Origin of the sequence: Candidatus Pantoea rara (assembly GCF_051136265.1) — a bacterium.
Lineage (GTDB): Bacteria > Pseudomonadota > Gammaproteobacteria > Enterobacterales > Enterobacteriaceae > Pantoea > Pantoea rara.
Map to the genome: position 1 here is coordinate 3,202,079 of NZ_CP194942.1, position 57,671 is coordinate 3,259,749.

Annotated in this window: 52 protein-coding genes (2 of these 52 running past the window's edge); 20 read left to right on the forward strand and 32 right to left on the reverse strand. The window is 55.3% G+C overall.

Going from position 1 to position 57,671, the window contains the following annotated elements:
* On the forward strand, positions 1 to 848 hold the 3' end of the coding sequence (proS, locus tag ACR8BF_RS15320) for a proline--tRNA ligase (protein WP_434745224.1). Its footprint begins 871 nt before the window's first position; the window shows 848 of its 1,719 coding nt (coding positions 872–1,719); its start codon lies off the left edge, out of view; its stop codon occupies positions 846 to 848.
* 41 nt (positions 849 to 889) lie between these two features.
* Here the strand turns inward: proS and arfB are convergent, their stop codons facing one another.
* Positions 890 to 1,300, reverse strand: coding sequence for an alternative ribosome rescue aminoacyl-tRNA hydrolase ArfB (arfB, locus tag ACR8BF_RS15325; RefSeq protein ID WP_434745225.1), 411 nt, complete (start codon positions 1,298 to 1,300; stop codon positions 890 to 892).
* 217 nt (positions 1,301 to 1,517) lie between these two features.
* Between arfB and ACR8BF_RS15330 the strand changes: the two genes are divergently transcribed.
* Complete coding sequence (locus ACR8BF_RS15330) at positions 1,518 to 1,718, forward strand: YaeP family protein (protein WP_010254172.1); 201 nt, start codon at positions 1,518 to 1,520, stop codon at positions 1,716 to 1,718.
* Positions 1,705 to 1,965 (forward strand): Rho-binding antiterminator, encoded by a 261-nt coding sequence (gene rof, locus ACR8BF_RS15335; RefSeq protein WP_010254167.1) that lies wholly within the window; start codon positions 1,705 to 1,707, stop codon positions 1,963 to 1,965. The genes ACR8BF_RS15330 and rof overlap by 14 nt, the downstream gene beginning before the upstream one ends.
* A 40-nt stretch (positions 1,966 to 2,005) precedes the next feature.
* Here rof and ACR8BF_RS15340 read toward each other — a convergent pair whose 3' ends face one another.
* The 21 genes from ACR8BF_RS15340 to rpsB form a co-directional block, all read right to left on the reverse strand.
* Positions 2,006 to 2,314, reverse strand: coding sequence for a cytochrome c (locus ACR8BF_RS15340; RefSeq protein WP_314985589.1), 309 nt, complete (start codon positions 2,312 to 2,314; stop codon positions 2,006 to 2,008).
* The gene (gene tilS, locus ACR8BF_RS15345) at positions 2,311 to 3,630 is read right to left on the reverse strand and encodes a tRNA lysidine(34) synthetase TilS (protein ID WP_434745226.1); all 1,320 of its coding nucleotides are present in this window, start codon (positions 3,628 to 3,630) and stop codon (positions 2,311 to 2,313) included. Before tilS ends, ACR8BF_RS15340 begins: the two co-directional genes overlap by 4 nt.
* A 52-nt stretch (positions 3,631 to 3,682) precedes the next feature.
* The gene (locus ACR8BF_RS15350; protein WP_179897796.1) at positions 3,683 to 4,072 is read right to left on the reverse strand and encodes a VOC family protein; all 390 of its coding nucleotides are present in this window, start codon (positions 4,070 to 4,072) and stop codon (positions 3,683 to 3,685) included.
* Positions 4,073 to 4,136: 64 nt separating this feature from the next.
* A complete protein-coding gene (locus tag ACR8BF_RS15355) occupies positions 4,137 to 6,287 on the reverse strand; it encodes a lysine decarboxylase LdcC (RefSeq protein ID WP_292985639.1) in 2,151 nt (716 codons plus the stop codon).
* 172 nt (positions 6,288 to 6,459) lie between these two features.
* Positions 6,460 to 7,416, reverse strand: a complete 957-nt coding sequence (gene accA / locus ACR8BF_RS15360) for an acetyl-CoA carboxylase carboxyl transferase subunit alpha (protein ID WP_003852630.1) — start codon at positions 7,414 to 7,416, stop codon at positions 6,460 to 6,462.
* 12 nt (positions 7,417 to 7,428) lie between these two features.
* The gene (gene dnaE, locus ACR8BF_RS15365) at positions 7,429 to 10,911 is read right to left on the reverse strand and encodes a DNA polymerase III subunit alpha (RefSeq protein ID WP_434745227.1); all 3,483 of its coding nucleotides are present in this window, start codon (positions 10,909 to 10,911) and stop codon (positions 7,429 to 7,431) included.
* Positions 10,912 to 10,942: 31 nt separating this feature from the next.
* Complete coding sequence (gene rnhB, locus ACR8BF_RS15370; protein WP_434745228.1) at positions 10,943 to 11,569, reverse strand: ribonuclease HII; 627 nt, start codon at positions 11,567 to 11,569, stop codon at positions 10,943 to 10,945.
* A complete protein-coding gene (gene lpxB, locus ACR8BF_RS15375) occupies positions 11,562 to 12,710 on the reverse strand; it encodes a lipid-A-disaccharide synthase (RefSeq protein ID WP_434745229.1) in 1,149 nt (382 codons plus the stop codon). Before lpxB ends, rnhB begins: the two co-directional genes overlap by 8 nt.
* 4 nt (positions 12,711 to 12,714) lie before the next feature.
* A complete protein-coding gene (lpxA, locus tag ACR8BF_RS15380) occupies positions 12,715 to 13,503 on the reverse strand; it encodes an acyl-ACP--UDP-N-acetylglucosamine O-acyltransferase (protein ID WP_003852636.1) in 789 nt (262 codons plus the stop codon).
* 3 nt (positions 13,504 to 13,506) lie between these two features.
* Positions 13,507 to 13,962 (reverse strand): 3-hydroxyacyl-ACP dehydratase FabZ, encoded by a 456-nt coding sequence (fabZ, locus tag ACR8BF_RS15385; protein WP_003852639.1) that lies wholly within the window; start codon positions 13,960 to 13,962, stop codon positions 13,507 to 13,509.
* A gap of 152 nt (positions 13,963 to 14,114) precedes the next feature.
* Positions 14,115 to 15,140: a UDP-3-O-(3-hydroxymyristoyl)glucosamine N-acyltransferase gene (lpxD, locus tag ACR8BF_RS15390; RefSeq protein WP_179897784.1), complete on the reverse strand. Its 1,026-nt coding sequence runs from the start codon at positions 15,138 to 15,140 to the stop codon at positions 14,115 to 14,117.
* Positions 15,141 to 15,143: 3 nt separating this feature from the next.
* Complete coding sequence (skp, locus tag ACR8BF_RS15395; protein WP_099257551.1) at positions 15,144 to 15,641, reverse strand: molecular chaperone Skp; 498 nt, start codon at positions 15,639 to 15,641, stop codon at positions 15,144 to 15,146.
* A gap of 110 nt (positions 15,642 to 15,751) precedes the next feature.
* Positions 15,752 to 18,163: an outer membrane protein assembly factor BamA gene (bamA, locus tag ACR8BF_RS15400; protein ID WP_179897782.1), complete on the reverse strand. Its 2,412-nt coding sequence runs from the start codon at positions 18,161 to 18,163 to the stop codon at positions 15,752 to 15,754.
* Positions 18,164 to 18,214: 51 nt separating this feature from the next.
* The gene (rseP, locus tag ACR8BF_RS15405) at positions 18,215 to 19,561 is read right to left on the reverse strand and encodes a sigma E protease regulator RseP (RefSeq protein ID WP_434745230.1); all 1,347 of its coding nucleotides are present in this window, start codon (positions 19,559 to 19,561) and stop codon (positions 18,215 to 18,217) included.
* A 12-nt stretch (positions 19,562 to 19,573) separates the two neighbouring features.
* Positions 19,574 to 20,431 (reverse strand): phosphatidate cytidylyltransferase, encoded by an 858-nt coding sequence (cdsA, locus tag ACR8BF_RS15410; protein ID WP_292985620.1) that lies wholly within the window; start codon positions 20,429 to 20,431, stop codon positions 19,574 to 19,576.
* Positions 20,432 to 20,449: 18 nt separating this feature from the next.
* Positions 20,450 to 21,202 carry a (2E,6E)-farnesyl-diphosphate-specific ditrans,polycis-undecaprenyl-diphosphate synthase gene (gene ispU, locus ACR8BF_RS15415; protein WP_179897776.1) on the reverse strand — a complete coding sequence of 251 codons (753 nt, stop codon included), beginning with the start codon at positions 21,200 to 21,202 and terminating at the stop codon, positions 20,450 to 20,452.
* Between the two features lie 181 nt (positions 21,203 to 21,383).
* Positions 21,384 to 22,580, reverse strand: coding sequence for a 1-deoxy-D-xylulose-5-phosphate reductoisomerase (ispC, locus tag ACR8BF_RS15420; protein ID WP_434745231.1), 1,197 nt, complete (start codon positions 22,578 to 22,580; stop codon positions 21,384 to 21,386).
* 111 nt (positions 22,581 to 22,691) lie between these two features.
* The gene (gene frr / locus ACR8BF_RS15425; protein WP_033731632.1) at positions 22,692 to 23,249 is read right to left on the reverse strand and encodes a ribosome recycling factor; all 558 of its coding nucleotides are present in this window, start codon (positions 23,247 to 23,249) and stop codon (positions 22,692 to 22,694) included.
* A gap of 143 nt (positions 23,250 to 23,392) precedes the next feature.
* On the reverse strand, positions 23,393 to 24,118 hold the full coding sequence (pyrH, locus tag ACR8BF_RS15430; protein WP_010254099.1) for a UMP kinase: 726 nt from the start codon (positions 24,116 to 24,118) through the stop codon (positions 23,393 to 23,395).
* A 160-nt stretch (positions 24,119 to 24,278) separates the two neighbouring features.
* The gene (gene tsf, locus ACR8BF_RS15435; protein WP_434745232.1) at positions 24,279 to 25,130 is read right to left on the reverse strand and encodes a translation elongation factor Ts; all 852 of its coding nucleotides are present in this window, start codon (positions 25,128 to 25,130) and stop codon (positions 24,279 to 24,281) included.
* Positions 25,131 to 25,311: 181 nt separating this feature from the next.
* Complete coding sequence (gene rpsB / locus ACR8BF_RS15440; RefSeq protein ID WP_179897857.1) at positions 25,312 to 26,037, reverse strand: 30S ribosomal protein S2; 726 nt, start codon at positions 26,035 to 26,037, stop codon at positions 25,312 to 25,314.
* 318 nt (positions 26,038 to 26,355) lie between these two features.
* Here rpsB and map point away from each other — a divergent pair, with 318 nt between their 5' ends.
* The 4 genes from map to ACR8BF_RS15460 all read left to right on the forward strand — a co-directional run bounded on the left by map (position 26,356) and on the right by ACR8BF_RS15460 (position 31,396).
* Complete coding sequence (gene map, locus ACR8BF_RS15445) at positions 26,356 to 27,150, forward strand: type I methionyl aminopeptidase (RefSeq protein WP_314985584.1); 795 nt, start codon at positions 26,356 to 26,358, stop codon at positions 27,148 to 27,150.
* A 66-nt stretch (positions 27,151 to 27,216) separates the two neighbouring features.
* Complete coding sequence (glnD, locus tag ACR8BF_RS15450) at positions 27,217 to 29,871, forward strand: bifunctional uridylyltransferase/uridylyl-removing protein GlnD (protein WP_179897771.1); 2,655 nt, start codon at positions 27,217 to 27,219, stop codon at positions 29,869 to 29,871.
* Between the two features lie 83 nt (positions 29,872 to 29,954).
* Positions 29,955 to 30,779 carry a 2,3,4,5-tetrahydropyridine-2,6-dicarboxylate N-succinyltransferase gene (gene dapD / locus ACR8BF_RS15455; protein WP_179897770.1) on the forward strand — a complete coding sequence of 275 codons (825 nt, stop codon included), beginning with the start codon at positions 29,955 to 29,957 and terminating at the stop codon, positions 30,777 to 30,779.
* A gap of 224 nt (positions 30,780 to 31,003) precedes the next feature.
* Positions 31,004 to 31,396 carry a DUF3461 family protein gene (locus ACR8BF_RS15460; protein ID WP_008925632.1) on the forward strand — a complete coding sequence of 131 codons (393 nt, stop codon included), beginning with the start codon at positions 31,004 to 31,006 and terminating at the stop codon, positions 31,394 to 31,396.
* 60 nt (positions 31,397 to 31,456) lie between these two features.
* Here ACR8BF_RS15460 and ACR8BF_RS15465 read toward each other — a convergent pair whose 3' ends face one another.
* The 3 genes from ACR8BF_RS15465 to dgt all read right to left on the reverse strand — a co-directional run bounded on the left by ACR8BF_RS15465 (position 31,457) and on the right by dgt (position 35,869).
* Positions 31,457 to 32,614: a CdaR family transcriptional regulator gene (locus tag ACR8BF_RS15465; RefSeq protein WP_179897768.1), complete on the reverse strand. Its 1,158-nt coding sequence runs from the start codon at positions 32,612 to 32,614 to the stop codon at positions 31,457 to 31,459.
* A gap of 184 nt (positions 32,615 to 32,798) precedes the next feature.
* Positions 32,799 to 34,244, reverse strand: coding sequence for a serine endoprotease DegP (gene degP, locus ACR8BF_RS15470; RefSeq protein WP_434745233.1), 1,446 nt, complete (start codon positions 34,242 to 34,244; stop codon positions 32,799 to 32,801).
* 134 nt (positions 34,245 to 34,378) lie between these two features.
* Positions 34,379 to 35,869: a dGTPase gene (gene dgt / locus ACR8BF_RS15475; RefSeq protein ID WP_292985593.1), complete on the reverse strand. Its 1,491-nt coding sequence runs from the start codon at positions 35,867 to 35,869 to the stop codon at positions 34,379 to 34,381.
* A gap of 92 nt (positions 35,870 to 35,961) precedes the next feature.
* On the opposite strand from dgt, the gene mtnN reads away from it, so the two are divergent.
* The 3 genes from mtnN (at position 35,962) to ACR8BF_RS15490 (ending at position 37,820) form a co-directional block, all read left to right on the forward strand.
* Positions 35,962 to 36,660, forward strand: a complete 699-nt coding sequence (gene mtnN, locus ACR8BF_RS15480) for a 5'-methylthioadenosine/S-adenosylhomocysteine nucleosidase (protein ID WP_179897763.1) — start codon at positions 35,962 to 35,964, stop codon at positions 36,658 to 36,660.
* Positions 36,653 to 37,447 (forward strand): vitamin B12 ABC transporter substrate-binding protein BtuF, encoded by a 795-nt coding sequence (gene btuF / locus ACR8BF_RS15485; RefSeq protein ID WP_179897760.1) that lies wholly within the window; start codon positions 36,653 to 36,655, stop codon positions 37,445 to 37,447. Before mtnN ends, btuF begins: the two co-directional genes overlap by 8 nt.
* A gap of 121 nt (positions 37,448 to 37,568) precedes the next feature.
* Complete coding sequence (locus tag ACR8BF_RS15490; RefSeq protein WP_179897758.1) at positions 37,569 to 37,820, forward strand: hypothetical protein; 252 nt, start codon at positions 37,569 to 37,571, stop codon at positions 37,818 to 37,820.
* A gap of 30 nt (positions 37,821 to 37,850) precedes the next feature.
* Here the strand turns inward: ACR8BF_RS15490 and erpA are convergent, their stop codons facing one another.
* Positions 37,851 to 38,198, reverse strand: a complete 348-nt coding sequence (gene erpA, locus ACR8BF_RS15495; RefSeq protein WP_179897756.1) for an iron-sulfur cluster insertion protein ErpA — start codon at positions 38,196 to 38,198, stop codon at positions 37,851 to 37,853.
* A gap of 203 nt (positions 38,199 to 38,401) precedes the next feature.
* Here erpA and hemL point away from each other — a divergent pair, with 203 nt between their 5' ends.
* Positions 38,402 to 39,682 carry a glutamate-1-semialdehyde 2,1-aminomutase gene (hemL, locus tag ACR8BF_RS15500; RefSeq protein ID WP_179897754.1) on the forward strand — a complete coding sequence of 427 codons (1,281 nt, stop codon included), beginning with the start codon at positions 38,402 to 38,404 and terminating at the stop codon, positions 39,680 to 39,682.
* Between the two features lie 46 nt (positions 39,683 to 39,728).
* Here hemL and fhuB read toward each other — a convergent pair whose 3' ends face one another.
* The 6 genes from fhuB to hrpB form a co-directional block, all read right to left on the reverse strand.
* Positions 39,729 to 41,708: a Fe(3+)-hydroxamate ABC transporter permease FhuB gene (gene fhuB, locus ACR8BF_RS15505; RefSeq protein ID WP_179897752.1), complete on the reverse strand. Its 1,980-nt coding sequence runs from the start codon at positions 41,706 to 41,708 to the stop codon at positions 39,729 to 39,731.
* Positions 41,708 to 42,586, reverse strand: coding sequence for a Fe(3+)-hydroxamate ABC transporter substrate-binding protein FhuD (fhuD, locus tag ACR8BF_RS15510; RefSeq protein WP_434745234.1), 879 nt, complete (start codon positions 42,584 to 42,586; stop codon positions 41,708 to 41,710). The genes fhuB and fhuD overlap by 1 nt, the downstream gene beginning before the upstream one ends.
* Positions 42,587 to 42,596: 10 nt before the next feature.
* The gene (gene fhuC / locus ACR8BF_RS15515) at positions 42,597 to 43,391 is read right to left on the reverse strand and encodes a Fe3+-hydroxamate ABC transporter ATP-binding protein FhuC (protein WP_292985577.1); all 795 of its coding nucleotides are present in this window, start codon (positions 43,389 to 43,391) and stop codon (positions 42,597 to 42,599) included.
* A 42-nt stretch (positions 43,392 to 43,433) separates the two neighbouring features.
* Positions 43,434 to 45,632, reverse strand: coding sequence for a ferrichrome porin FhuA (fhuA, locus tag ACR8BF_RS15520; RefSeq protein WP_434745235.1), 2,199 nt, complete (start codon positions 45,630 to 45,632; stop codon positions 43,434 to 43,436).
* A gap of 199 nt (positions 45,633 to 45,831) precedes the next feature.
* Positions 45,832 to 48,363: a bifunctional glycosyl transferase/transpeptidase gene (mrcB, locus tag ACR8BF_RS15525; protein ID WP_434745236.1), complete on the reverse strand. Its 2,532-nt coding sequence runs from the start codon at positions 48,361 to 48,363 to the stop codon at positions 45,832 to 45,834.
* Between the two features lie 98 nt (positions 48,364 to 48,461).
* Positions 48,462 to 50,945 carry an ATP-dependent helicase HrpB gene (gene hrpB / locus ACR8BF_RS15530; RefSeq protein ID WP_434745237.1) on the reverse strand — a complete coding sequence of 828 codons (2,484 nt, stop codon included), beginning with the start codon at positions 50,943 to 50,945 and terminating at the stop codon, positions 48,462 to 48,464.
* Positions 50,946 to 50,975: 30 nt separating this feature from the next.
* On the opposite strand from hrpB, the gene thpR reads away from it, so the two are divergent.
* From thpR to panD, 9 genes are all read left to right on the forward strand, one after another.
* A complete protein-coding gene (gene thpR, locus ACR8BF_RS15535) occupies positions 50,976 to 51,533 on the forward strand; it encodes an RNA 2',3'-cyclic phosphodiesterase (protein ID WP_292985570.1) in 558 nt (185 codons plus the stop codon).
* Positions 51,511 to 52,215, forward strand: a complete 705-nt coding sequence (gene sfsA / locus ACR8BF_RS15540) for a DNA/RNA nuclease SfsA (RefSeq protein WP_434745238.1) — start codon at positions 51,511 to 51,513, stop codon at positions 52,213 to 52,215. Before thpR ends, sfsA begins: the two co-directional genes overlap by 23 nt.
* Positions 52,216 to 52,462: 247 nt before the next feature.
* Positions 52,463 to 52,918 carry an RNA polymerase-binding protein DksA gene (dksA, locus tag ACR8BF_RS15545; RefSeq protein ID WP_008925615.1) on the forward strand — a complete coding sequence of 152 codons (456 nt, stop codon included), beginning with the start codon at positions 52,463 to 52,465 and terminating at the stop codon, positions 52,916 to 52,918.
* Positions 52,919 to 52,991: 73 nt separating this feature from the next.
* Positions 52,992 to 53,870, forward strand: coding sequence for a tRNA glutamyl-Q(34) synthetase GluQRS (gene gluQRS, locus ACR8BF_RS15550; protein WP_434745239.1), 879 nt, complete (start codon positions 52,992 to 52,994; stop codon positions 53,868 to 53,870).
* A gap of 85 nt (positions 53,871 to 53,955) precedes the next feature.
* The gene (gene pcnB, locus ACR8BF_RS15555; RefSeq protein ID WP_313697868.1) at positions 53,956 to 55,374 is read left to right on the forward strand and encodes a polynucleotide adenylyltransferase PcnB; all 1,419 of its coding nucleotides are present in this window, start codon (positions 53,956 to 53,958) and stop codon (positions 55,372 to 55,374) included.
* Positions 55,371 to 55,856: a 2-amino-4-hydroxy-6-hydroxymethyldihydropteridine diphosphokinase gene (folK, locus tag ACR8BF_RS15560; protein ID WP_434745240.1), complete on the forward strand. Its 486-nt coding sequence runs from the start codon at positions 55,371 to 55,373 to the stop codon at positions 55,854 to 55,856. Before pcnB ends, folK begins: the two co-directional genes overlap by 4 nt.
* An 83-nt stretch (positions 55,857 to 55,939) precedes the next feature.
* The gene (panB, locus tag ACR8BF_RS15565) at positions 55,940 to 56,734 is read left to right on the forward strand and encodes a 3-methyl-2-oxobutanoate hydroxymethyltransferase (RefSeq protein ID WP_179897731.1); all 795 of its coding nucleotides are present in this window, start codon (positions 55,940 to 55,942) and stop codon (positions 56,732 to 56,734) included.
* A 15-nt stretch (positions 56,735 to 56,749) separates the two neighbouring features.
* Positions 56,750 to 57,604, forward strand: a complete 855-nt coding sequence (gene panC, locus ACR8BF_RS15570; RefSeq protein ID WP_179897728.1) for a pantoate--beta-alanine ligase — start codon at positions 56,750 to 56,752, stop codon at positions 57,602 to 57,604.
* Between the two features lie 47 nt (positions 57,605 to 57,651).
* Positions 57,652 to 57,671 carry the 5' portion of an aspartate 1-decarboxylase gene (gene panD, locus ACR8BF_RS15575; protein WP_090964354.1) on the forward strand. The gene runs 361 nt beyond the window's last position, so the window shows 20 of its 381 coding nt (coding positions 1–20); the start codon lies at positions 57,652 to 57,654; its stop codon lies off the right edge, out of view.

Sequence of the window (57,671 nt, forward strand, 5' to 3'; positions counted from 1 at the left end):
ACGCGCTGGTTGCCCTGCTGGTGCGCGGCGATCATCAGCTGAATGAGATCAAAGCAGAGAAATCAGCCATCGTTGCATCGCCGCTGGTCTTCGCGACTGAAGAAGAAATTCGCGCCGCCGTCGGTGCGGGTCCGGGTTCAATCGGGCCTGTGGGTCTGCAGATGCCAATCATTGCCGACCGTACCGTGGCGAAGATGAGCGATTTCAGCGCTGGTGCCAATGTCGATGGTAAACACTACTTCGGCATTAACTGGGAGCGTGATCTGCCGCTGGCCAGCATTGCGGATATCCGTAACGTGGTCGAAGGCGATTTAAGTCCGGATGGCAAAGGTACGCTGCAGATTAAACGCGGCATCGAAGTCGGGCACATCTTCCAGCTCGGTACTAAGTATTCTGACGCACTGAAAGCATCCGTTCAGGGTGAAGACGGCCGTAACCAGGTGATGAGCATGGGCTGCTACGGTATTGGCATCACTCGCGTGGTGGCGGCAGCCATTGAGCAGAACCATGACGACCGCGGCATCATCTGGCCAGCCGCACTGGCACCTTTTGAGGTGGCAATTCTGCCAATGAACATGCAGAAATCGTTCCGCGTTAAAGAGCTGGCGGAAGAGCTGTATGCCACACTGCGTGCCAAAGGCGTTGACGTTATTCTGGATGACCGTAAAGAGCGTCCGGGCGTAATGTTCGCAGATATGGAACTGATCGGTGTGCCACACACCATCGTCATCGGCGACCGCAATCTCGATAATCAGGAGATTGAATATAAGTCACGTCGTGCTGGTGAGAAGCAGATGATTAAGCAGGACGAAATCGTCGATTTCCTGCTCAAGGCTCTGAATAAGTAAGTTCTTAGCGTTACTCAAATGCCCCGCCTGCGGGGCGTTTTTTATTGTACCTTGCCGCGCATCAATTTGGTCGAACTGCGGCGGGCTTTTCCTTCCAGACGACGCTCTTTCGAAGCCCGTGTCGGCCGCGTGGCGCGCCGGGCTTTTTCAACGGTACTCAACTCCCGGATCAAATTGACCAGACGTTGCAGCGCCGCCTCACGATTCATCTCCTGACTGCGGTACTCCTGCGCCTTAATCACCACGACGCCCTCAACAGTAATCAAATGGTGGCTGGCGGTGAGCAACCTCTCTTTATAAAACGCAGGCAGTGAAGAGGCAGCAATATCGAAACGCAGATGGATAGCGGTGCTGGCTTTGTTGACATGTTGTCCGCCTGCGCCCTGAGCACGAATCGCCGTCAGCTCGATCTCACTCTCCGGAATCTCAACCGAACGGGATAGCATAATCATTGGCTTGCTCCCCACACCTTAACCACGTTGACCTCCGATAACCTGTTCATCAAATTAACCTTTTGTGCTCTGATTCATTCCGCTTCAGACAGCGGAATCTGTTACTTTAGCAGTGTTTCACGCACGGTTCCTGCTTTACACAAGCTGATTTCCTCTAAATGGCTATGATATAGTCGCCAGTTAACCAGAGTATTCATGCTCTGCCGAGGAGGGCCACGTGCAAAATTATTGTGAGTTAGTTCGCCGGAAGTATGCCGAAATCGGCAGCGGGGATTTAGGTTACATACCGGATGCGATTGGCTGCGCATTGAAGGCACTTAATGATGTTGCCGCAAATACTGAGCTAAACTCTTCTGTCAGGGAACAGGCGGCCTATGCCGCTGCTAACTTATTGGTGAGCGACTATGTTGATAAATGAAGCGTACCAACCTATCAATTGCGATGATTACGATAATCTGGAACTCGCCTGCCAGAACAACTGGATGCTTTCGCTGGAAATGAAAGATGGCGAGCAGCTTAAGGCAAAGGCTAAAGAGATCTTTTCACGAAAAAACGTGGAATATCTGGCTATCGATCTCTCTGGTGAACATCGCGAATTACGTCTCGACCATATCGCCAGTTTTACCCATCCAGAGTTGGGTACAGTCGTTGTCAGCGCAGAGTAAGACACGCATCACGGGCGGGACCTTCCCGCCCTGTTAAACCTCAGGGCTGCAACGAACTGTAATATGCCGCCAGATCTGCTATATCGCCTTCACTCAACCCCGCCACAAACGCCTTCATCACCTCAGCCTGACCCCCACTGCGCTCGCCCTTTTTATACGCCTGCAGCGCATGTTCCAGATAAGGTGCGTGCTGCCCGGCCAGATTGGGGTAAAGAGGCACCACCGCTTTTCCCTCTGCACCATGACAGGCTATGCAACGCCCAGCTTTCTGCGCCCCACGCTGCGCATCACCCGCAGCCCACGCCGGTAACACAACCGCCACTAAACAGGCGACAAGCCATTGCTTCATTGTTGTTCTCCTGCGCTGGATGCCCTGTCCCAGACTATCTGCCAGCCCTGCTCATCACTGGCCGCGCCAGCATGGGTAACAAACAGATTCGGAACACAGATCAGCGTCTGGTTATAAAAGATTAACGGCAACCGTTCTCGCTGCCACGGCGGTATCTGTAACTCCTGCCAAAGCTTTTTCATTTCCCTTCCACCATGACGCCCCACCGGATGAACGTTACCCTGCGCCTGAAATCGCACGCTGACCTGCTCATCAGGCTGAGGATAGCGCAGCAGGCTTTGCGACTGGCTGGCACGCAGCGTGCCCAGGTTCTGCGGTAACGTTAGCGGCTGGAAGAGATCGAGCCATGCCAGCTCGTTGCCACGCAATGAACTCAGCAACGGCAGCCAGTAGAGTTGCTGACGGTAACGACGGAGTTCAGACTGACCGAATCGCAGCCGGGGCTGCGCGTCCTCCCGACTCACCATCACTTCATCGCGAATGCGTTTCAGCGCGTCACGGGATGGCATCGCTCCCCCCTGCCCGGCAATCCAGCGGCGCAATAACGCATTAGCACGCAGCTCACTCATGGCCATCAAGGGCGGAAAGTGCAGGCTGCCATCTGGCTGGATGAGCTCAGCCAGTTGGCCGGCGAGCAGTTCATCCAGTAACTGCTCCTGCTCACTGCACAACGCCGCACTTCGGGCTGTCGCTTCGGCAAAATGGGGCCAGCGCTGGTATAACTCAGGCAACAGCCGCTGACGGAGGAAATTACGGTCATAGCGTTGATCCTGATTGCTTTCATCCTCAATCCACACCAGCTGATGGGCGTCGGCATAAGTTTCAAGCGACAGTCTAGACTGATTCAGCAGCGGACGTATCAGTTGATGAGAATCCAGCGCACGCACGGCGGGCATCGCCGCCAGCCCGGCCGGACCACTGCCGCGCTTCAGCGCCAGCATAAAAGTTTCACACTGATCGTCGAGGTGCTGCGCGGTGAGTAACACTTCGCCCGGCTGCAGTGCCGCACTCAGTGCCTGATAACGGGCGACGCGGGCAGCGGCTTCAATGCCGTTTTCCCTGCCATCCACCGTGACGCGCAGTACCTCACACGGCAGCTGCCACTGCTCGCATACCGACAGGCAATGTGCTGCCCAGCGGTCGGCATTCGGGCTGAGCCCGTGGTGAACATGCAGCGCACGCAGATGTGAATGAGAATGCTGTGCCTGCCAGTCACGAAGCTGATGCAGCAGCACTGTTGAATCGAGTCCGCCACTGAAGGCGACCACCAGCGCGGCATCAGGTTGCAACAGAGCGTCAAAAGCGGGCAAAGGCATGGCAGAATCCAGAAAATCGGGCCACTGTATGTCGCCCGCTGAGTGCGCTATTTTACGCCTGATAAAGCTCCAGCGGCAAACCATCCGGATCGGCAAAAAACGTACATTGTTTACCGGTCAGTTCATCGATGCGAATCGGCTCGCAGATTACGCCTTTACTGGCCAGCGTGGCGACAGCGGCGGCTACATCCGGCACGGTAAAGGCCAGATGACGCAGGCCACACGCTTCAGGATGACTGACACGCGCTGGCGGCTCAGGAAAAGAGAACAGCTCAATGGTATAGCGATCCTGTAAGGCCAGGTCGCCTTTCCAGGAGTCGCGCGCCTCACGGTAATATTCGCCCATCAGACGAAAGCCCAGCACGTCACAATAGAACGCTTTGCTGCGCGGATAGTCGGAAGCGATGATGGCGATGTGGTGAATAGCGGTTAACTGCAACATAGTGAATATCCTGATTCGGGCAGGCTGTCCGCAGAAACCCTGCCGCTGTTGGTCGTTTAAAGGTTTATGCGGGATCGTTTTTCAGCACGCGGACGCGGTACTCGCCTTCTTCCGTCAGGCTGGCACCGTGAATATCCGTTTCGAAACCCGGATAATGCCGGCCAATACTGCACAGCATCAGCAGGAAATCGAGCACGGCACGGCTCTTTTCGGTGATCATCTCTCCCGGCATCACCAGTGGAACGCCTGGTGGATAAGGCAGGATCATGTTGGCTGATACCCGCCCGACCAGTTCACTGAGATCCACCGTTTCGATGTTGCCCTTCACCTGTTGCTGAAACGCCTGATGCGGCGTCATCTTCATTTCGGGCAGCACATCAAACGCCTGCAGCATCAGACGCGGCAAATCGTGATGGCGGATCAGCTGATGGATCCCCTGCGCCAGCGTCTGAATGCGCATATTGCGATAGAAGTCGGGATCTTCGGCATAGAGATCCGGCAGCATATTCTTCACCCGCAGATTGAGATCGTAGGCGCGTTTAAACTCGGTCAGACCGCGCAGTACGCTCATCGCTTTAGTTTTGTCGATGCCGATACTGAACAGGAACAGCAGGTTGTAGGGGCCCGTTTTCTCTACCACGATGCCGCGCTCATCAAGAAACTTCGCCACCAGCGCCGCCGGGATCCCCTCGTCTGCCATCTCTCCCAGCTCGCTCATACCCGGCGTCAGGATAGTGACTTTGATCGGATCGAGGTACATGTGATCGCGATCGGCCTGAGTAAATCCGTGCCACTCTTCTTCACCGGGCTGGATCGCCCAGCACTGCGCTTCGTCGATCTGTTCCGGCTGCCAGATATCGAAGAACCAGCTGTCGGACTCTTCGCGCAGGCGCTGGATCTCACGACGAAAATGCAGCGCGCGCTCCACCGAGCGATTGATCAGTCGCTTGCCGGGATTACCGCGCAGCATCGCCGCAGCAGTTTCAATCGAAGAGACAATGGCGTAATTAGGCGAAGTGGTAGTGTGCATCATGTAGGCTTCGTTAAACGTCTGTTCGTCGTAGTCGCCTTTAATGTGAATCATGGACGCCTGCGAAAACGCCGCCAGCAATTTGTGGGTCGATTGCGTTTCATACACCACTTTTCCCGGTATGCGGTCACCACTCATGCCGCTTTTACCGGCGTAGATCGGATGGAAATTAGTGTAAGGCACCCAGGCAGAATCGAAATGAATCGACGGCACATCCAGCGTCTCTTTGATGTACTGGGTGTTGTAGAGCAGACCATCGTAAGTGGAGTTGGTGATCACCGCATGAACCGGCCAGGTGCCGCGCTCTGTCGTCGCCACCTTCTGCGTAATACTCTCGCGGGTAAATTCATGCTTTGGGATACCGCCAAGAATCCCCAGCGCATTGCGCGTCGGCTTCAGCCAGATCGGAACCAGATCGCTCATCATCAGCAGATGAGTTAGCGACTTGTGGCAGTTACGATCGATCAGCACAGTGCTGCCCGCTGGTGCGGCATACATGCCGACAATTTTGTTCGACGTTGAGGTGCCGTTGGTCACCATGTAACTCTGCTCGGCGCCAAAAGTACGAGCGATGTACTCTTCGGCTTCAAGATGCGGACCCGTGTGATCCAGTAGCGACCCCAGCTCAGTAACGGAAATTGAGATGTCTGACTTCAGGGTATTGGCCCCGAAGAAATCATAAAACAGGCAGCCTACCGGGCTCTTCTGAAACGCGGTGCCCGCCATATGTCCCGGCGTACAGAAGGTGTACTTGCCCTCTTTCACATAGGTGAACAGCGCTTTGGTCAGCGGTGGCGTAATGTGGTCAAGATAGTCATCGGTATACTGCCGGATGTGCAGCGCAATATCGTCGGCAGCATTCAGCGCATACTCAAAGAAGTGCAGCGGCATGCGCATCTCATTGATGCTGATGTCCATCTGCGAGTGGGTGTTGATAAAGGCATACAGTGGCAGGTATTCGTTGAGCTGATTAATCTCACCGCACAGTTCCGGACTGTTGTGCGTGTCCCAGTCGAAGATGACACCGCTGATACGCGGATTGTGTTCGATTAGTTTAAGCAAATCGTCACTGTTTTTCGGGTAAAGCAGCTGGAAGCCTTGCAGATTTAACGCCGCGTCGAGTTCGCGTAACGGTTCATCTTTGTAAAACACGCCGTGCGCGCCCATGATCGCCAGAATATTCAATGCCCATCTCCGTGATTGTTGTGCAACCGGACAAGCATAACCGCTAACCAGGGGAAGGTGTAGCAAGGGGACGATCGGATGAGACTGAAAGGCCTCGGACAGGATGCAGAGAAAAACGGCGGCATAAAAAAAGCGGACCGGAGTCCGCTTTTGTTGATGAGGCTAGGCTAAATCAGGCGTAGCCGTAGCTCATCAGGCGCTGATAACGACGATCCAGCAGCTCTTCAGTGCTTAATCCATCGAGATCGGCCAGGTCAGCCAGCAGCTGCTGCTTAAGTGACTGCGCCATATCAACCGGACGGCGATGTGCGCCACCCAGCGGCTCAGGGATCACTGAGTCAATCAGCTTCAGCTCTTTCAGACGGTGAGCGGTAATGCCCATCGCTTCAGCAGCCAGCGGCGCTTTGTCTGCGCTTTTCCACAGAATCGAGGCACAGCCTTCCGGCGAGATCACTGAATAGGTGCTGTACTGAAGCATATTCACTTTATCGCCCACGCCAATCGCCAGCGCACCACCTGAACCGCCCTCTCCAATCACCGTACAGATGACCGGTACTTTCAGGCCAGACATTTCACGCAGGTTACGGGCGATCGCTTCAGACTGCCCACGCTCTTCCGCGCCCACACCAGGATACGCACCCGGTGTGTCGATGAAGGTGATGATTGGCATTTTGAAACGCTCAGCCATCTCCATCAGGCGCAGCGCTTTGCGATAGCCTTCCGGTGCAGGCATGCCGAAATTACGGCGAATCTTCTCTTTGGTTTCACGGCCTTTCTGGTGCCCGATGATCATCACCGGACGTCCATCAAGACGCGCAATCCCGCCCACAATCGCTTTGTCATCCGCATAAGCACGGTCGCCTGCCAGCTCATCGAAATCGTCGAAGGCATTGCGAACGTAGTCAAACGTGTAAGGACGTAACGGATGACGCGCCAGTTGAGCAATCTGCCATGCGCCCAAATCGGCGAAGATTTTACGGGTCAACTCAACGCTTTTCTCACGCAGACGCTGAACTTCTTCATCCAGATTAACGTGTTTATCATCCTGACGACCAATTGAGGTCAGCGAATCAATCTTCGCTTCCAGTTCTGCAATTGGCTGTTCAAAATCCAGGTAATTAAGACTCATAATGTTCCTGTTCTAGTCAAACTCCAGTTCCACCTGCTCCGATCCAATCAACGAGCGCAGATCGTTAAGTAAACGATCGCTGGGCGAAACTCGCCACGCTGCACCAAAGCGCAGCTTCGCTCGCGCGTCGGCTCTCTGATAGTAGAGATTCACCGGAATAGTCCCTGATCGATGAGGTTCCAGGGACTGACGGAGCCGGTTTAATAGCTGGTCATCAATTTGCCTGTCCGTCAGCGAGATAGCAAGTCCGCGCGCGTATTTTTCGCGAGCTTCGTCGATGTCCATGACTTCACGAGCGGTCATTTTAAGCCCACCACTGAAGTCATCAAAGCTGACCTGTCCGCTAACGATCAGGATTCGGTCTTTCTCCAGCAACTGCTGGTATTTATCTAACGCATCGGTAAATAACATCACCTCAAGACGACCGGAGCGATCGTCAAGAGTACAAATACCAATTCGGTTGCCGCGTTTGGTGACCATTACCCGTGCGGCGATCACCAGACCGGCCGCCACTGTAATTTTACCCCGATCGGTTGGATGCATATCTTTCAGCCGCACCCCGCCAACGTAACGCTCAATTTCTTTCAGATACTGATTAATCGGATGGCCGGTAAGGTATAGCCCCAGCGTTTCCCGCTCGCCATCCAGCTGCACCTGTTCAGGCCATGGCGCGACGCTGGCATACGACTTCTCAACCTGCTCAGGCTCTTCTGCCAGCACGCCAAACATATCCGCCTGGCCAATCGCTTCGGCTTTCGCATGCTGATCGGCGGCTTTTAACGCGTCACTGAGTGAACTCATCAGCGCCGCACGATGCGGTCCAAGGCGATCAAATGCCCCGGACATGATCAGCTTCTCCATCACCCGACGGTTGATCTTTTTGGTGTCGGTACGGGCGCAGAGATCAAACAGCTCGCGGAAATAGCCGCCTTCATTACGGGCATCAATGATTGCTTCGATCGGGCCTTCACCCACGCCTTTGATCGCGCCGATTCCGTAGACGATCTCACCCGCGTCATTGACGTGGAAGGGATAAAGACCGGAGTTAATATCGGGCGGCAGGACTTTCAGCCCCATCCGCCAGCACTCATCGACCAGACCAACCACTTTCTCGGTGTTATCCATATCGGCGGTCATTACCGCCGCCATGAATTCTGCCGGATAGTGCGCTTTCAGCCACAGCGTCTGGTAGGAAACCAGTGCGTAAGCCGCAGAGTGTGACTTGTTAAAGCCATAACCTGCAAATTTTTCTACCAGATCGAAGATCTTCATCGACAGTTCGCCGTCGATACCCATGCTTTCGGCGCCGTCACGGAATACGGAACGCTGTTTGGCCATCTCTTCGGGTTTCTTTTTACCCATGGCGCGACGCAGCATATCTGCACCACCCAGGGTGTAACCGGAGAGAACCTGGGCAATCTGCATCACCTGTTCCTGATAGAGGATGATGCCGTAGGTTGGCTCCAGCACTGGCTTCAGACTTTCGTGCTGCCACTGGATATCAGGATAAGAGATCGCTTCACGGCCATGTTTACGGTCGATGAAGTTATCTACCATGCCCGACTGGAGTGGACCGGGACGGAACAGCGCCACCAGTGCGATCATATCTTCAAAGCAGTCAGGCTTCAGACGCTTAATCAGGTCTTTCATGCCGCGCGATTCAAGCTGGAATACCGCAGTGGTTTCCGAGCGCTGTAGCATGTCGAAACTTTTCTTATCATCCAGCGGGATAGAAGCGATGTCGATCGGCTCCAGACCCTGCTTTTCCCGGCGCGGATTGATCATCTTCAGTGCCCAGTCGATGATCGTCAGCGTACGCAAACCCAGGAAGTCGAACTTCACCAGGCCAGCATATTCCACGTCATTTTTATCGAACTGGGTGACCGGGAACTGCCCATGCTCATCGCAGTAGAGCGGCGCAAAATCGGTGATCTTCGTAGGCGCAATGACCACGCCACCTGCATGTTTACCGGCGTTACGCGTAACCCCTTCCAGCTTACGCGCCATGTCGATCAGCGCTTTAACCTCTTCATCTGCGTCATACATCGCAGGAAGCTGCGGTTCAGCGATAAACGCTTTTTCCAGCGTCATGCCGGGATCGGGTGGGATCAGTTTTGAAATGCGATCGACAAAGCCGTAAGGATGACCCAGCACACGGCCCACATCGCGGATGACTGCTTTGGCCGCCATGGTGCCGAAGGTAATAATCTGGGAAACCGCTTCACGTCCATACATATCTGCGACGTGTTCGATCACCTGATCGCGCTTCTCCATGCAGAAGTCGACGTCAAAGTCGGGCATCGAGACACGTTCCGGGTTCAGAAAACGTTCGAACAGCAGGTCAAATTCCAGCGGATCGATATCGGTGATTTTCAGCGCATAGGCCACCAATGAACCAGCACCGGAGCCACGACCCGGCCCGACCGGCACGCCGTTATCTTTGGACCACTGGATGAACTCCATTACGATCAGGAAGTAACCAGGGAATCCCATCTGGTTAATAACGGTGAGCTCAATCTCCAGACGCTCATCATATTCCGGACGTTTCTCCAGACGTTCAGCTTCGTCCGGGAACAGGAACGCCAGACGCTCTTCCAGGCCCTCACGGGATTTCACCACCAGATAATCTTCAGTAGTCATGTCGCCGGTCGGGAACTGCGGCAGGAAATACTCGCCCAGTCGCACCGTCACGTTACAACGCTTAGCAATCTCTACGCTGTTTTCCAGCGCTTCCGGGATGTCCGAAAACAGCTCACACATCTCCTCTTCGCTGCGCATATATTGCTGAGGACTGTAGTTGCGCGGACGCTTGGGATCATCCAGCGTATAGCCATCATGAATGGCAACACGAATTTCATGCGCATCGAAGTCTTCTGCATTGATAAAACAGACTTCATTGGTGGCAACGACCGGTATCCCCTCTGCGATCGCCAGTTCAACTGCCGCATGCAGATAGCTCTCTTCGTCCTGACGACCGGTACGAATCAGCTCCAGATAGTAGCGGTCGGGAAAATGCTGCTGATAAAACGAAAGACACTGCGAAACCAGGGCATTGTTGCCGCGCAACAGGCTGCGACCCACATCACCACGGCGTCCACCCGACAGCAGAATTAATCCTTCCTGCAATTCAATCAGCCAGTCGCGATCAATGATGGGGCCGTCGACGCCATAACCACGCTGATAGGCGCGGGAGATCAGCAGCGTCAGATTCTGATATCCAATATTGCTGGATGCCAGCACAGTAAGCTGTGTCAGTTCATCGCCCATCAGCTCACTGGCAACGTTGAAATCAGCACCAATGACCGGCTTTATCCCTGCGCTGTGTGCACCACCGTAAAATTTCACCAGGCCACAGAGGTTAGTGAAGTCGGTAATCGCTATCGCAGGCATGCCAAGGGCTGCCGCCTTCTTGATCAACGGCCCGGTTTTCGCCAGGCCATCAACCATAGAATAGTCACTGTGGACACGCAGATGTATAAAACGGGGTTCAGCCATATCAGTTTCCGGTTAAAACAGCGTCAGGCTATTAAAGCGTAAGGGTCTGGCGGGCAGCCAGTACTTCAGCATCGAGCAGCGCATTGCGTACGGGCGCAAAACTGCGACGGTGGTGCGGCGTGACGCCATATTGCGTCAGTTTTTCCATATGCAGCGCCGTCGGATAACCTTTGTGCTGCGCAAAACCATACTGCGGGAACAGCAGGTCCAGTTCGGCCATTTCCCGATCACGCGATACTTTGGCGATGATCGATGCCGCACTGATTTCGGCAACCAGGCTATCCCCTTTGACGACGGCCTGAGAAGGCATAGCCAGTGCCGGGCAACGATTTCCATCAATCAACACATAGTCGGGCTGAATACTCAGGCCAGCAACGGCACGCTGCATCGCCAGCATGGTAGCGTGAAGAATGTTGAGCTGATCGATTTCTTCGGGTTCTGCACGCCCCAGACTCCATGCCAGCGCTTTCTCTTTGATTTCGTCGTACAAGGCCAGGCGGCGTTTTTCCGACAGCTTCTTCGAGTCAGCCAGGCCGGTAATCGGGTTTGCCGGATCGAGGATCACAGCAGCAGTGACCACCGCGCCGACCAGCGGACCACGACCCACTTCGTCCACTCCGGCAATCAGTCTGGCGACAGGATAAATAAAATCAGGCATTCACCAGCTCCAGTACCGCATCCGCTGCCTGCTCATCGGCGTTCCAGCGGATCTGTTGATGTAATTCATGAAACGTCTGCAGCAATGTTTCGCGCTCGGGTCCGGTATGCAGCAGCGGATCTAATGCCGCGGCCAGGGCTTCAGGCTGGCACTCATCCTGCAGTAACTCGTTGACCAGCTCTCGCCCTGCCAGCAGGTTTGGCAGCGAGACGTAAGGCGTTTTCACCAGCCGTTTAGCCAGCCAGAAAGTGGCCGGCTTCATGCGATACCCGACGACCATGGGGCATTTTGCCAGCATGCACTCCAGTGCGGCAGTACCGGACGCCAGGAGTGCGGCATCGCTCGCAATCATTGCTTCACGTCCCTGACCATCCAGCAGATGCATCGGCAGCTCGGGAGCGACTTCGGCTTTGATCTTCTCAAACTGTTCGCGGCGACGCGCGTTAACCAGCGGCACCACAATTTCCAGCGCCGGATAGTGACGACGCAACAATTGAGCTGTTTTAAGGAAATCAGCGCTGAGCATTTCCACTTCCGCACCCCGGCTGCCGGGCAGCAGGGCCAGACAGAGCGCATCATCGGCAATGTTGAGATGACGGCGTGCAGCCAGTTTATCAGGTTGCAGCGGCATGGCATCCGCCATGGTGTGACCGATAAAGCGGCAGGGAACGTTATAGCGATCGTAGAAGGCTTTTTCAAACGGCAGGAAGGCGAGCACCAGATCGGTGTTACGACCAATCTTAAACACGCGTTTTTGACGCCATGCCCACACTGATGGACTGACATAGTGGATAGTGCGAATGCCCGTTTGTTTGAGATTGCCTTCCAGCGTGATATTAAAATCGGGCGCATCAATGCCGACAAAGACATCAGGTCTGAGTTCGGTAAAGCGCTGCGTGAGATCACGGCGGATTGTCAGCAGACGTCGCAGGCGACCCAGCACCTCAACGATGCCCATTACCGCCAGCTCTTCCATCTCATACCAGGCTTCACACCCTTCTGCCTGCATCAGTGGTCCCGCCACGCCGACAAAGCGTGCATCAGGGTGGCGGGTTTTGAGGGCTCGAATCAGACCTGCACCAAGAATATCGCCGGAGGTTTCTCCGGCGACCAGGGCAATCGTTAAAGGACGCGCTGACATGGTATTAACGAATTAATCCACGAGTTGAACGGGTGAAGAAGTCGTAGAAAGGCTGCACTTCGCTGTGCTGCTGCGCGATGGCTTCGATCTCCGGCTTCACTTCTTCAAGCGTTCTGCCGCTGCGATAGAGCAGCTTGTAGGCGTTGCGAATCGCGTGCAACGACTCTTTACTGAAGCCACGGCGTTTAAGACCTTCGATATTGATCCCGAACGGCGTAGCGTGGTTGCCTTGCGCAATAACGTAAGGTGGCACATCCTGCGCCACGCCGGAACAGCCACCTACCATCACGTGAGCACCGATGATGCACCACTGATGTACCGCTGTCATGCCGCCAATAATGGCGAAATCATCGACCGTGACATGGCCACCCAGGGTAGCGTTGTTGGCGAAGATACAGCGGTTGCCAATCACGCAGTCATGCGCGATGTGGACATTCACCATCAGCAGATTATCGCTGCCCACAGTGGTGACATGGCCACCCTGAGTGGTGCCGCGATGGATCGTCACGCTTTCACGGATGCGGTTGCGATCTCCGATCTCTACCCGTGTTGGCTCACCGGCATATTTCAGATCCTGATTCACTTCACCAATCGAGGCGAACTGATAGATCTGATTATCTTTACCGATACGCGTGTGGCCGTTTACCACAACGTGTGACTTCAGTACCGTTCCCTCACCGATCTCAACATTCGCGCCAATAAAGCAAAACGGGCCAATGTGAACACGGGCGCCAATGATAGCGCCCTCTTCGATGACAGAACTGGGATGGATAGTGGCTGTTGGATCAATCACGAATTATGCCTCCCGGCTGCGGGCACACATCATGGTCGCTTCACAAACGATTTTACCGTCGACAGTCGCCACGCCTTTAAAGCGAGTCAGACCACGGCGGGTTTTCTCGAAAGTGACTTCCATGATCATTTGGTCACCTGGTACCACAGGGCGCTTGAAGCGGGCACTGTCGATACCGGCAAAGTAATAGAGTTCGCCTGGCTCCAGTTTACCTACGCTTTTAAACGCCAGAATACCGGTAGCCTGCGCCATCGCTTCCAGGATCAGAACGCCAGGAAAAATCGGTTTACCAGGGAAGTGCCCCTGGAAAAACGGTTCATTAACAGAAACGTTCTTCACTGCACGCAGGTATTTGTGCTCTTCAAATTCGAGCACGCGATCTACCAGCAGAAACGGATAGCGGTGCGGCAGCAGCTCTAAAATCTCTTCAATTTTCAGAGTATGAGTTTCAGTAGTCAAAATACTCTTCCTGTCCTAAAAATCTGATGACATCAATAACACGGCCTGCACAGATCAAAATGATCTTCCGCAGGCCGCAAATAGGTTCTGTGGCGCCGGGCTTCCCTGCTTAACATTTTTATTATGAAAGCCGGTCAGTTTTGGGATGGCGGTTAGTCGTCTTTGCCGACTTTGCGCTCGATGGCTTTTAAGCGTTTGCTCATATCATCGATGTTCATCACCAGCGCTGCAGTTTTACGCCAGGTTTTGTTGGGTTGCAGCGGAATACCTGACGAATAAACGCCCGGCTCTGTGATAGGACGCATGACCATACCCATACCGGTCACCGTTACTTTGTCACAGATTTCCATATGGCCGTTAATGACACTGGCACCGCCAATCATACAATAACGTCCAATTTTCAAACTACCCGCCATGATCACACCGCCTGCAACCGCAGTATTGTCGCCAATAACTACGTTGTGAGCGATCTGGCACTGGTTGTCTATGATAACACCATTGCCGATCAGAGTGTTATCAAGCGCACCGCGATCGATGGTGGTGCAGGCACCTATTTCGACGCGATCGCCGATAATTACCGCGCCTAACTGCGGGATTTTCACCCAGTTACCGCGATCGTTGGCGTAACCGAAACCATCAGAACCAATCACAGTACCTGACTGAATCAGACAATCCTGGCCGATGACGATCTCGTGATAAACAGAGACATTCGCCCAGAGTCGGGTCCCGCTGCCGATACGGGTTTTTTTGCCCACAAAACATCCTGCACCAATCACCACGTTGTCGCCCAGCTCAACATCCGCTTCGATCACTGCATTGGCGCCAATGGCGACGTTGCTGCCGAGTCGGGCTGAGGGGTCGATCACCGCGCCAGGGGCAATATTCTGCGCTGGCTGTGGGGTGGTATCGAGTATTTGTGCCATATGCGCATAAGTCAGGTAGGGATTTTTTACTACCAGCGCTGCGGTATTGCACCACTCCAGATCCGCTTCCGTCAGCACCACGGCTGAGGCCTTAATCAGGGCGAGTTGCTCGCGGTAACGGCTGTTTGCAAGAAAAGTGATTTGACCAGTTGTGGCGGATTGCATAGAAGCAATGCCGGAGATGACGATATCGCCATCTCCGTGCAATTCTGCATCCAACTGCTGGGCTAAATCAGCCAGTCGAATAGATGACATGAATTATTTAACCTGTTTCAGCACGTCAGCAGTGATGTCTTTTGCGTTTGATGCATAAGCCACCGCATTAGCGTCGATCACGACGTCATAGCCATCGCTGTCAGCGACTTTCTTAACGGCATCCTGAATACGGCTCAGCAGTTTGTTACGCTCTTCCATCTGACGACGGCGATTATCCTGCTCAAAAGACTGCGCTTTTGAAGAGAAAGCTTCGCGCTGAGACATGACATCTTTTTCCATACGGCTGCGTTCGCTAGCCTTCATGGTAGAACCGTCACGCTGCAGACGCTGCATTTTAGTTTGCAGATCACGTTCCTGGCTCTGCAACTCAGTTGCACGGCCTTTGAACTCGTTTTCCAGCTGTTTAGCAACAGTCGCACGTTGCGGTAACTGTTGGAAAATGCTGGACACGTTTACCACTGCAATTTTGTCGGCAGCCTGAACACCAGCGGAAACCGCTAAAGCAAGACCCAGACCTGCGGCACACAACAACTTTTTCACTATAAACTCCTTACCATCAACGTTTGTGTCAGCGACACAGTGTTTGCCCCGGAACAGCAACGAGTGCTGCCCGGCAGCAATACTTCAGCTATGCATCCTTGCTCAGAACATTACCAGGTTTTACCAATGTTAAACTGGAACTGCTCTGACTTGTCTCCATCGACTTTCTTAAACGGCTGGGCGTAAGAGAACACCAGCGGGCCGAGCGGTGACATCCACTGCAGCGCAACACCGCTTGATACACGGATGTTGTTTGGATCGCTGTAATCAGGAATGCCTGCCGCACGCGTTTCCGCCGTATTTTCCCAATGGGTATCCCACGCGGTACCGGCATCGACAAACACCGAGGTACGAACCGAGTTAGCATACTTCTCGCTCAGGAACGGCGTTGGCGTGATCAGCTCGAGGCTGGCAATCGCCATGGCGTTACCGCCCACCGCATCGTCAGACTTACAGACGCCATTTGGATCAGCGATTCGACAGTTCGACGAGTTATTATTCAGGTAGGCTGCTTTCGGTCCAATGGTGTTGGACTGGAAGCCACGAACCGTGCTTGAACCACCAGCATAGAAGTTCTCATAGAACGGCATCTCTTTGCCGCCGAGTCCATCGCCATAACCCACACGACCACGTCCCAACAGTACCCAGGTACGATCCTGGTTAATCGGCACATATTGCTGACTATCCAGCGTGGCCTTATAGAAGCTGTTATCCGAACCTGGAATCGTTACCTTACCATTCAGGTTGGTGCGGTTACCGGATGTCGGGAAGAAGCCGCGGTCCAGAGTGTTGTAAGTCCAGCCGTAGTTAAAGGTGAAGTCATCTGCTGAGAATTCGCCCTTATCATTGATCTGCTGCGGCTTACCAACCGAGTCAAGATAACGCCACATCGCAACCTGCGGCTGCATGTTTGACAGGTCATTATGGACATAGCCCAGACCCACACGCAGGGTGTTGTTTTCATTAACCGGGAAGCCGAGCGTGCCATCCAGACCATAGCTTTTGTTGGTATAGTCAGAGAGGTCCGCATTATCCGCTTTGAAGTCGTTGTAGAAAAGACGACCACCCAGACTCACACCATCAACGGTGAAGTAAGGGTCAGTAAGCGAGAATTCAGCATAGGTCTGGTAATCGTTTTTGGTCCCGCTGATGCCCACGGTGTTACCGGTGCCCAGCCAGTTATCCTGGGTTACCCCAACCTGGAAGCTCACGCCACTTTCGGTACCGTAGCCGACGCCGAAGTTGAAGGTACCGGTGTTACGCTCTTTAACCTTGTAGACCACATCAACCTGGTCCGGCGCACCTGGCACACGCTGAGTATCCACATCAACGGTTTCAAAGTAACCGGTGCGGTTCAGGCGCTCTTTACCCTGTTCAACCAGATCGCTGCCCAGCCACGCGCCTTCCATCTGACGCATTTCGCGACGTAACACCGAGTCTTTTGAAGTGTCATTACCTTCAAAGCGGACGTTACGCACGTAATAGCGGTTACCCGCATCCACATTGATGTGCAGTTTTACGGTTTTATCGGCATCGTTAATTTCTGGCTGTGTGGCGACACGCGGATAGGCATAACCATAGCGGCCCAGCAGTTTCTTGATGTCATCTTCCATCTTCGTGACTTTGGCGCCGTTATAGAGCTCGCCTGCCGGAATTTTGGTCAGATGTTCAATTTCTGCGGAATGGCCTGCCATGCTGCCATTGACGATCACGCCAGCGATTTTGTACTGGTCACCTTCGGTGATGTTAACCGTAATGTAGATGCCCTTTTTATCAGGCGTCAGGCTAACCTGCGTCGAATCGATGTTGAAGCGTGCATAGCCGCGATCCAGATAGAAGCTGCGCAGGGTCTCGAGGTCACCCGCCAGTTTCTGTTTCTGGTATTTACGATCGCCGACGACGTTCCACCATGGCACTTCATCACGCAGTTGAAAACGGGAAATGAGTTCATCAGAACTGAAGGCTTTATTACCGACGATGTTGATCTGCTGAATTTTGGCAGAAACACCTTCTGTAAAGACCAACTTCAGATCAACACGGTTACGTGGCAGTGGCGTGACCACAGCTTTCACGTTAGCGGTATATTTACCTACGCTGTAGTAGAAATCCTCAAGTCCCTTCTCGATAGAAGAGATAGTGGTACGGTCCAGCGCTTCGCCGACACGCACACCTGAGGCTTCCAGGTTTTGTTTGAGCTGATCCTCTTTCACCGCTTTGTTACCGGTGAAGGTAATGCTGGCAATGGTAGGACGTTCTTTGACCTGGACAATCAGCGTTGTACCGTCTCGCAGGACCTGAACATCCTCAAAGTTGCCAGTAGCGAACAGCGAGCGAATGGTATTTCTGACATCATCGTCATTCACCGTATCGCCAACCCGTACTGGCATGCTCAGCAGAGCCGCGCCGACGGCGACTCGCTGCAGCCCTTCGAAATGAATATCCTTCACCACGAAATCGTCTGCACCGTAAACGGTGGCGCTGCTAAACAGCAGCGACGCTATGAGCAACTTTTTCATCGCCATCGTTGTTATGCGTTTTCCTAACACATCCCTCGAATGTTCGCGTTACAGCGGTTACAAACGTGAGAAATCATTGAAAAGTGCAAGCCCCATTAACAGCACCAGTAAAATCGAACCGATGCGATAACTAAAGTCCTGAACTCGTTCGGACACCGGTCCACCTTTGATCTTTTCGATCGCAAGGAAGAGCAAGTGCCCACCATCTAAAACCGGCAGAGGGAACAGGTTGATGATGCCCAGGTTGACGCTAATCAAGGCCAGGAACATCAGGTAGTAAATCAACCCGTACTCTGCTGACAATCCCGCACCCTGCGCAATCGAAATTGGCCCGCTCAGGTTGTTCAGCTTCACATCACCGGTTATTAACTTGCCCAGCATGGAAACGGTGAGCTTCATGAGCTGCCAGGTTTTTACACTGGCCTCACCGATAGCCGCAAACGCGCCATACTGCCTTACCGTCTTGTACTCTTCTGGCAGCGGAACAATGCGCGGAATCACGCCCGCAAAGCCCGCTTTACTGCCATCTTTGGCTTCTGGCGTCATCGTCAGCGCAATTGATTCACCGCTGCGATCCACCTCAAGCGCCATGCTTTTGCCGGGGTTATCCCGGACCTGAGTGACAAAAGTCTGCCACTGCGATAATGGCTGACCATCGACTTTAACGATCCTGTCGCCTGCTTGCAAACCGGCTTCACTGGCTGGCGAGTTCGCCTGCACTTCTGCCAGCGTGGTCTCAATTTGCGGACCGCGTGGCTGAATCCCTAGCGCAACAATCGGATCCTGCTTATCAGGCTCAAACTGCCAGTTCCGCAAGTCCAGTTGTTTCTGCTGGGTCGCGTCCTCGCCAAACCGGGCCACGGTTAACGTCGTGCTGCTGTCGCCGATTTTACCCACCAATGCCATACGCACGGCATCCCAGTCAGGCGTTTCGATACCGTCAACAGCCTTAAGTTCCATGCCGGGTGTAATTTGAGCTTCTGCGGCGACCGAACCGTTTAAAATTTCACCGATTACCGGGCGCACACCGGGTACGCCGTGAATAAACACAACCCAGTAGGCAAAGATGGCAAAGATGAAGTTCGCGACAGGACCTGCCGCAATGATTGAGGCGCGCTGCCAGATGGCTTTATTGTTAAAAGCCTGATGACGCAACTCAGCGGGCACGCTTTCGACGCGTTCGTCGAGCATTTTAACGTAGCCGCCGAGGGGGATCAGCGCGATGACAAATTCGGTGCCGTGGCGATCACGGCGCTGCCAGAGCGACTTACCAAAACCAATGGAAAAGCGCTCAACTATGACGCCACAGCGACGAGCGACCCAGAAATGGCCAAACTCATGAACGGTAATCAACACGCCCAGCGCAATGATAAAGGCGAAGAAACTCCAGAGAATACTCAACATCTTTGCCTGTCCTTAAAGGGTGCGGAACACCAGCAGCAATAAACAGGCAAACACCGGCACCGCCGCAGTCAGACTATCAATGCGATCAAGCATGCCGCCATGACCGGGGATCAGATTACCACTGTCTTTGATGCCCGCTTCACGCTTGAACATACTCTCAGTGAGGTCACCCAGCACGGAGGCCAGCGTTGCAATAACCGCGCAAATCACCAGCGTACCCGTTGAGACCGTCAGCGGAGCCAGCGAGGCAAACAGCAGCGCAATCAGCGCCGATGAAACCAGACCGCCCAGGAAGCCTTCCCAGGTTTTGCCCGGTGAGACCTTCGGTGCCAGTTTGTGCTTACCAAACATCTTGCCAAACATATAGGCACCTGAATCGGCACCCCACACCAGCAGCAGCACAAACAACAGCCACCAGGCACCGGCGAAATGGTCGGTTTCATAGTGATACTGACGTAGCGCCACCATACCCCAGAAAAAGGGTACCAGCGTTAGTATGCCAAACAGTAAACGAAGTGGGCGCGAATGGCGCCAGAAGGCCGCAGAGGCGGGATAGGTAAGCACCAGCAGCAATGCAACGACCCACCATACCAGCGATGCCCAAAGCGATGTCGCGATCTGTGGCAGATGCACCGTGTGTTGATAAGGTGGCAGCGTAAACTGCATCAGCGCCAGCAGCAGACCACAAAGTACAGCCAGCCAGACACGCTGTTGACGTGATGCCATACCTGCAAACTGACCCCATTCCCAGGCTGCCAGCATGCAGATAACGATGGTTGTAAGGGCGAAGCCAACAGGCGGTAACCAGAACAGTGCAGCTATTACCAGCGGAATTAATATCAACGCGGTAATCAGACGAGACTTCAGCAAAGGTTACCCCCAGATTGCTCAGGCGCCGCCTGGTGCAGCGCCGCCAAAACGACGCTCCCGCAGAGAGAATGCATTCAGTGCACCTTCAAAAACGTGTTCATCGAAATCCGGCCAGAGCACATCGGTAAAATAGAATTCAGCATAGGCAATCTGCCACAGCAGGAAGTTGCTAATCCGATGCTCTCCCCCGGTCCTTATCACTAAATCCACTGGCGCCAGCTCCTGCATACAGAGCTGCGACGTCAGGCTCTCTTCGGTAATCTGGTCAGGTCGCAGTAATCCTTCCTGAACCTGTTCAGCCAGTTTTTTCACGCCTTCGATAATATCCCAACGGCCGCCATAGTTGGCAGCAATGTTGAGTGTCAGGCCACTATTATTTGCGGTCAGCGTCTCAGAACGGCGAATACGTTCCTGAATACGCGGGCTGAAACGGCTGGTATCGCCAATGACGCGTAAGCGAACATTGTGTTTGTGAAGGCTCTTCACTTCACTATCGAGCGCCCAGACAAACAGTTCCATTAACGCGGTGACTTCCTGCGCCGGACGACTCCAGTTTTCACTGCTGAAGGCGTAAAGCGTCAGGGCTTCAAGATTGTTACTTACCGCAAAGCTGACGGCACGGCGTACCGATTTAACGCCAGCTCTGTGGCCTGAAATACGCAATTTTCCCTGATTTTTGGCCCAGCGACCGTTGCCATCCATGATGATAGCGACGTGGCGTGGACCGTGTTCCTGCTGGTCATCAGTGTTGTTTTGATTGTTAGACGACATAACGCTTAACCAATTCCTTTCATCAGAAATGCTGTGGTTTCTGAATACATTGCGCCCGATTCAAATCCCGACACACTCTGAGTGCCGGGCCACACCGAATTCGGTGACAGACCGTGAAACGCGAGCCAGCGACTATACCATTTTCACCTGAAGCGAACAAATGGCCTCATATCGATCGGCATCACGACGTGAAGCGCGGCAACATTTCTGTCGCCAGCGCGCGCGCACTCCGATCGATTTCAAGGACAGCGTCCACCGAATCCGGCTCCGGACACACTTGTGCCGCCATCACTGCACTATTAAGGGCGGCAATGTCGGTGAAGCGGATCTGGTGATTCAGGAAAGCCGCGACGGCAACCTCATTGGCAGCATTCAGCGTGGTGGTCGCCGCCTGCCCTGCGTCACAGGCATCGATGGCCAGCTTCAGACAGGGGTAGCGACTAAAATCAGGTTCTGCAAAAGAGAGCGCCGACATGCGGGTAAAATCCAGCGGCGTCACGCCTGCATTGATGCGCGAAGGCCAGGCCATACTGTGAGCAATGGGCGTACGCATATCGGGAGAACCTAACTGAGCCAGCACGCTGCCATCGCAGTATCGCACCATGGAGTGAATCACCGACTGTGGGTGAAGGATCACTTCCATCTGCGCTGCGCTGGCATTAAACAACCAACGGGCTTCAATGTATTCAAGACCTTTATTCATCATGGTGGCCGAATCAACAGAGATTTTTCTCCCCATCGACCAGTTCGGATGTGCACATGCCTGATCCGGCGACATGGCGCTGAGATCTGCTAAATCTGTGTCACGAAAAGGACCACCCGATCCCGTAAGGATAATCGACTCAATCCCATTATCCCGCAGGTCAGCGTAACCTAACTGATGCTGGATGGTAGCCGGTAAACTCTGAAAAATGGCGTTATGCTCACTGTCGACCGGTAGTAACTGTGCGTTATGATGACGCACCGCCTCCATAAACAAACGGCCGCAGGTGACAAGCGATTCTTTGTTGGCCAGCAGCACCGTTTTTCCGGCGCGAATAGCCGCCAGCGTCGGTAGCAAACCTGACGCACCGACAATTGCCGCCATCACCTGATCCACGTCATCCAGCGCAGCCAGCTCACAGGCTGCCTGAACGCCGGAGAGCACTTCAGTATTGACGCTGATTGCTCTCAGTCGCTCACGCAGCGCAGCGGCAGATGCCTCGTCTGCCATGCAGGCGTAACGTGGCGTAAAGGCCGCACACTGTTCGGCCATCAGCGCCACGTTATGACCGGCAATCAGCGCCGTGATCTGATAAAGCGCCGGGTTGGCGCGAACCACCGCCAGCGTACTGGTGCCGATCGAGCCGGTGGATCCCAGCAGAGTTAATCGCTTCATGAGGCTATCCGTGTGAAGTCAGCGTGCCGACAGGCACAATGTAAAACGCCGCCAGATGTCGCATTCATACGAATACCTCTCTGTACGGCGTTTTTTCCGGCAGTGATGGGATTAGAAATCCATCAGCTCCGTCTCTTTTTCTGACAGTGCAGCATCAACTTTCTTGATGTACGCATCAGTCATTTTTTGTACTTCATCCTGCGCACGACGTTCGTCGTCTTCGCTGATCTCTTTATCTTTCAGCAGCGCTTTGATCTTATCGTTGGCATCGCGACGGACGTTACGTACCGACACACGGCCCTGCTCGGCTTCGCCGCGCACGATTTTAATCAGATCTTTACGACGCTCTTCTGTCAGTGCAGGCAACGGAACACGGATGTCCGTACCGGCTGAACTTGGGTTCAGGCCGAGATCGGACTTCATGATCGCTTTTTCGACTGCCTGGCTCAGTGAACGATCAAACACGTTAATTTTCAGCGTGCGTGAATCTTCCACAGTGACAGAAGCCAGCTGACGCAGTGGCGTCGGCGTGCCGTAATATTCGACGACGATGCCGTCAAGCAGCGAAGGTGAAGCACGACCGGTGCGCACTTTGCTGATGGTAGTTTTGAATGCTTCAACGCATTTTTCCATGCGCGTGTCAGCATCTTTTTTGATGTCGTTAATCACGTTGAAACCCTTGGATTCGGTTTGACCTGGCCAGTTCCGGCATAACCGGAAACGGGATCGATAAGCATCGATAATCCTGACTGGTGCGCGATGCATTATCATCGCGCTGACAGAATATACCTTATTTTATCTCGCCTCGGGTATTAATGCGTAATCAGGGTACCTTCTTTTTCACCCATCACTACGCGACGCAGTGCGCCAGGTTTATTCATGTTGAAAACACGGATAGGTAATTTATGGTCACGCGCCAGGGTAAAGGCCGCCAGATCCATCACTTTCAGCTCCTGATCCAGCACTTCCGCATAGGTCAGTTGCTCATACAGCGTCGCGTCCGGGCTTTTCACCGGATCGGCAGAGTAGACGCCGTCAACTTTGGTCGCTTTCAGCACCACGTCCGCTTCAATTTCAATGCCGCGCAGACATGCCGCAGAGTCAGTGGTGAAGAACGGGTTGCCGGTACCGGCGGAGAAGATGACCACGCGGTTGTTACGCAGCAGGCTGATCGCTTCTGCCCAGCTGTAGTTGTCACAGACGCCATTCAGTGGAATCGCTGACATCAGGCGTGCATTCACATAGGCGCGGTGCAGTGCATCACGCATCGCCAGGCCGTTCATCACGGTCGCCAGCATACCCATGTGGTCACCCACGACGCGGTTCATGCCAGCCTGCTGCAGGCTCGCGCCACGGAACAGGTTCCCTCCGCCAATCACCACGCCAACCTGGATGCCCAGTTCAACCAGCTCTTTTACCTCTTGTGCCATACGGTCAAGCACACTCGCGTCGATACCAAAACCTTCAGCGCCTTGCAGGGCTTCGCCGCTGAGTTTAAGCAGGATACGTTGATAAACAGGTTTTGCGTTGGTCGCCATGGTCAGTTCTTCCTGGAAGATTGGGTGTAAAGGAGAAGTAAATTCTGATCGATCATCCGCTTACCGCAAAGAAAATGCTATTGGGATGAAACTGAAAACGTATCGTCTGTTGCGTTTCACAGACAAAAAAGAACCGCCATCTGGCGGTTCTTTCAAAGCATTAAGACTGTTTGGACATTGCTGCAACTTCTGCAGCGAAGTCAGACTCAACTTTCTCGATGCCTTCACCCACTTCGAAGCGGATAAAGTTGATTACGTCAGCGCCCTGCTCTTTCAGAGCCTGGCCAACGGTTTTGCTTGGGTCGATAACGAAAGCCTGACCCGTCAGAGAAACTTCGCCGGTGAATTTCTTCATACGGCCTTCAACCATCTTCTCTGCGATCTCTTTTGGCTTGCCAGACTGCATCGCGATGTCCAGCTGAACCTGGTACTCTTTATCAACCACGTCAGCAGAAACGTCTTCTGGCTTAACGAATTCAGGCTTGCTTGCTGCAACGTGCATTGCGATCTGTTTGATCAGATCTTCATTAGCGCCTTTCGCTGAAACCAGAACGCCGATACGCGCGCCGTGCAGGTAGCTGCCCAGCTCTGTGCCTTCCAGGATTGCAACGCGACGGATGTTGATGTTCTCACCGATTTTAGCAACCAGTGCAACGCGCTCTTCTTCGAACTGCGCTTTCAGAACTTCAACGTCGGTTACGCGATTCGCTGCAGCCGCTTCCAGAACTTTGTCTGCGAACGCCTGGAAACCACCATCTTTTGCTACGAAGTCAGTCTGGCAGTTAACTTCCAGAATCACGCCGTAGTCGCCAACGATCTTGGTTTTGATTACGCCATCAGCCGCAACGTTACCTGCTTTTTTCGCTGCTTTGATTGCGCCAGACTTACGCATGTTCTCAATCGCCAGCTCAATGTCGCCGTTCGCTTCAGTCAGCGCTTTTTTGCAATCCATCATGCCAGCGCCAGTACGCTCGCGCAGTTCTTTTACCAATGCAGCGGTAATGTCAGCCATTCCAGAATCCTCGGTTCGTGCCTGAGTACGTTTGCACCAGCAGACACTTATTTGCGGAAAATTTACTCTGTCCCGCCGTCCGGTTGGGGGCGTGACAGACTTAGATAAAATAAAGGGGCCAGTATAGGCCCCTTACAGATCACATCTGAATGCTAAGGGCTCTTATGCAGAGCAAACCTTATTAAGCGTTTTCTAAAGACGCTTCTTCAGCTTGCTCAACCAGGTCCTGAGAGCGGCCTTCGCGAACGGTCGTCGCAACGGCAGTCAGGTACAGGTTTACAGCACGGATCGCATCGTCGTTACCTGGGATAACGAAATCAACGCCATCTGGATCAGAGTTGGTATCAACGATAGCAAATACCGGGATACCCAGGTTGTTTGCTTCTTTGATTGCGATGTGTTCGTGGTCAGCATCAACAACAAACAGTGCGTCTGGCAGACCGCCCATGTCTTTGATACCGCCCAGGCTGTTTTCCAGCTTGGCCAGTTCACGCGCACGCATCAGCGCTTCTTTTTTGGTCAGTTTGTCGAAAGTACCATCCTGAGACTGAATCTCCAGATCTTTCAGACGTTTGATTGACTGACGCACGGTTTTCCAGTTGGTCAGCATGCCACCTAACCAGCGGTGGTTTACGAAGAACTGGTCGCAGCTCAGTGCAGACTCTTTTACTGCCTGGGCAGCAGCGCGCTTAGTACCTACCATCAGAATCTTACCTTTACGGGAAGAGATCTTGTTCAGTTCAGCCAGAGCTTCGTTGAACATAGGTACAGTTTTTTCCAGGTTGATGATGTGAACCTTGTTACGTGCACCAAAGATGAATGGCTTCATTTTTGGGTTCCAGTAACGGGTCTGGTGACCGAAGTGAACACCAGCCTGGAGCATGTCGCGCATGGAAACAGTTGCCATGATAAAACCTCTAAAGTTTGATTGGGGTTGGGCCTCCATGTATCCCATACGACCGACCTCTTTCAAGGCACCCCGGCGTATGTGTCGATACATGTGTGTTTTATTACACATAATGAGAGTTATGCGTTTCCTGCTGACCGAAACGGCCATACAGAGAATCGTCGGCGCGCTTTATATCACAAACCGCCATGGGACGCCAATAAATGATCGCTGAAGAGCGCCAGCGCGTTCTCTATTTGGCAGCCCATTTGCTGGCTGTTAACATGACAGCACAGACCTTATTATTGTCGAAAATTTCGACAACTGCGGATTAATTTAATGTCAATTTCAATCAAAACCCCTGAAGAAATCGAAAAAATGCGCGTGGCGGGCCGACTGGCTGCCGACGTGCTGGAGATGATCGAGCCTCATGTTAAACCGGGTGTGACCACGGGTGAACTGGACCGTATCTGCCACGAACACATTACGCAGAAGCAACAGGCGGTCTCTGCCTGCCTCGGCTATCACGGCTTTCCGAAGTCTGTCTGCATCTCGGTGAACGAAGTGGTGTGTCACGGGATTCCCAGCGATGATCGCCCGTTAAAAGATGGCGATATCGTCAATGTCGATGTCACCGTGATCAAAGATGAGTACCACGGCGATACCTCGAAGATGTTTATCGTCGGTAAACCGACTATTCAGGGTGAACGCCTGTGCCGCGTCACGCAGGAGAGCCTCTATCTTTCCCTGCGGCTGATTAAGCCCGGCATTCGCCTGCGCGAACTGGGCCGTGCTATCCAGAAGTATGTTGAAGCAAACGACTTCTCTGTTGTGCGTGAATATTGCGGTCACGGTATCGGCAAGGGGTTCCACGAAGAGCCTCAGGTGTTGCATTACGATGCCGATGATGGCGGCGTTGTTCTGCAGGCGGGCATGACCTTTACGGTAGAACCGATGGTCAATGCCGGGGATTACCGCATCCGCACCATGAAAGATGGCTGGACGGTAAAAACCAAAGATCGCAGCTTGTCCGCGCAGTATGAGCATACTATTGTGGTGACGGAAAACGGCTGTGAGATTTTAACCCTGCGCAAAGACGACACGCTGCCTGCTGTGCTCGTTGCTGAAGGGTAATTCCCCCAATACAGATCAAGCCGGCGCTGAGCCGGCTTTTTTTTGGCTAAAAAAGAGAAGAGCTGCATGAGCGTGAGTCTGTCGGAAGATGTGAAAAACGGTCTGGTCGATTCGCCAGCCGAATGGGGTGACGACCAACTGATCCGCGACATTCTGAAGCCGCGGCTGGAGCTGTTTCAGCAGCATCTTGCTGCCGCGTTTGATGCCGGTGAACCCGTTGAGCCGCTCATTGATGCCCGCACGTTGTTTATCGACAGGCTACTGCGTCGCCTGTGGCGCTTCTTTGGCTTTGATGAGATGTCGTCTATCGCGCTGGTCGCCGTGGGCGGCTATGGCCGTGCCGAATTGCATCCGCTCTCTGATATTGATGTCCTGATCCTCAGCCGCCAGCCGCTGGATGAACAGGCTGCACAACGCACCAGCGATCTCTTAACGCTAATGTGGGATCTCAAGCTGGAAGTGGGCCACAGCGTCCGCACGCTGGAAGAGTGTCTGCTGGAGGGACTGTCTGACCTGACCGTTGCCACTAACCTGATTGAATCACGGATGCTGACCGGCGACGTGGCGCTATTTCTGGAGTTGCAGAAAAACATCTTCAGTGACGGTTTCTGGCCTTCATCCTGCTTTTTTGCCGCCAAAATTGAAGAGCAGCAGGAGCGCCACAAACGTTACCACGGCACCAGCTATAACCTGGAGCCGGACATCAAAAGCAGCCCCGGTGGCCTGCGCGACATCCATACGCTGCAATGGGTTGCCCGACGCCATTTTGGTGCCACCACGCTGGATGAGATGGTCGGCTTTGGATTCCTCACTGACGCGGAGCGCAGCGAACTTAACGAATGTCAGGAGTTTCTCTGGCGCATCCGCTTTGCCCTGCATCTTTCCCTGCCCCGCTACGATAACCGCCTGCTGTTCGATCGCCAGCTCAGTGTCGCGCAGCGCCTGAATTACCAGGGCGAAGGCAATGAGCCGGTCGAGCGGATGATGAAAGATTTCTATCGCGTCACCCGACGTATCGGCGAACTGAATCAGATGCTACTGCAGCTGTTTGATGAGGCGATTCTGGCGCTCTCCACCAGCGAAAAGCCCCGGCCTATTGATGACGACTTCCAGTTGCGTGGCGATTTAATCGACCTGCGCGACGAGACGCTGTTCACACGCGAACCGCAGGCGATTCTGCGCATGTTTTACGTCATGGTGCGTAACGACAGCATCAAAGGGATCTACTCCACTACGCTGCGTCATCTGCGCCATGCACGCCGCCACCTCAAACAACCACTGTGCCAGATCCCGGAGGCGCGGCGAACCTTTATGTCGATTCTGCGCCATCCGGGCGCGGTTAGCCGGGCGCTGGTGCCGATGCATCGCTACAGCGTACTGTGGGCTTATACGCCGCTGTGGGGCCATATCGTCGGACAGATGCAGTTCGATTTGTTTCACGCCTACACCGTGGATGAGCACACCATTCGCGTGCTGCAGAAGCTGGAAAGCTTTGCCAATGAAAGCACCCGTCCACAGCATCCGCTGTGCGTCGAGTTATGGCCACGACTGCCGCAGCAGGAACTGTTGCTGATGGCCGCGCTGCTACACGACATAGCCAAAGGACGCGGCGGCGATCACTCTATTCTCGGTGCGCAGGATGCGCTCGATTTCGCTGAAATGCATGGCCTGAATTCGCGTGAAACGCAGTTAGTGGCCTGGCTGGTACGTCATCATCTGCTGATGTCGGTGACGGCGCAGCGACGCGATATTCAGGACCCAACGGTGATCCAGCAGTTTGCCGAGGTGATGCAGAATGAAAACCGGCTGCGCTATCTGGTTTGCCTGACCGTGGCAGACATCTGCGCCACCAACGAAAGTCTGTGGAACAGCTGGAAGCAGAGCCTGTTGCGCGAGCTCTTTTTCGCCACCGAGAAGCAGCTGCGACGCGGCATGGAAAACAGTCCGGATCTGCGTGAACGGGTGCGTCATCATCGTTTACAGGCTCTGGCGCTGCTGCGGATGGACAACATTGATGAAGAGCGTCTGCATCAGATCTGGAATCGCTGTCGCGCTGACTACTTCCTGCGGCATACGCCGAATCAGATCGCGTGGCATGCGCGCCACCTGCTGGTTCACGATCTGAAAAAACCGCTGGTTCTGGTCAGCCCACAGGCCACGCGCGGCGGGACCGAAATATTTATCTGGAGTCCCGATCGTCCGCATCTGTTTGCTGCCGTGGCCGGTGAACTCGATCGTCGTAATCTCAGCGTTCATGACGCGCAGATCTTCACCAGCCGGGACGGCATGGCCATGGATACCTTTATTGTTCTGGAACCGGATGGCAGCCCGCTATCGCCCGATCGCCATCCGATGATTATTCAGGCGCTGGAGCAGGCGATCACTCAGTCAGACTGGGTGCCGCCGCGTACCCGCCGTCCGTCAGCAAAACTGCGGCATTTCAGCGTGGATACCGAAGTCAATTTCCTGCCGACACATACCGACCGTCGCAGTTACCTGGAACTGGTGGCACTGGATCAGCCTGGCCTGCTGGCACGGGTCGGTGAAGTCTTTGCCGATCTGGGTGTGTCGCTGCACGGCGCACGCATCAGCACCATTGGCGAGCGGGTCGAGGATTTGTTTATTCTGGCCAACAGTGAACGTCAGGCGCTGGGCGAAGAAATGCGTAAAGCGTTGCAACAACGGTTGACAGAGGCCCTTAATCCAAACGATAAAGTGTGACCAGACTCGATTTGTAAACATTAATCTCTTTACTTGTGTCGGGCAATTGCCAGGCATCGAACATGACAGATCAGGAAAAAAATATGCAACAGTTACAGAGCGTTATTGAATCCGCCTTCGAACGTCGCGCTGACATTACTCCTGCCAGTGTTGACAGCGAAACCCGTGATGCCATCAACCAGGTGATCTCCCTGCTGGATAGCGGTGCACTGCGCGTTTCTGAGAAGATCGACGGCGAGTGGGTAACGCATCAGTGGCTGAAGAAAGCAGTACTGCTCTCATTCCGCATCAATGACAATCAGGTGATGGAAGGGTCAGAAACCCGCTTTTATGACAAAGTCCCGATGAAATTTGCTGGCTGGGACGAAGCGCGTTTTAAAGAAGCGGGTTTCCGCGTCGTGCCGCCTGCAGCTGTGCGTCAGGGTGCTTATATCGCCCGCAACACGGTGCTGATGCCTTCTTACGTCAATATCGGCGCCTTCGTGGATGAAGGCACCATGGTGGACACCTGGGCGACCGTGGGATCCTGTGCGCAGATTGGTAAAAATGTCCACCTTTCTGGCGGTGTAGGTATCGGTGGCGTGCTGGAACCGCTGCAGGCAAACCCGACCATTATCGAAGACAACTGCTTCATCGGCGCACGTTCTGAAATCGTTGAAGGCGTGATTGTTGAAGAAGGCTCCGTGATCTCAATGGGCGTTTACATCGGTCAGAGTACCAAAATCTATGACCGCGAGACTGGCGAAGTGCATTATGGCCGTGTTCCTGCCGGTTCCGTCGTGGTCTCGGGTAATCTGCCGTCGAAAGATGGCACCTACAGCCTCTATTGCGCCGTGATCGTGAAGAAAGTGGATGCAAAGACGCTTGGCAAAACCGGTATCAACGAACTGCTGCGTACCATCGACTGATTTAACTAACGGGCTGGTTTCCAGCCCGTCATCTTTTCTTTACAGTGATTCTCAAATAACATGCTTCGCGTCGCGAATTAACTGGTGCGTTTAGTTTTTATCCAGGTCATAATCCGCGCCAGTTAAATCCTGTTGCGCAATGTTCATCCCGCTTATTTATGTCTACAGTTGACGGACGTCATGAACAAGTCTGCGCGCTTCTCACTTTTGATGGAAACAACGCTATGTATGACAATCTGAAAAGCTTAGGTATCAGTAACCCGGACGACATTGACCGCTACAGCCTGCGTCAGGAAGCCAATAACGACATTCTGAAGATCTACTTCCGCAAAGATAAAGGCGAGTTTTTCGCGAAGAGCGTTAAATTCAAATATCCGCGTCAACGCAAAACCGTTGTTGCCGATCACGCGACCCAGGGCTACAAAGAAGTTCAGGAAATCAGCCCGAATCTGCGTTATGTCATCGATGAACTGGATCAGATTTGCCAGCGTGACCAGGTTGAAGTGGATCTGAAACGCAAAATTCTGGATGACCTGCGTCACCTGGAAAGCGTGGTTTCCCACAAGATCACTGAAATTGAATCGGATCTGGAAAAATTAACCCGTAACAGCCGTTAATTTCCTGTCCGACCAGAGAGGCCAGCTTTGCTGGCCTTTTTTATGCCCCAAATCTGCCCCCTACCCCTGCTCATCCAGTTGCAAAGCCACATAGAGCAGGAGCCTGTCGTCAAAATGCCCCAGATTCAGTCCGGTCAGTTCAGAAATGCGGTTCAGCCGGTACTCCAGCGTATTGCGATGAATAAACAGCGCACGCGCGGTCGCGCTCGGCTGGACATTGTGGGTAAACCAGGCGATCAGCGTGCGACGCAGCAATCCGTTGTTATCCATACTCTTGAGTTTCGCCAGTGGCCGGGCAAGTTCATTAGCCTGCCAGCCACCGCGAAGGCTATCAAGCAGCACGGGCAGCACCAGATCCTGATAAAAATAGCTGCGCACTTCAGGCATTCGTTGCTTGCCCACCATCATGGTGGTGCGCGCCGTCCGGTAAGAGCGTGCAATGCTGCCAGGCCCGGTAAAGAAGTTACCCAGCGCGATACGCATCCGAAGATGCCCGCTCTCTTTCATCCGCTGCAGCAACTGTTCAACGCGGCGGCGATGATCATCCTGATCGTAACGTCCGTGCCCGTTCAGGGCCGGTTTCAGCACCACCATTTCGGTCAGTGACACGATAGCGATCAGATTATCGCGCTCCGGTGTGGTCAGCAGCGTTTGCAGTTGCTGTAACTCTGACATTGCGCTGTCGACGCCGAGCTGACCGCTATCCACCTCTAGCACGGCGACCACACGCGGCTGATTGAGATCGATGCCCAGCCGCTGTGCCCATTCGGTCAGCTGGGGCGACAGGGTATCGCTGCGGATCAGATTCAGCACCAGCTCTTCACGCAGACGGCTGTCCTGCGCCAGCATATGGAGCAGGCGCGCCTGCTCCAGCATCATCTCTGCGGTCATGCAGACCAGCTCGCCATAGTGCCGCAGCGCCAACGGCTCGCCAGTCAGACCTATCACCCCCACGATGTCACCATCAATGCGCAGCGGCAGGTTAATGCCGGGCCGCACGCCATGAAGATGTTTCGCTACCGCCTCATCGATGTCCACTATGCGCCCCTGAGAGAGCACCAGCAGCGCACCTTCGTGCAACTCCCCAATGCGTTCCCGGTCACCGCTGCCGATAATCCGGCCGCGCGCATCCATCACGTTGACATTGCTGTCAATAATTTTCATGGTGCGTGCCACAATATCCTGGGCCAGTCGGGCATCAAGGTGATAGGTAGCCATCCATTACTCCTGAAAAGAGGGGGGAGAAACAGAATACGCATGCACCGCGCGCAGAACATTGTGCAATTGCACAGAGCCGGGCGGTCATTTACCGAATTTGCGGTGGATGTCACACTATGATGTGGCAGAAAGCAGGCATAAAAAAAGCGGACCGCAGTCCGCCTCTTCATCAATTATTGTTAAGTTACTGCATCAGCAGATAGATGCTGCTGTCACCGCGTTTCACATTCAGCGCCAGAACAGACGGCTTAGTGTCGAGGACTTTCCGCAGTTCGCCCAGGTTGGTAACCGGCTGCTGGTTAACGCCCTGAATCACGTCACCCTTTTTCAGGCCAATACGCGCTGCGGCACTGCCCGCTTTCACATTATCAATGCGAACACCTTTATCGCCAGTTTCAACATTGCTGAGGTCAGCCCCTTCAATGCCAGTGTAAATGGTGGCGGATTGTACTTTTGCCTGACTACTCTGCTGCAACTGAACAGAGACATCGACCGGTTTGCCATCACGCAGCAGGCCCAGTTTCAGGGTGGTGCCAACCGGCAGTGAACCTACTTCTGCGCGCAGCGAAGCAAAGCTGCTCAGCGGCTTGCCGTTCATCGAAACAATCACGTCACCCGCTTTGATACCCGCTTTAGCAGCCGCCGAGTCTGGCAGCACCTGGCTGACAAAAGCACCGCGCTGCGCATCGACCTTCATCGCTTTTGCCAGCTCGGAGTTCAGTTCAGTTCCCTGTACCCCCAGCTCACCGCGTTTCACCTGACCAAACTCAACCATCTGAGCCGTCAGATTTTTCACCATATTGCTTGGGATAGCAAAGCCGATACCGATATTGCCACCATCCGGCGCCAGAATGGCGGTATTAATCCCGATCAGTTCACCGTTGAGGTTAACCAGTGCCCCGCCGGAGTTACCCCGGTTAATCGCCGCATCCGTCTGGATAAAGTTTTCATAGTTTTCCACGTTCAGGCCGCTGCGTCCCAGCGCCGAGACGATACCGGAGGTCACGGTTTCACCCAGACCATACGGGTTGCCGATCGCCACAGTGTAATCACCGACGCGCAGATTGTCAGAGTCAGCAATTTTTACAGCGGTCAGATTTTTAGCTTGCTGCAGCTGGACCAGTGCAATGTCAGAGCTGGGATCTTTACCGATCACTTTTGCGTCATAGCGACGACCATCGCTGAGTTGCACCTGAATTTTGGTGGCGTTATTCACCACGTGGTTGTTGGTTACCACGTAGCCTTTTTCAGCGTTGATGATGACACCTGATCCCAGAGCACGGAATTTTTCCTGCTGAGTATCAGGGGCAGGTGCGCCGCCATTACCGCCCGCACCGTCACCGCTCTGGCACATGGGTGAACCCTGGAACGGAGAGCCGTCCTGACAGAATGGCGAATTATCGCCAAAGAATTGCTGAAACTGCTGCGGCATGCGCGGCGTTTTCACCGTGGTGGTGCCCTCGACGCTGATACTGACCACAGACGGCATTACTTTTTCCAGCATGGGTGCCAGACTTGGGAGTTGCTGGCTATCGGAAGAGGCCGTTTGCGCAGCAAAAACAGTAACAGGGGCGAGCGCCATGCTCAGGCTCAACGCAAGCGCACTTAACACTAAAGTCTTTTTTTTCATTTTTCGTTTCTCGATGAGATTACTGTTCAGACCATTGCTGTGGTCGAAGGGTGAGATAAATGTTTTAGCGCGAAGTTCCTTTAAAAGTTTAAGGCAAAGGTAAAAATTTATTCGCGCTCTTTACAATCGGCGGCTTATTCTACTGCCATTAACCGCCGGTACTCATCCCAGGCATAGAGATCGGTCATCCCACTGATATAATCCTGAATCAGCCGGAAGCGATAATAACGTTCCCACAACAGCCGCTGATATTTATGCTCAACCACCAGAGTACGCATTTTATGCAAATAGGCTTTTCGGTGTTTACCGGAAAGCTTATGGAAAAGTCGGGTTTCAATGGGATGCTGTCGCAGGAAATCTTCATTTATCAGCGTGGTAAAGGCTTCATAATTCAGGCGCATCAGCGGCTGATAGATCTCCAGCAGTCCTTTAATCACCCGGTATCCCTGCAACTCCAGTTGCTCAACTTCGGAATGGTTAAAGACCTGCTGGCGCGCAACGGTTTTAAACAGTTGAAGTAAGCGGCCCTCTTCACCCTCATCTTCCAGAAGTGCATGATTGAAACTTCCGTCGAATATCGCAGGCAGATTATCAACGAAACGTTTTACAGCGTAACTTACCAACACACTCTGAACATTTACGCGTAATGACATAAAAAACTGATCGCTGCGGCTTCGGCGTTTTTTACTGCAGGCTTCACGCCAGGCTTCGCCAATAGTCCGGCTGAAAGCGTCATTATTTTTAACCGGCCCCCAGGCTTTATTGAGAAACTCAAACAAACTCTCAACATTAAAGATATCTTTTTCTACAGCGTCGTCCAAATCGGCAATACAATAGGAGATATCATCCGCAGCTTCCATTATATAGGTGAGCGGAAAGCGATGATGTTCTTCCATATTGGTAGCAGCACGCAAATCCGCAATATAATCCTGCTCAGAAAGATAAAAGCCGGGTTTCTTCATTAAGGCGCTAAATTCGCCAGGCTTTTCCCCCTGCCACCACGCGGGCGCCGTATATTTCAGGATGCAGGCAACCTGAGAATAACTGAGATTGAGTTGCAGCAGCGTATGCACCATGCGAATGGCCTGCGCGTTGCCCTCGAAATGACAGAGATCCTGGCGGATCATGGCATTCAGTTGATCAAAGGCTTTCCGCTGTTCTTCTCCTTCCACGCCCGCCACCAGCGGATCAACCAGTTCAGCAGAGAGATTTTCTTCAAACCAGTCGTTAATGGCCGCTTCGCCAAAATGGCCAAACGGCGGATTACCGACATCATGCAGCAGGCATGCCATCTCAATCAGACTTTCAAATGCGCCTTCCATCTCATCAAGACCATACTGCGCCAGCCCGCCCTGCATCTTCAGGGTTTGCAGAATCTCTTTGGTGATGTAGCGCCCGGTCTGTTGCACCTCCAGCGAGTGTGTCAGGCGCGAGCGGACGGCGGCGTTGCGCTCCAGTGGAAAGACCTGGGTTTTCTGCTGCAGACGCCGGATAGCGGCGGAGTTGATAATCCGTCCACGGTCGCTCTCAAAATGGCGGGTAATGTAATATTCGCCTTCCGGATCTTTTCGACTGTTATAAGGGCGCGAGAAGCTGATCTTCTTCCTGAAATTGATCGCCGACATGAATTACCCCTTACTTTTTGGTGAATTAATCCCCTGAATGCCATGGTAGACTATGCCCTAATTTTTGATTCTTTACATTAGCGGAACTCACTATGAAAGCAGGCATTATTGGCGCGATGGAGCAGGAAGTCACATTGCTACGCGACAAAATTGAAAACCGTCAAACGCTGACACTGGCGGGTTGTGAAATCTATACCGGCACCCTGCAGGGCGTTGAAGTGGCACTGCTGAAATCGGGCATTGGTAAAACCTCTGCCGCGCTGGGTACCACGCTGCTGCTGCAACTCTGCAAGCCGGATGTGGTAATTAACACCGGGTCGGCGGGCGGTTTAGCGCCGTCACTCAACGTCGGTGATATCGTGGTGTCAGATGAAGTGCGTTATCACGATGCTGACGTCACTGCTTTTGGTTACGAGCCGGGTCAGATGGCGGGCTGTCCGGCCGCGTTTGTGGCAGACAGCAAGCTTATCGCGGCGGCAGAAGCCTGCATTAAACAGCTGGACCTGAATGCTGTTCGCGGTCTGGTAGTGAGCGGTGATGCCTTTATCAATGGTGCCGAACCACTGACACGCATTCGTAATCTGTTCCCGCAGGCCATTGCCGTTGAGATGGAAGCGACCGCTATCGGTCACGTCTGTCATCAGTTCCAGGTGCCGTTTGTGGTGGTGCGCGCGATTTCCGACGTGGCCGATAAAGAATCGCACCTCAGCTTTGATGAGTTCTTAAGCGTTGCAGCGAAGCAATCTTCGCTGTTGGTGGAGAACCTGCTGGCGCATCTGGCGCGTGGCTAAAAGGCTCCTGTTCTGCTGGCTGCTGCTGTTGAGCGGCAGCCTGCTCGCTTCCCCACCCCGTGTTGTCACCCTCGCCCCTCACCTTACCGAACTCGCCTTTGCTGCCGGGATTACCCCGATTGCGGTGAGCGCCTGGTCTGACTATCCGCCACAGGCGAAAAAGATTGAACAGGTCGCTAACTGGCAGGGCATCAAAGCCGAACGTATCCTGCAGCTCAAGCCGGATCTGGTTTTAGCCTGGCGTGGCGGTAATCCGCAGCGACAGATTGATCAGTTGTTGCAGCTCGGCGTGCCGGTTAAATGGATTGATCCGCTAACGCTGGATGAGATGTTCACGGCACTGGCCGGGCTGGGGCGCTGGAGCCCCAGACCGGAGCAGGCCGCCAGTGCGGCCCGACAGCTGCGTGAGCAGGAGGCCGTATTGCGACAGCGCTATGCTCATCTGACTGCGGTTCCACTTTTTTTGCAGTTTGGTCAGCAGCCGTTATTCACCGCCGCCAGAGCCACGCTGCAGAATCAAATTATTACATTGTGCGGCGGCAGAAATATCTTTGCTGACAGTCGCGTCAGCTGGCCGCAGGTCAGCCGTGAGCAGGTCCTGATGCGCCATCCTCAGGTCGTGGTGACCGCGGGCGGTGCGCAGCAGGCGGAGAACATCCGTGCATTCTGGCGACCTCAGCTTGCCGTGCCGGTGATCGCCATCAACGAAGACTGGCTGAGCCGGCCAGGCCCGCGATTGCTGCTGGCGGCGCAGCAACTCTGTGCGGCCCTGCATCCCGATGAATAAATCGGCGAATTGATTAAAGTCACTGCACTTTTTGCCGTTAATCAATACCAGAGACGAACGGGCCACGTATGCTCACCGTCCTTTTAGCGCCACGGCGCTTTTAAAACACCAGGAACCTTATATGACCAGAGCACTGCTGCTGGCCATAGGGCTAACGATCACCGGACCTGCATTTGCGGGATCGATAAATGGCTCTATAGGCGCCAGGCTTGTCATCTATTCACGCTGTGAAATCAACACGGCTAACGGTCAGCTCGCGCCGCAGATCAACTGCGGCAGACAGCCAGGCGCGCAGCCACGCGTCACCCATAGTCAGATTCAATCGCAGGGAAGTCTGAAGCAGAGTAACCGGCTGGTCACAATAGAATGGTAAACGAGGCCGTCAGAGTGACGGCCTGCGTTATCAGATACTGAAGGAAGAGCCACAGCCACAGGTGGTTTTGGCATTCGGGTTAGTCACGATAAAGCGCGATCCTTCCAGGCCTTCCGTGTAATCCACCGACCCTCCCACCAGATATTGCAGGCTCATCGGGTCAACCACCAGCGAGACGCCCTGCTTTTCAATCATCATGTCGCCATCGTTAATCTGGTCGTCAAAGGTGAAACCATACTGGAAACCACTGCAACCGCCACCGGTGATGTAGACGCGAAGTTTCAGCGCCGGATTCTCTTCGTCGGCAATCAGGTTCTTCACCTTGGTGGCTGCGGCGTCGGTAAACTGCAACGGCAGTGCTACTACTTCATCACTCATGTTTTACTCCGGTAAACGCCCAGGTCAGAAAACGACCTTAATGACGCTATTATCAGTCAGCACTTCAGCGCAATCAAGCTCTGCCCTTCGCACTCTGTGCCGCTTTCACCTCTGATAAGGACGCTACGGGTGAAACCACCTTTCGTCTGCTGCCCCTCTTCCGTAGAATGGCGCAATATTTTTCTGAAACGCTGGAGCCGAAAATGAGTAAGTCCGAACAACTGTTTGCCGAGGCACAACGCCTGATCCCGGGTGGGGTAAACTCGCCAGTACGCGCATTTACCGGTGTGGGCGGCGTTCCACTGTTTATTGAACATGCCGATGGCGCGTATCTTTATGACGCCGATGGCAAAGCCTATATCGACTATGTCGGCTCATGGGGTCCGATGGTGCTGGGTCATAACAACGTGGCGATCCGTAATGCGGTGATCGAAGCGGCACAGCGCGGACTGAGCTTTGGCGCACCGACCGAAATGGAAGTGACCATGGCGCAACTGGTGTGTGAGCTGGTGCCGAGCATGGAGATGGTGCGGATGGTTAACTCCGGCACCGAAGCGACGATGAGCGCGATCCGTCTGGCGCGTGGCTTTACCGGCCGCGATAAAATCATCAAGTTTGAAGGCTGCTACCACGGTCATGCCGACCATCTGCTGGTGAAGGCCGGTTCAGGTGCCCTGACGCTGGGTCAGCCAAACTCGCCTGGCGTACCGGCAGATTTCGCTAAACATACCCTGACCTGTACCTTTAACGATCTCGGCTCAGTGCGCAGCGCCTTCGAGCAATATCCTGATGCCATCGCTGCCATTATTGTCGAGCCGGTCGCTGGCAACATGAACTGCATCCCGCCGCAGCCGGCGTTTCTGCCAGGCTTGCGCGCGCTCTGTGATGAGTTCGGCGCGCTGCTGATTATCGATGAAGTGATGACCGGTTTCCGTGTGGCGCTGGGTGGCGCGCAGGCTCACTACAATGTGCGTCCTGACTTAACCTGCCTCGGCAAAATTATCGGTGGCGGGATGCCAGTCGGTGCATTTGGTGGCCGTCGCGAAGTCATGGCCGCGCTGGCTCCAACCGGCCCGGTTTATCAGGCAGGAACGCTTTCCGGCAACCCGATCGCTATGGCGGCCGGTTTTGCCTGCCTGACGCAGATCGCGCAGCCTGGCACTCACGACAAACTGGATGCTCTGACCCGCAAGCTGGCAGAAGGTCTGCGCGAAGCAGCCCAACAGCAAAATATCCCGCTGGTGATTAACCATGTTGGCGGGATGTTCGGCCTGTTCTTCACCGATGCTGACAGCGTGACCTGTTATGCTGATGTGACCCGCTGCGATGTGGAGCGCTTTAAAACCTTCTTCCATCTGATGCTGGAGGAAGGCGTTTACTTTGCGCCATCGGCTTATGAAGCGGGCTTTATGTCGCTGGCTCATAGCGAAGAAGATATTCAGCGCACTGTCGACGCCGCGCGTCGTTGTTTCGCGAAGCTGTAATTTCGGCAGCATTAAAGATGAAGACCGGCAGCAGCCGGTCTTTTTGTTAACCTGAACGCCGTAGCAGCCAGATAAAGTAAGGCGCACCTAAAAACGTCGCCATCAGCCCGGCTGGGATTTGATCCGGAAATGCCAGCATCCGCCCGCACCAGTCAGCCAGCACCATCAATCCTGCGCCCAGCAATCCCGATAGCAGCAGTTGCGGCAAAGCGCGCCGGAACCCCAGCATACGTGCCATATGCGGCGCCATGAGTCCGACAAAACTCAGCGGACCGATAGTCAGCGTCGCGCTGGCGGTCAGCGCGGCCGCCAGCAGCAGCAGGCTCAGCCGCGCGGGGGTTAACGCCATGCCGGCCGAGCGTGCGGTGGCACTTCCCAGCGGCAGCAGTGTCAGCCAGCGACTCGCCAGCGGTGCCAGCGAAACCAGTAACAGCGCACACACTGCGCTTTGAATCGCCTGACTGCCGCTGATGTTATAGGTTGAGCCGGAGATCCAGCTCAGAAGCCCACCCATACGCGGATCGCCACTCGCGAGCAGCAGCATCAGCAGGGTGACAAAGGCGCTGTTAAGCGCCATACCCGCCAGCAGCATCCGCTCTGGCGAGAAGCCGCCACGACTGGCTACCGCCATGATCACCAGCAGTGTCAGCGCAGCCCCCATCGCACCGGCGGGCAACAGCCATGCCATCGCATCGCCCGGCACAAAGAACATCATGATGACGACACCACACGCGGCACCTGAACTGATGCCCAGCACTTCCGGGCTGGCCATGGGATTGCCGGTCAGCCGCTGAATCAGGCTCCCCGCCACGCCCAGCATCAGGCCGGTCACCAGCGCAGACAGCACGCGCGGTGCGCGCCACGGCAGCAGCGACTGCAGCATCTCGCCCGCTGACCCGGTCCAGCCTTGCGCATCACGCCCGAACGCCAGACCACCCCACGCCAGCAGGGCCAGAACAGCGAGACCAGCCAACGTCCAGCGCAGCAGGTTCTGTCGCTCGGCGGGTACGCTGTCGCCCTGATTCAGAGCGGGCGGCACCGAACCCGTACGCAGTCGTGGCAGCAGCCACAGCAGAATCGGTACGCCGAGTAACGCCGTAGCCGTGCCGGTCGGGATATCGCGCCAGTGTGTGCTGAGCCATAACACGCAACTGTCGGCCAGCCACAGCAGCAGCGCGCCTGTAAGCGGTGCCAGCAGCATCCGGCTGAGGAGCCGTCTTCCACCCAGCAGCTTCGCCAGCAGCGGCGCAAACAGCCCGATAAAGCCGATGATACCGGCGACATTCACCAGCTGTGCGCTGAGCAGGATTGCCAGCCCGAGGCCACCGATACGCGCCACCGAGAGCGCCAGCCCCAGATTTTTTGCTACACCATCATCCAGCCCCATCAGCGTCAGCGGACGCAGCAGCGCCAGCGCCAGCAGAAATGCCAGCAGCAGGCGCGGCCAGAGTTGCTGCACATTTTCCCAGCTCATCTGATTCAGCACGCCGGTGCTCCACAGAAACATGTTCTGCAGCTGATCGTGATTGAAGATAGCGAAAATTTGATTTATCGCGCCGCTGTAGAAGCTCAGTACAAGCCCGGCCAGAATCAACGTTACTGGCGACAGACGTTTGCCCCATGCCACACCAAACACCAGCGCGGCCACCAGCAACGCCCCGCCAAGCGCGGCAAACTGCTGTGTCAGCGCGCCGCCCGGCAGATGCCACAGCGTCGCCACGGTAATGCCCAGCTGTGCGCCGGAAGAGACGCCCAGCGTGGTGGGTTCGGCCAGCGGATTCCGCAATATCTGCTGAAACAGCAGACCGGCAAGACCCAGCCCGGCGCCCACCAGCAGCGCCAGCGCCGTGCGCGGCAGCAGGCTGTAGTGAAACACCATCTGCGGCAGGCTATCGATCGTCGGTGACCAGAATGCCTGCCACCACTCTTCCTGTGGCAGCGCCTGGTGAAAATTAACCAGCGTCAGGCTGAGCGAGAGCAGAAACAGCAGGCTGAGGAGGCCTGCGGGAAACAGAGCATGTCGCATCAGTGCATCTCCAGCGCGCGTTCCAGCACGCGAACAAAGTGCAGCGCCGAGAGCGTAGCACCGTAATACCAGACCGCAGGGACGCGCTGAAAGCGTCCGGTGCGTACAAACGGCATGGCCTGCCACAGCGGGCTGCGCATCAGCTGCTGCATCTCCACGTCGTTGTCATGATCGAAACAGATGACATCCACATCTCCGGCCTGCGCCAGCTGTTCAATGCCGATCACTGCACTGCCCCAGAAGTTGGTCTCGCCCTGCCAGCCATTTTTCAGGCCCAGCAACGTCATTACTTCCAGGAACAGACTGTTTTTGCCGAAGGTAATGGCATGACGGCTGTCGAGCAGCGACATCAGCAGAATCGTGCGTCCGGCATAGGGCGCCAGCCGCTCGCGGACCTCTGCCAGTTGCGCATCGACCTCGCGCAGATGCTGCTCTGCCCGATCGCGTAATCCAAGGCGCGCCGCCAGCTGATGCAGCGATGCGCGCGCGGCAGTGAAGGGTTTCCCGTCGCCGCTGTGAAGGTCAAAGCCCATGATCGGCGCGATGCGGGTTAGTTTCTCTTTGGGCGGGCCGTAGCCATTTGAACAGAGGATCAGCGACGGCTCCATTTGCGCCATCAGCTCAAGATTGGGTTCGGTGCGCAGGCCCACATCGATCACGCCCGCAGGCAGCGGTGGCTCCCCGACCCAGATGTTGTAGTTGTGCAGATCGGCCACACCCCAGGGCGTGACGCCTAATGCTATCAGCAGTTCGGTGGGGAGCCACTCCAGTGCAATAATCCGGCCCGGATTCGGCGTGGCGGCACGCAGGGGAAGTGCACAAAACAGTGGCGAGGCCGCCAGCGCCAGCAATAGTCGGCGGCGATAAAGATCGGGCATTATCCTTTCCTTAACAGACAAAACTGACCGGCGCGCCGCCCTGCGGATGCGGTAAAATGCCCATCGGGATACCATAAATCGCACCCAGCACGTCAGGCTGCATAATCGCCGCCGCATCACCTTCAGCAATCATCGTGCCCTGCCGCAATGCCACCAGATGATCGCAGTAGCGTGCTGCCATATTGATATCGTGCAGGACCGCAATCACGGTTAAGCCGCGCTGCTGGCTCAGATCTTTTATCAGCGCCAGCACCTCAACCTGATGGGCGATATCCAGCGCCGACGTCGGTTCATCCAGCAGCAGACAGCGGCTGTTCTGTGCCACCATCATCGCCAGCCAGGCACGCTGACGCTCACCGCCCGACAGGCTATCCACCAGTCGCCCGGCAAAGGGCTTGAGTCCGACCTGTGCAATGGCATCCTCTACCCGATCGCGGTCATCCTGACCAAACCGCCCCAGCGCGCCGTGCCAGGGATAGCGGCCAATCGCCACCAGCTCCCGGACCGTCATCCCCTCCGCTGCCGGTAACTGCTGCGGCAGATAGGCCACCTGGCGGGCAAAGGCTTTGCTGTTCCAGCGCCCGACCGGCTGCTGATTCAGCAGCACTTCTCCGCTGCTGGCCACGTGATGACGGCCCAGCATTTTCAACAGCGTCGACTTACCGGAACCGTTGTGGCCAATCAGCGCGGTCATTTTGCCGGGTGGAAAGGTCAGCGAGAGTGGCTGAAGGAGAGTGCGGCCGGGCACCTCAAAACTGGCGTTTGCCAGCGTAAAAGTCGCCTCTTCTGCGTGCGGATGCGGCATGATTATTCCTGTGAACAACGGGCGCCGAAGCGCCCGGTTAAATCAGAATCTGAAGGTCGCGGTGCCGACAATCTTACGCTCCGCGCCCCAGTAGCAGGCGTATTCACGGTAGCAGCTGGCGACATAGTCGCGGTTGAACAGATTGTTGACGTTAACGCCCACCGTCGAGCCAGGCAGACCGAAACGACCGAGGTCATATTTCAGCGCCGCATCCACCGTGGTGTAACCGGCAACCTTAAAGTTCTGGTTCTGCTCGGTGCCAGTGCTATAGAGACCCTGGCTCTCGCCGACATAACGCACACCCGCGCCCACTGTCACGCCCGAAAGGGCTGTCTCGTGGAAGGTGTAGTCGCTCCACAGTGAGGCCATATTTTTAGGGACGCTCACCGGCGTTCTGCCTTTCAGCTGCGTATCTTCGGTATATTCCGCATCGGTATAGGTGTAGGACGCCGTCAGGTTAACGTTGGCATTCAGCGCCGCTTTCGCTTCCAGCTCTACGCCGCGCGACCGGATTTCGCCGCTTTGAACGCTGAAATTGACATTACCGGGGTCAGCCGTCAGGTTTTTGGTTTTAGTCAGTTGGTAAACTGCGGCGGTCAGCACCACCGGACGATCTTTGGGAACATATTTCACGCCCGCTTCATACTGCTTCGCGCGGGACGGATCAAAAGGCTGCCCATCAGACGTTGTGCCTGCAGTAGGAATAAAGGATTCGCTATAGCTGAAATAAGGTGCGATGCCATTGTCGAAGACATAGTTCAGACCACCCCGCCAGGTGAAAGCCTGATCGTGATTTTTAACTTCAGTATCTTCGTTACGATTAAACGCGGATGTCATGGCATAGTCGTAGCGGCCACCCAGGGTCAGAACCCATTGATTCCATTCCATCTGATCCTGCGAATACAGGCCGGTCTGCTCCTGCTTATTCAGGTACTGATAAGGGAAAGGAGTTCCAACATTTGCATCATTACCGTACTGCGGATTAATAGCATTCAGAGGAGCAGCGCTACCAAATGCTGCATCAATATCATTACGTGTTCGCTGATAATCTACGCCCAGCAGCAGCGTATGATCAACCTGGCCGGTAGCAAACTTCGCCTGCGCCTGGGTATCGACCGCCAACTGGTTGAGCTTCTCATGGGAGACCGCCGAACCACGGGTAATTTCCTGAGTCTCCGGGGTAAACCCATTGCCATAGATACTGCGGTAATCGGTGCGCAGGTCGGCGTAACGCAGGTTCTGGCGCAACGTCCAGGTGTCGTTGAGGCTGTGCTCGGCGTTATAGCCCACCATTTTGGTGGTGCGTGAAATCTTGTTGCTCTGCTCGCCTTCATCGAAGTTGGTCGGCAGCTTGTACTGGCTGCCATCGGCACGGGTGATCGGCACCACAGTGCCCTGACGCGGCAGCCAGCCGTAATAGCCGGTTTCTGGCTCGTTCTGGAAATAGGTCAGCAGGTCAACGCGAGTACGATCGTCGGGACGCCAGCTGAAAGCCGGTGCGATGGTGTAGCGCTTCTCTTTGTTCATCGCCTGTTGCGCATCCTGACTGCGCGCCTGACCGGTCAGGCGATAGCTGTAGACACCGTCATCATCCAGCGCGCCGCCAAAGTCAAAGCCGGTCGAGAAGAGGTTATCGTTGCCCATCTGGAACTGCACTTCGCGCAGGGTTTCCTGGGTCGGACGCTTGCTCACCAGCGAGACCACTCCGCCAGGATTGCTTTTGCCGTAGAGTACCGATACCGGACCGCGCAGCAATTCGGCGCGCTCCAGGAAATAAGGATCGATAGCAAACTCAGAGTAGTTATCACCCTGCAGTTTCAGGCCATCCATATACTGATTGGTATTAGTTTCGCTGAAGCCGCGAATCGACAATGCATCAATCACATCTGAGCTGCCACGGTTACCGGTCAGCACGCCAGGCGTGTAGTTAAACGCCCCTTTCACGCTGGTCACGTTGCGCATTTCCATCTCTTCGCGGGTGACCACGGAGACAGACTGCGGATTTTTTTCAATCGGCGTATCGGTTTTGGTGCCGGTGGCGCTGCGTTTCGCTGCCACGGTCGGTGCCGGGCCCCAGGCGCTTTCCGCCTCAACACCGCTGCCGCCATCCGCCGAGACCACCATGGTCTCCGGCTGTGCGGCGTAAAGCGAGGTGCTCAGGCTTAGTGAGATCATGACGCCCAGAAGCGGTCGGGAAAATGTTTTTTTGGTGTTGTCTGCAAAAGTCGTTCGCGCATTCATAAAAAGGTGTCTCTTAAAAAGGCTCAGGAGAGCGAATCGAAACGATAATGATTATTATAACGGATTAGATAATATGCGAACTTCAGCGGGCACTGCAAGAAGAAATCCCAGTAGTGACGCCGTTTGCAGGGCGATTAACGCGTATTGATCAGAAACAAAAAAAGGGCGCCGAAGCGCCCTTTTAGCCTGTCTGACTGATCTATTTGCCAAACATATCTTTAATCCAGCCTGCTACGCCGTCGCTGTCTTTCTGCTCCTGCGGTTGCTGGACTGGTTGTTGCGGCTGCTGTTGCTGTTGTTGCTGATCGAACAGCTGTTGCTGCTGCTGAACCTGCTGCTGCTGTTGCTGACACAGCGCGTTCGGATCCAGCGCCCATACCGGCAGAGAACGCCAGGTGCTGCTGCCCGTTCCACAGACAAAGTTACCGGCCGAATCCACATTCATCATCGACACATCTTCCGGTGGCGTCAGCTGCAACGGCATTGGCGCCTGGATGTCCAGATAGCGGCGGTAGAGTTGCATCGCACCACTGGCCCCATAGAGTTTGGTCGGCTGGTTGTTATCGCGTCCCACCCAGGTAATCGCCACTTCTTTGCCATCAATACCGGCAAACCAGCTGTCTACCAGGTCGTTGGTGGTACCGGTTTTACCGGCCAGATGCGCCTTCGGGAAGCGCGCGCCCAGCGCACGGGCGGTACCGTGATCAGCCACCTGCTGCATGGTGTAAAGCGTCAGATAAGCCGCCTGCGCCGGTTCAACACGCTCTGCCTGCGGATAGCTCTGATAGAGCACACTGCCATCTTCTGCAATCACCGAACGCACCGCAGACAATGATGCGCGGTTACCGCCGCTGGCGATCGACTGGAACGCCTGCGCCACTTCAACCGGCGTCAGGTTCATGGCACCCAGCAGCATCGCCGGAACCGGATGAAGCTGCTCTTTCGGCACACCCAGCTTACTCCAGGTATCGACCACCGCATCCAGCCCCAGCGTCATACCAAGGTTAACCGTCGGCACGTTCATGGAGTTGGTCAGCGCATCCACCAGCATCACTTTTCCACTGAAGCGACGGTCGTCATTCATCGGTTTCCAGATGCTGCCGTTGGGCTGCTTCAGTGCAATAGGCTCATCCGCGATCCAGCTGTTCAGGCGGTAGCTGTTTGGCTGGCTCAGCGCGGTAAGGTAGGTCGCCGGTTTCGCCAGTGAACCGATAGATCGCCGCGCCTGCAGCGCGCGGTTGTAACCGGCGTACTGCGGATCTGCACCGCCGACCATAGCACGGACTTCACCGCTGAAACGGTCAACGACCACCATCGCGGTTTCCAGATCTTTCAGGCCACGCTGTTTTTTCAGCGTCGGAATGCCATCAACTACCGCTTTTTCGGCCGCATCCTGCGACACCGGATCCAGCGTGGTGAAGATCTTCACGCCGGAGAGATCTTTTATCTTGTCGCCCAGTTTCGCCTGAAGCTCGTTACGCACCATCTGCATAAAGGCAGGCTGCGGCGTGATGACTCCGCCTTTAGGCTGCACGCCCAGTGGACGCGCCGACAGCATGTCATACAGCTCCTGGTCGATCACTTTCTGCTGCTGCAACAGTCGCAGCACCAGGTTGCGTCGTTCCAGCGCCAGTTTCGGGTTGCGCCACGGGTTATAGAGCGACGCGCCTTTCACCATACCGACCAGCATCGCCTGCTGATCGAGGCTGAGCTCATCAACCGGGCGGCCAAAATAGTAGAGGCTCGCCAGCGGGAAACCGCGAATCTGATCGCTACCTGCCTGACCGAGATAGACCTCATTCAGGTAGAGCTCCAGGATACGATCTTTGCTATAGCGCGCATCCATGATCACAGCCATATAGGCTTCACGCGCTTTACGCCACAGCGAGCGCTCGTTGGTGAGGAACAGGTTCTTCACCAGCTGTTGCGTCAGCGTACTGCCGCCCTGCACCGCTTTCCCGGCCGTAATATTCGCCAGGAAGGCGCGACCAATGGAGTACGGGCTGATGCCATCATGCTCATAGAAATGCCGATCTTCGGTGGCAATCAGCGTATCGACCAGCAGATCCGGGAAACCAGCGCGTGGCACGAAGAGACGCTGTTCACCATTTGGCGACTGCAGCATAGTGATCAGGCGCGGATCGAGGCGGAAAAAGCCAAAATCACGGCCGGTTTCGAGGTTTTTAATCTCGCTCAGCTCATCTTTCGTGAAACTCATGCGCGCGTGGATCTGCCCCTCTTTACTGTCGGGGAAATCAAACGGGCGACGCAGCAGATCGATGGTGTTGCCCTTCACCGAAAACTCGCCAGGGCGGGTAATTCGTGAGACTTCGCGATACTGAGTTCCTTCCAGCAGCGCTACCATTTCACTTTTGTTGTAGGCCATGCCCGGTTCCAGGCTGACCATGCGGCCATAGACGGTGGCGGGCAGTTGCCACACTTTACCGTCAATACGGCTGCGAATTTCCGAGTCGAGGTAGATGCCCCATGCGACCATGACCACCACAAACACCAGGAACAGTTTAATTAACCATCCCAGCCAACGGCGTTTGCCGCGCGGCGGTTTTCCACCTTTACCTTTACGTGGCACCGGCGCTTCCTCCTCGTCATCATTAAAATCGTCCTGATCGATATCCTGTTCGATATCCCTGCGTCGTCCCCGGCCCGCACTGCTGCGCGGCGGCAACGGTTTACCTTTGCGCCCTATTGGTTCGCGATCGTTCCCAGACATTACTTTTCTTCTCCAGGCAGTGCTTACGGCAGCGCCGCTACTCTAACTGCTTTCTCGCGTGCCGCATGGCAGAACCCTCTGAATTCGATCCAGCGGACTCAACCCTGCGGGGACATTTTTTTGGTTCGCCTTGTTGGCAAGGCGTTGGCCGGATCCTCTGGCCAGGGATGTTTAGGATAACGTCCCTTCATCTCTTTCCTGACTTCCGGCCAGGCACCGCGCCAGAACGCCGCCAGATCACGGGTGATCTGCAACGGGCGCTGGGCGGGTGATAACAGCTCCAGCACCAGCGGAATACGTCCTTCCGCCACGGTGGGATTAGTCGCCTCACCAAACATCTCCTGAATCCTGACCGCCAGCGCGGGCGGCTTGTCCGCATCATAGCGAATCGGCAGCCGGCTTCCGGTCGGCACAGTGTAATGAGTTGGCAGCACAGTATCCAGCCGCTGACGTTGTGACCATGTGAGTAAATGTAAGAGTGCCGTGGTCAGGTTTACCGCCTGCAGGCTGCGGAGATCGCGCACCGCGGACATCTGGGGCAACAGCCACTGCGGCAGGCTCTCAAGCAGACTCTCATCGTCCATGGCGGGCCAGCTCTCTTCCGGCAACCACTGCGCCGCACACTGGATGCGCAGGCGTAGCTGTTCGGCGTCCGGCGTCCAGCCCAGCACCGACAGACCTTTGTCGGCAATCCAGCGCAGCATGGCCGCATGCAGCACGTCCGGCTCCGGGCGCGCCATCGGCTGGGTCTTCAGTATCAGCGCGCCAATCTGCTCACGCCTGAACGCGCGCAACGTGCCCTTCTCTTCGTCCCACTCGACTTCGGTCCGGCGCTCGATCAGTACGGGTTGCTGCTGGCACAGCGTCTCAATGTCGACCGGTAGCGCCAGTAACATCCGGGCATCCGGCGCGGCACTGCCCTGCAACAGGGCGGGTGCAATCAGCCATTCATTGCGCGTCAGGCCATCCTGCTCATCCAGTCTGGCACCCAGCCCGTTGGCCAGCTGATAACGACCACTCTGATCGCGTCGCCGTGCCAGCCGATCGCCAAAGCCCACCGCCAGCAAGTAGGCGAAACGATCTTCATCAACGCGCCCGCCACGGATTTTAAGCCGCTGTTGCCACTGCTGCGCGCGCCGCTGCCAGTGTGACTGCGGCCGATGCAGCGCATCCCGCAAATCGGCACTGCCACTGCGCGGGGGATCTTCCAGAATCGCGACCAGCAGCGCGGCGCTGGCGACCGCATCCGGCTCCTCGCCTGCGGCACAGAGCATAGCAGCCAGTCGGGGATCGCAGCCCAGCTGCGCCATGCGCCGTCCCAGCGCGTTGAGCAGGCCATTGCTGTCCAGCGCCCCCAGACGGCTCAGTTGCTGTTGTGCCGCATCCAGACTTCTGGCAGGTGGCAGGTCCAGCCACTGTAGCTGTTGCGGCTGGGTACAGCCCCACTGCAGCAGATCCAGCCACAGCGACGAAAGATCGCTGTTCACAATTTCCGCTTCGCTCTGCACCGCCGCGCGTGATGCCTGCTCCTGTGGCAAGAGATGCAGACAGATTCCCGGCATCAATCGCCCGGCGCGACCGGCGCGCTGAATCATCGATGCCTGACTGATTCGCTGGGTCTGCAGCCGCGTCACGCCGCTGCGTGCGTCAAACAGTGCGCTGCGCTCCAGCGCACTGTCGACCACCAGCCGAATTCCCTCAATAGTCAGGCTGGTCTCAGCAATGTTAGTCGCCAGCACCACTTTGCGCCGTCCGGCGGCGGCGGGCAGAATCGCCTGGCGCTGTGCCGCCAGCGGCAGTGCGCCGTAGAGCGGCGTCAGATCCACGTCGTCGCTGATGCGTGATTCCAGCTCACGTTTCACCCGCTCGATCTCCGCCACGCCCGGCAGAAACAGCAGAAGTGAGCCATCTTCGTCGCGCAACAGTTGAGCCACTTCACGCGCAACCGCCTCTTCAAAGCGCACGTTCTGATTCAGCGACGCGTAACGTCGCGCAACCGGATAGCTGCGCCCTTCTGAGACAATGAGTGGCGCGTCCGGCAGTAGCGCCACCAGCCGGGCATTATCCAGCGTGGCGGACATCAGCATGATTTTAAGGTCGTCGCGCAGCCCCTGCTGCACATCAAGCAGCAGCGCCAGCGCCAGATCGACCTGCAGGCTGCGCTCGTGAAACTCATCGAGGATTACCAGCGACACGCCCTCCAGCATCGGGTCATGCTGAAGCATGCGCGTGAGCATCCCTTCAGTAACCACTTCCAGCCGGGTCTGAGGCCCGACGCAGCTTTCGCCACGCATCCGGAATCCCACCGTAGCTCCCGGCTGTTCCCCGAGCTGTTCCGCCAGCCGCTGCGCCACATTACGCGCTGCCAGACGACGTGGCTCCAGCATGATGATCCGTCCCGGCAGAGACGCCTGCTGTAACAACTGCAACGGCAGCCAGGTCGATTTGCCCGCACCGGTGGGGGCGGCCAGCAGGACTTGAGAGGCGTCACGCAGCGCCGCCAGGATGTCAGGCAGCACCGCGCTGACCGGTAAATCGCTCACAGCAAACTCCGCTTCTGCCTGTGCTAAGATGGCGCGCATTGTAGCACGTGATATTTGCCGGAGAGCGCCATGGCGACACAACGCTTATTTTTTGCCATCAGCCTGCCTGACGAGGTGCAGCAGCAGCTGGTGCGCTGGCGGGCCGACACCTTTCCCGCCGAAGCGGGCCAGCCGGTGGTCGCAGCGAATTTGCATCTGACGCTGGCGTTTCTGGGTGAGGTCGCTCCGGAAACCTCACAACGCCTGCAGACGCTGGCCAGCCGCATTGAACAACCCGGCTTTGATCTGGATCTGGATGATGCCGGTCACTGGCCACGCCCAGGTGTGGTCTGGCTCGGCTGCCAGCGTGCGCCACGCGGGCTGCTGCAGCTCGCCAGCCTGCTACGGGCGCAGGCTGCCCGGCATGGCTGTTACCAGAGCCCCCAGCCGTTTCATCCGCACATCACGCTGTTACGCCACGCCACGCAGCCGGTTGTGTTACCGCCACGCGGCTTTCACTGGCGTTTTCGCGTCTCTGCTTTTTCCCTGTTTACCTCTGAATATGCCCGGGGCCGCACCCGCTACCGCGCTCTGGCCAGCTGGCCGTTAACGTCTCAGGATCCGCATGCACTTCTCTCCTCCTCTTAAACCTGCCCGCCTGATCAGTCGTTACAAACGTTTCCTTGCTGATGTTATGACGCCGGACGGTGAGGTTCTGACGATCCACTGCGCCAACACCGGCGCCATGACGGGCTGTGCTACGCCGGGCGATCGGGTCTGGTATTCCACGTCCGACAGCCTTACGCGCAAGTACCCTCACAGCTGGGAGCTGACTGAAACGCAGCAGGGCCACTGGATCTGCGTGAATACCCTGCGCGCTAACCAACTGGTGGCTGAAGCGCTGGATCAGAACAGGCTGCCCACGCTGGCGGGATATTCCCATCGTCAGGCAGAAGTGAAATATGGCAGTGAAAAAAGCAGAATTGATTTCCTGCTCAAGGCAGATCTACAACCCAACTGCTATATTGAGGTGAAATCCGTAACCCTTTTACATGAAGGAAAAGGTTATTTTCCGGATGCGGTGACGATTCGAGGACAGAAGCACCTGCGTGAACTGGCAACAGTTGCGGCAGAGGGTCATCGGGCCGTTTTGTTGTTTGCCGTTTTGCACTCGGGGATTGAGGACGTTTCCCCGGCACGTCACATTGATGCGGCGTATGCAGAACAACTGGCTCAGGCGCAGAAGGAAGGCGTAGAGATTTTAGCGTATCAGGCAGACTTATCGGCAGAGGGTATGCTTCTTAAATCGCCGATCAACGTAACCTTGTAATATCTTTTGCAATTTTATGTGTTAAGAATGTTCTGAGCTAAGGGCTGATTACGCTGTTCCTCACAGGCTTGTCAAGGTGTGTTCATGAAGAATTGCCAACCCTGACTGCTTCTGTTATTTATAGCGGCCTGTTTTTTTCCCCAATGGGGGATCGATGTACCCCGCAGACGTCAAATGCAGGATGGCAGCAACGCCCCTGCGAGACGAAAGTCAGAGGGTATAGTGCGTGTTATCCAGGAGAAGCAGCATGCAAGAAGGTCAAAACCGTAAAACATCGTCCCTGAGTATTCTCGCTATTGCCGGTGTTGAACCTTATCAGGTTAAACCTGGCGAAGAGTATATGAACGACGCGCAGCTGACCCATTTTCGTAAGATTCTGGAAGCCTGGCGTAATCAATTGCGGGACGAAGTCGATCGTACCGTATCGCACATGCAGGATGAAGCCGCTAACTTCCCGGACCCGGTTGACCGTGCCGCGCAGGAAGAGGAATTCAGCCTGGAACTGCGTAACCGCGATCGCGAACGTAAACTGATTAAAAAGATTGAAAAAACGCTGAAGAAAGTTGAAGATGACGACTTCGGTTATTGCGATTCCTGTGGCGTTGAGATTGGTATTCGCCGTCTCGAAGCCCGTCCTACTGCCGATCTCTGCATCGACTGTAAGACGTTAGCAGAAATTCGTGAGAAGCAAATGGCCGGCTAATGCCGTGTCCGGTCTGTTACCACGCAGCGGAACAACAGCTGTACTGTCCGCTGCGTGGTCACTTCTGAATCCTATGTCATCCTCCTGTATCGGTCGCTTCGCCCCTTCTCCCTCTGGTGAACTCCATTTTGGCTCGCTGATTGCTGCCCTGGGCAGTTACCTGAGCGCACGCGCGCAAAACGGCGTCTGGCGAGTGAGAATTGAAGATATCGATCCGCCACGGGAAGTGCCAGGTGCTGCCAGCCGCATCCTGCACCAGCTGGAGCACTATGGCTTAACGTGGGATGGTGAAGTGCTGTGGCAGTCACAACGCCATGAAGCCTACCGTGAGGCGCTGACCTGGCTGCAGCAGCATCGTCAGAGCTATTTCTGCACCTGCCCCCGCCGTCGCATTCAGGAGATTGGCGGTTTCTATGATGGTTACTGTCGTGAACGGCAATGCGGACCAGAGAATGCCGCGCTGCGTTTACGCCAGCATGCACCGGTCTTTGCGTTTAACGATCGATTACGGGGCCGCGTGGAGGCAGACAGGCGACTGGCGCAGGAAGATTTTATTATTCACCGCCGTGATGGCCTGTTTGCCTATAACCTGGCGGTGGTGGTTGATGATCATTTTCAGGGCATTACCGAAGTGGTTCGCGGCGCAGATTTGATTGAGCCGACGGTGCGACAGATTGCGCTCTATCAGCAGTTTGACTGGCCAGTGCCCGCCTGGCTACATCTGCCGCTGGCACTCAACCACGATGGCAATAAGTTATCGAAGCAGAATCATGCACCTTCGCTGCCGGATGGCGATGCCAGACCGCTGCTGGTGGCGGCATTACGCTTCCTCGGACAGCCTGTTTCAGGCGGCTGGCAGGACTTAACGCAGGACAAACTGCTGTCTGATGCGGTAGCGCAGTGGAATATCGCTTTGATGCCGCAACAGAACGCCCTGAAACCGGATGCATAGACAACAGCATTCTCAAACGGTTCTCAACAGGCTATGATTAGCCGCTGATTTACCTACACCCTAATTGCCACTGTCGAGGTGTCCCATTTTTACCCGAGTAGCTAATTTTTGCCGAAAAGTCCTGAAGCGTGATGAAGAGGAAGCCCCAGCAGAGGTTGAACCAGAACGTCTGATGGCCATCATCCCTCGTGAAAGCCACAACATCTCACGTAAAGACATCAGCGAAAATGCCCTCAAAGTGCTCTATCGCCTGAATAAAGCCGGTTATGAAGCCTATCTGGTAGGCGGTGGCGTGCGCGATTTGCTACTGGGGCAAAAACCCAAAGATTTCGACGTGACCACTAACGCCACGCCAGAGCAGATGCGTAAGCTGTTCCGTAACTGTCGCCTGGTTGGTCGTCGTTTCCGTCTGGCACACGTGATGTTTGGTCCGGAAGTGATCGAAGTCGCGACCTTCCGTGGACATCATCAGGCGGAAGAGCCGGAAGAGGATCGCAACAGTTCGCAGCGCGCCCAGAGCGGCATGCTGCTGCGCGACAACATCTTCGGCTCTATTGAAGACGATGCCCAGCGTCGTGATCTCACCATTAACAGCCTCTACTACAGCGTGGCTGATTTCAGCGTACGCGACTATGTCGGCGGCATCAGCGATCTCGAACAGGGTATTATTCGCCTGATTGGCGATCCGGAAACCCGCTATCGCGAAGATCCGGTCCGCATGCTGCGCGTCGCGCGTTTTGCCGCCAAGCTCAATATGAGCATTGCGCCGGAAACCGCCGAGCCGATTCCGCGTCTGGCTTCGCTGCTGCGTGATATTCCGCCTGCGCGCCTGTTTGAAGAGTCGCTGAAAATGTTGCAGGCCGGCTACGGTTACAGCACCTATCTGAAGTTGTGTGAATATCAACTGTTCCAGCCACTGTTCCCGACGCTGGCGCGCAACTTCACGGAAAACAGTGACAGCCATATGGAGCGGATGCTCGCTCAGGTGCTGAAAAACACCGATAACCGCATTCACAATGACATGCGCGTTAACCCGGCATTCCTGTTTGCTGCGATGTTCTGGTATCCACAGCTTGAAACGGCCGAACGCATTGCACAGGAAAGTGGCCTGACTTACTTCGAAGCCTTTGCGATGGCGATGAATGATACGCTGGATGAGGCCTGCCGTGCGCTGGCGATTCCGAAACGTATTACTTCGCTGATCCGCGATATCTGGCTGCTGCAGTTACGCATGTCGCGCCGTCATGGCAAACGCGCCTGGAAACTGATGGAGCATCCAAAATTCCGCGCCGCTTACGATCTGCTGGCATTACGGGCGGAAGTTGAAAATAACCCTGAGCTCCTGCGCCTGAGCCAGTGGTGGGGTGAATTCCAGGTGGCTGCGCCGCCGCATCAGAAAAACATGCTGAATAACCTGGGCGACGATCCGGTGCCACGCAGTAAATCGCGTCGCCCTCGCCGCCGTCCTTCCGCGCCGCGTCGTGACAATCAAAACGCCTCATGACACGGGTTTACCTCGCATTAGGCAGTAACCTTGCCGATCCGCTGCATCAGATTGATGCAGCGCTGACCGCACTGGATGCGTTGCCGCAGACGCAACGCATCAATACCTCTCCGTTCTACCGCACGCCGCCTTATGGTCCGCCGGATCAGCCCGACTTTCTCAATACCGCCGTGGCGCTGGAAACCGATCTCAGCCCGGAAGCGCTGCTTGATCATACCCAGCGGATTGAGCGGGAGCATGGCCGGGTGCGCAAGGCCGAACGCTGGGGACCCCGCACGCTGGATATTGATGTGATGCTGTTTGGCGAGACGGTGATCAACACGGAGCGGCTGATTGTGCCGCATTATGATCTGCTGAACCGCGCCTTTATGCTGGTGCCGCTGCTGGCCATTGCGCCGGACGCCTGCCTGCCGGATGGCCGTGCACTCAGTCCCCTTCTTGCCACTCTCGACAGCAGCAGCATCGAGCTGTGGCACGGCTGATCAGACAAACGCAACTCTCTGATTCCGCTCTCTCACGCTATCCAGTAAACTGCGCCCATCAGAATTCCTGAGTTGAGAGCGCCATGAAACCCACCACGATTTCACATCTGCGTCAGGCGAAAGCCAGCGGTAAAAAATTCGCGACGCTGACCGCCTATGATTTCAGTTTTGCCCGTCTGTTTGCCGATGAAGGCATTCAGGTGCTGCTTGTTGGCGATTCTTTAGGAATGACGGTGCAGGGGCATGATTCCACGCTGCCGGTCACGGTCAGCGACATTGCCTATCACACTGCCGCCGTGCGCCGTGGCGCGCCACAGGCTCTGCTGCTTGCCGACCTGCCGTTTATGAGTTATGCCACGCCAAAGCAGGCCTTTGAGAGTGCAGCGCAGTTGATGCGTGCCGGTGCCAACATGGTGAAACTTGAAGGCGGTAGCTGGCTGACTGAGACTGTGCAGATGCTGACCGAGCGTGCCGTGCCGGTGTGTGGCCATCTTGGCCTGACGCCGCAGTCGGTGAATATCTTTGGTGGCTATAAAGTGCAGGGCCGTGATGAAGCCGGAGCCGAACAGCTTCTGGCCGATGCGCTGGCGCTGGAAGCCGCCGGCGCACAGCTAATGGTGCTGGAGTGTGTGCCGGTGTCGGTGGCGCAGCAGATTACCGACGCGCTTACCATCCCGGTAATTGGCATCGGAGCCGGTAACGTCACCGATGGTCAGATTCTGGTGATGCATGACGCGCTGGGTGTGACCGGTGGCCACATTCCCAAATTTGCCAAAAATTTCCTGGCGGAGACCGGCGATGTTCGCGCGGCGATTCGCCACTATATCGCCGAAGTCGAGGCCGGAACCTACCCGGCGGCAGAGCACAGTTTCCAGTAATTCAGGAGAGTCACCGTGTTGATCATTGAAACGCTGCTGATGCTGCGCCAGGAAGTCCGTCGCTGGCGCCTGCAGGGCAAACGCATTGCGCTGGTGCCTACCATGGGCAACCTGCATGAAGGCCATCTGACACTGGTTGATGAAGCCCGGGCGCGCGGCGACATCGTCATTGTCTCGATCTTTGTCAATCCGATGCAGTTCGATCGCGCCGATGATTTAGCGCGCTATCCGCGAACGCTGCAGGAGGATTGTGAAAAGCTGAACCGCCACCAGGTGGATGTGGTTTTTGCGCCCTCACCGGCTGAAGTTTATCCGCAGGGCGCACAGAATCAGACCTTTGTTGAGGTGCCGGTGCTCTCTTGCCTGCTGGAAGGTGCGACGCGTCCAGGCCATTTTCGTGGCGTGGCGACCATCGTCAGCAAACTGTTTAATCTGGTGCAGCCCGATATTGCCTGTTTCGGTGAAAAGGATTTTCAGCAGCTGGCTATCATTCGTAAGATGGTGGCCGATATGGGCTTCGACATTGAAATTATTGGCGTGCCAACCGTGCGGGCTAAAGATGGCCTGGCGCTGAGTTCTCGCAACGGCTACCTGACAGCAGATGAGCGTAAGCTGGCACCTGTGCTGAGCCAGGTGATGAATCAGATGGCGACACGGCTTGAGAACGGCGAGCGTCAGATTGACGAGATCATTGAGACCGCCAGCGAGGCATTGCTGGCGAGGGGATTGCGTCCTGATGGTCTGGCGATTTGTGATGCAGAAACGCTGCAGCCGCTGACGGTAGACAGCCAGCGCGCGGTGGTGCTGATGGCTGCCTGGCTGGGCAAAGCTCGCCTGATTGATAATCAAACTGTTGACCTGACGCTGTAACGCCTTCTGCTGAAGGTTATTTTCTTTCTCTGACAAGGTTTCTGGCTATGATTCGCACTGTTCTGCA

Bases quoted from the DNA above. Each gene is read 5' to 3' on its own strand.
- arfB (WP_434745225.1), bottom strand. From the start codon at position 1,300: ATGATTATGCTATCCCGTTCGGTTGAGATTCCGGAGAGTGAGATCGAG.
- rof (WP_010254167.1), top strand. From the start codon at position 1,705: ATGTTGATAAATGAAGCGTACCAACCTATCAATTGCGATGATTACGAT.
- ACR8BF_RS15340 (WP_314985589.1), bottom strand. From the start codon at position 2,314: ATGAAGCAATGGCTTGTCGCCTGTTTAGTGGCGGTTGTGTTACCGGCG.
- tilS (WP_434745226.1), bottom strand. From the start codon at position 3,630: ATGCCTTTGCCCGCTTTTGACGCTCTGTTGCAACCTGATGCCGCGCTG.
- ACR8BF_RS15350 (WP_179897796.1), bottom strand. From the start codon at position 4,072: ATGTTGCAGTTAACCGCTATTCACCACATCGCCATCATCGCTTCCGAC.
- accA (WP_003852630.1), bottom strand. From the start codon at position 7,416: ATGAGTCTTAATTACCTGGATTTTGAACAGCCAATTGCAGAACTGGAA.
- dnaE (WP_434745227.1), bottom strand. From the start codon at position 10,911: ATGGCTGAACCCCGTTTTATACATCTGCGTGTCCACAGTGACTATTCT.
- rnhB (WP_434745228.1), bottom strand. From the start codon at position 11,569: ATGCCTGATTTTATTTATCCTGTCGCCAGACTGATTGCCGGAGTGGAC.
- lpxB (WP_434745229.1), bottom strand. From the start codon at position 12,710: ATGTCAGCGCGTCCTTTAACGATTGCCCTGGTCGCCGGAGAAACCTCC.
- lpxD (WP_179897784.1), bottom strand. From the start codon at position 15,140: ATGTCATCTATTCGACTGGCTGATTTAGCCCAGCAGTTGGATGCAGAA.
- bamA (WP_179897782.1), bottom strand. From the start codon at position 18,163: ATGGCGATGAAAAAGTTGCTCATAGCGTCGCTGCTGTTTAGCAGCGCC.
- rseP (WP_434745230.1), bottom strand. From the start codon at position 19,561: ATGTTGAGTATTCTCTGGAGTTTCTTCGCCTTTATCATTGCGCTGGGC.
- ispU (WP_179897776.1), bottom strand. From the start codon at position 21,202: ATGTCGTCTAACAATCAAAACAACACTGATGACCAGCAGGAACACGGT.
- ispC (WP_434745231.1), bottom strand. From the start codon at position 22,580: ATGAAGCGATTAACTCTGCTGGGATCCACCGGCTCGATCGGCACCAGT.
- pyrH (WP_010254099.1), bottom strand. From the start codon at position 24,118: ATGGCGACCAACGCAAAACCTGTTTATCAACGTATCCTGCTTAAACTC.
- tsf (WP_434745232.1), bottom strand. From the start codon at position 25,130: ATGGCTGACATTACCGCTGCATTGGTAAAAGAACTGCGCGAGCGTACT.
- rpsB (WP_179897857.1), bottom strand. From the start codon at position 26,037: ATGGCAACTGTTTCCATGCGCGACATGCTCCAGGCTGGTGTTCACTTC.
- map (WP_314985584.1), top strand. From the start codon at position 26,356: ATGTCAATTTCAATCAAAACCCCTGAAGAAATCGAAAAAATGCGCGTG.
- glnD (WP_179897771.1), top strand. From the start codon at position 27,217: ATGAGCGTGAGTCTGTCGGAAGATGTGAAAAACGGTCTGGTCGATTCG.
- dapD (WP_179897770.1), top strand. From the start codon at position 29,955: ATGCAACAGTTACAGAGCGTTATTGAATCCGCCTTCGAACGTCGCGCT.
- ACR8BF_RS15460 (WP_008925632.1), top strand. From the start codon at position 31,004: ATGTATGACAATCTGAAAAGCTTAGGTATCAGTAACCCGGACGACATT.
- ACR8BF_RS15465 (WP_179897768.1), bottom strand. From the start codon at position 32,614: ATGGCTACCTATCACCTTGATGCCCGACTGGCCCAGGATATTGTGGCA.
- degP (WP_434745233.1), bottom strand. From the start codon at position 34,244: ATGAAAAAAAAGACTTTAGTGTTAAGTGCGCTTGCGTTGAGCCTGAGC.
- dgt (WP_292985593.1), bottom strand. From the start codon at position 35,869: ATGTCGGCGATCAATTTCAGGAAGAAGATCAGCTTCTCGCGCCCTTAT.
- mtnN (WP_179897763.1), top strand. From the start codon at position 35,962: ATGAAAGCAGGCATTATTGGCGCGATGGAGCAGGAAGTCACATTGCTA.
- ACR8BF_RS15490 (WP_179897758.1), top strand. From the start codon at position 37,569: ATGACCAGAGCACTGCTGCTGGCCATAGGGCTAACGATCACCGGACCT.
- erpA (WP_179897756.1), bottom strand. From the start codon at position 38,198: ATGAGTGATGAAGTAGTAGCACTGCCGTTGCAGTTTACCGACGCCGCA.
- hemL (WP_179897754.1), top strand. From the start codon at position 38,402: ATGAGTAAGTCCGAACAACTGTTTGCCGAGGCACAACGCCTGATCCCG.
- fhuB (WP_179897752.1), bottom strand. From the start codon at position 41,708: ATGCGACATGCTCTGTTTCCCGCAGGCCTCCTCAGCCTGCTGTTTCTG.
- fhuD (WP_434745234.1), bottom strand. From the start codon at position 42,586: ATGCCCGATCTTTATCGCCGCCGACTATTGCTGGCGCTGGCGGCCTCG.
- fhuC (WP_292985577.1), bottom strand. From the start codon at position 43,391: ATGCCGCATCCGCACGCAGAAGAGGCGACTTTTACGCTGGCAAACGCC.
- fhuA (WP_434745235.1), bottom strand. From the start codon at position 45,632: ATGAATGCGCGAACGACTTTTGCAGACAACACCAAAAAAACATTTTCC.
- mrcB (WP_434745236.1), bottom strand. From the start codon at position 48,363: ATGTCTGGGAACGATCGCGAACCAATAGGGCGCAAAGGTAAACCGTTG.
- hrpB (WP_434745237.1), bottom strand. From the start codon at position 50,945: ATGCGCGCCATCTTAGCACAGGCAGAAGCGGAGTTTGCTGTGAGCGAT.
- thpR (WP_292985570.1), top strand. From the start codon at position 50,976: ATGGCGACACAACGCTTATTTTTTGCCATCAGCCTGCCTGACGAGGTG.
- sfsA (WP_434745238.1), top strand. From the start codon at position 51,511: ATGCACTTCTCTCCTCCTCTTAAACCTGCCCGCCTGATCAGTCGTTAC.
- dksA (WP_008925615.1), top strand. From the start codon at position 52,463: ATGCAAGAAGGTCAAAACCGTAAAACATCGTCCCTGAGTATTCTCGCT.
- gluQRS (WP_434745239.1), top strand. From the start codon at position 52,992: ATGTCATCCTCCTGTATCGGTCGCTTCGCCCCTTCTCCCTCTGGTGAA.
- folK (WP_434745240.1), top strand. From the start codon at position 55,371: ATGACACGGGTTTACCTCGCATTAGGCAGTAACCTTGCCGATCCGCTG.
- panB (WP_179897731.1), top strand. From the start codon at position 55,940: ATGAAACCCACCACGATTTCACATCTGCGTCAGGCGAAAGCCAGCGGT.